Source organism: Streptomyces sp. NPDC056628, from assembly GCF_042792555.1.
Lineage (GTDB): Bacteria > Actinomycetota > Actinomycetes > Streptomycetales > Streptomycetaceae > Streptomyces.
Genome location: NZ_JBHTWG010000009.1, coordinates 55918 through 109060, shown reverse-complemented (window position 1 = coordinate 109060; position 53143 = coordinate 55918). Strand labels below are relative to the sequence as shown.

59 protein-coding genes (2 of these 59 running past the window's edge) are annotated in these 53143 nt (G+C 73.7%); 31 read left to right on the top strand and 28 right to left on the bottom strand.

Annotated features, from left to right (window positions below; translation table 11 throughout):
- Window positions 1–305, top strand: the 3' portion of a protein-coding gene (gene trxA, locus ACFRAC_RS14850) for a thioredoxin (protein ID WP_382924288.1). It extends 100 nt beyond the left edge of the window; 305 of the gene's 405 nt are visible here — the last part of the coding sequence; the start codon falls outside the window, past its left edge; the stop codon is at window positions 303–305.
- A gap of 64 nt (window positions 306–369) precedes the next feature.
- Here the strand turns inward: trxA and ACFRAC_RS14845 are convergent, their stop codons facing one another.
- The 3 genes from ACFRAC_RS14845 to ACFRAC_RS14835 all read right to left on the bottom strand — a co-directional run bounded on the left by ACFRAC_RS14845 (window position 370) and on the right by ACFRAC_RS14835 (window position 3897).
- Window positions 370–1806, bottom strand: coding sequence for an aldehyde dehydrogenase family protein (locus ACFRAC_RS14845; protein ID WP_382924287.1), 1437 nt, complete (start codon window positions 1804–1806; stop codon window positions 370–372).
- A 28-nt stretch (window positions 1807–1834) separates the two neighbouring features.
- Entirely contained in the window at window positions 1835–3007 is a 1173-nt protein-coding gene (locus ACFRAC_RS14840) for a 4-hydroxybenzoate 3-monooxygenase (protein WP_382924286.1), read from the bottom strand.
- 215 nt (window positions 3008–3222) lie between these two features.
- Window positions 3223–3897, bottom strand: a complete 675-nt coding sequence (locus tag ACFRAC_RS14835; RefSeq protein WP_382924285.1) for a TetR/AcrR family transcriptional regulator — start codon at window positions 3895–3897, stop codon at window positions 3223–3225.
- A 99-nt stretch (window positions 3898–3996) separates the two neighbouring features.
- Between ACFRAC_RS14835 and ACFRAC_RS14830 the strand changes: the two genes are divergently transcribed.
- From ACFRAC_RS14830 to ACFRAC_RS14820, 3 genes are all read left to right on the top strand, one after another.
- Complete coding sequence (locus ACFRAC_RS14830) at window positions 3997–4560, top strand: NADPH-dependent FMN reductase (RefSeq protein ID WP_382924284.1); 564 nt, start codon at window positions 3997–3999, stop codon at window positions 4558–4560.
- 250 nt (window positions 4561–4810) lie between these two features.
- On the top strand, window positions 4811–5269 hold the full coding sequence (locus ACFRAC_RS14825; RefSeq protein WP_382924283.1) for a MarR family winged helix-turn-helix transcriptional regulator: 459 nt from the start codon (window positions 4811–4813) through the stop codon (window positions 5267–5269).
- Window positions 5270–5329: 60 nt separating this feature from the next.
- The gene (locus tag ACFRAC_RS14820; RefSeq protein ID WP_382924282.1) at window positions 5330–6523 is read left to right on the top strand and encodes a CaiB/BaiF CoA transferase family protein; all 1194 of its coding nucleotides are present in this window, start codon (window positions 5330–5332) and stop codon (window positions 6521–6523) included.
- 99 nt (window positions 6524–6622) lie between these two features.
- On the opposite strand, the gene ACFRAC_RS14815 is transcribed toward ACFRAC_RS14820, so the two are convergent.
- The gene (locus ACFRAC_RS14815; RefSeq protein ID WP_382924281.1) at window positions 6623–7489 is read right to left on the bottom strand and encodes a fructosamine kinase family protein; all 867 of its coding nucleotides are present in this window, start codon (window positions 7487–7489) and stop codon (window positions 6623–6625) included.
- Window positions 7490–7642: 153 nt separating this feature from the next.
- On the opposite strand from ACFRAC_RS14815, the gene ACFRAC_RS14810 reads away from it, so the two are divergent.
- Together ACFRAC_RS14810 and ACFRAC_RS14805 are read left to right on the top strand one after the other, a co-directional pair.
- A complete protein-coding gene (locus tag ACFRAC_RS14810; RefSeq protein ID WP_382924280.1) occupies window positions 7643–8224 on the top strand; it encodes a hypothetical protein in 582 nt (193 codons plus the stop codon).
- 137 nt (window positions 8225–8361) lie between these two features.
- Window positions 8362–8754, top strand: coding sequence for a luciferase family protein (locus ACFRAC_RS14805; RefSeq protein WP_361351231.1), 393 nt, complete (start codon window positions 8362–8364; stop codon window positions 8752–8754).
- A 15-nt stretch (window positions 8755–8769) separates the two neighbouring features.
- Here ACFRAC_RS14805 and ACFRAC_RS14800 read toward each other — a convergent pair whose 3' ends face one another.
- The 5 genes from ACFRAC_RS14800 to ACFRAC_RS14780 all read right to left on the bottom strand — a co-directional run bounded on the left by ACFRAC_RS14800 (window position 8770) and on the right by ACFRAC_RS14780 (window position 12516).
- Window positions 8770–10098 carry an enolase C-terminal domain-like protein gene (locus ACFRAC_RS14800; RefSeq protein WP_382924279.1) on the bottom strand — a complete coding sequence of 443 codons (1329 nt, stop codon included), beginning with the start codon at window positions 10096–10098 and terminating at the stop codon, window positions 8770–8772.
- Window positions 10099–10166: 68 nt separating this feature from the next.
- Window positions 10167–10631, bottom strand: coding sequence for a TIGR03668 family PPOX class F420-dependent oxidoreductase (locus ACFRAC_RS14795; RefSeq protein ID WP_382924278.1), 465 nt, complete (start codon window positions 10629–10631; stop codon window positions 10167–10169).
- Between the two features lie 36 nt (window positions 10632–10667).
- Complete coding sequence (locus ACFRAC_RS14790) at window positions 10668–10931, bottom strand: hypothetical protein (protein WP_382924277.1); 264 nt, start codon at window positions 10929–10931, stop codon at window positions 10668–10670.
- A gap of 174 nt (window positions 10932–11105) precedes the next feature.
- A complete protein-coding gene (locus ACFRAC_RS14785) occupies window positions 11106–11996 on the bottom strand; it encodes an SDR family oxidoreductase (protein ID WP_382924276.1) in 891 nt (296 codons plus the stop codon).
- A 118-nt stretch (window positions 11997–12114) separates the two neighbouring features.
- Window positions 12115–12516, bottom strand: coding sequence for an SseB family protein (locus tag ACFRAC_RS14780; protein WP_382924275.1), 402 nt, complete (start codon window positions 12514–12516; stop codon window positions 12115–12117).
- A gap of 192 nt (window positions 12517–12708) precedes the next feature.
- Here ACFRAC_RS14780 and ACFRAC_RS14775 point away from each other — a divergent pair, with 192 nt between their 5' ends.
- On the top strand, window positions 12709–13362 hold the full coding sequence (locus tag ACFRAC_RS14775; RefSeq protein WP_382924274.1) for a phosphoribosyltransferase: 654 nt from the start codon (window positions 12709–12711) through the stop codon (window positions 13360–13362).
- Window positions 13363–13450: 88 nt separating this feature from the next.
- Here the strand turns inward: ACFRAC_RS14775 and ACFRAC_RS14770 are convergent, their stop codons facing one another.
- Complete coding sequence (locus ACFRAC_RS14770; protein WP_382924273.1) at window positions 13451–14230, bottom strand: SDR family NAD(P)-dependent oxidoreductase; 780 nt, start codon at window positions 14228–14230, stop codon at window positions 13451–13453.
- 103 nt (window positions 14231–14333) lie between these two features.
- On the opposite strand from ACFRAC_RS14770, the gene ACFRAC_RS14765 reads away from it, so the two are divergent.
- Window positions 14334–14897: a hemerythrin domain-containing protein gene (locus tag ACFRAC_RS14765; protein ID WP_382924272.1), complete on the top strand. Its 564-nt coding sequence runs from the start codon at window positions 14334–14336 to the stop codon at window positions 14895–14897.
- Window positions 14898–14910: 13 nt separating this feature from the next.
- On the opposite strand, the gene ACFRAC_RS14760 is transcribed toward ACFRAC_RS14765, so the two are convergent.
- The 3 genes from ACFRAC_RS14760 to ACFRAC_RS14750 all read right to left on the bottom strand — a co-directional run bounded on the left by ACFRAC_RS14760 (window position 14911) and on the right by ACFRAC_RS14750 (window position 18316).
- Window positions 14911–15438 (bottom strand): hypothetical protein, encoded by a 528-nt coding sequence (locus ACFRAC_RS14760; protein WP_382924271.1) that lies wholly within the window; start codon window positions 15436–15438, stop codon window positions 14911–14913.
- 184 nt (window positions 15439–15622) lie between these two features.
- Complete coding sequence (gene katG / locus ACFRAC_RS14755) at window positions 15623–17842, bottom strand: catalase/peroxidase HPI (RefSeq protein ID WP_382924270.1); 2220 nt, start codon at window positions 17840–17842, stop codon at window positions 15623–15625.
- 24 nt (window positions 17843–17866) lie between these two features.
- On the bottom strand, window positions 17867–18316 hold the full coding sequence (locus ACFRAC_RS14750; RefSeq protein ID WP_382924269.1) for a Fur family transcriptional regulator: 450 nt from the start codon (window positions 18314–18316) through the stop codon (window positions 17867–17869).
- Between the two features lie 210 nt (window positions 18317–18526).
- Here ACFRAC_RS14750 and ACFRAC_RS14745 point away from each other — a divergent pair, with 210 nt between their 5' ends.
- Entirely contained in the window at window positions 18527–19900 is a 1374-nt protein-coding gene (locus ACFRAC_RS14745; RefSeq protein ID WP_382924268.1) for an alpha-lytic protease prodomain-containing protein, read from the top strand.
- A 60-nt stretch (window positions 19901–19960) separates the two neighbouring features.
- Here ACFRAC_RS14745 and ACFRAC_RS14740 read toward each other — a convergent pair whose 3' ends face one another.
- Genes ACFRAC_RS14740 through ACFRAC_RS14720 form a run of 5 tightly spaced genes read right to left on the bottom strand, consistent with a single transcriptional unit; the run spans window position 19961 to window position 23833 of the window.
- Complete coding sequence (locus ACFRAC_RS14740; protein WP_382924267.1) at window positions 19961–21034, bottom strand: serine hydrolase domain-containing protein; 1074 nt, start codon at window positions 21032–21034, stop codon at window positions 19961–19963.
- Entirely contained in the window at window positions 21031–21951 is a 921-nt protein-coding gene (locus ACFRAC_RS14735) for a DUF6895 family protein (protein WP_382924266.1), read from the bottom strand. The genes ACFRAC_RS14740 and ACFRAC_RS14735 overlap by 4 nt, the downstream gene beginning before the upstream one ends.
- Window positions 21948–22913 (bottom strand): DUF6895 family protein, encoded by a 966-nt coding sequence (locus tag ACFRAC_RS14730; protein ID WP_382924265.1) that lies wholly within the window; start codon window positions 22911–22913, stop codon window positions 21948–21950. The genes ACFRAC_RS14735 and ACFRAC_RS14730 overlap by 4 nt, the downstream gene beginning before the upstream one ends.
- Window positions 22910–23617, bottom strand: a complete 708-nt coding sequence (locus ACFRAC_RS14725) for a hypothetical protein (protein ID WP_382924264.1) — start codon at window positions 23615–23617, stop codon at window positions 22910–22912. The genes ACFRAC_RS14730 and ACFRAC_RS14725 overlap by 4 nt, the downstream gene beginning before the upstream one ends.
- Before the next feature lie 30 nt (window positions 23618–23647).
- Complete coding sequence (locus tag ACFRAC_RS14720) at window positions 23648–23833, bottom strand: hypothetical protein (protein WP_086872279.1); 186 nt, start codon at window positions 23831–23833, stop codon at window positions 23648–23650.
- 310 nt (window positions 23834–24143) lie between these two features.
- Here ACFRAC_RS14720 and ACFRAC_RS14715 point away from each other — a divergent pair, with 310 nt between their 5' ends.
- The 4 genes from ACFRAC_RS14715 to ACFRAC_RS14700 all read left to right on the top strand — a co-directional run bounded on the left by ACFRAC_RS14715 (window position 24144) and on the right by ACFRAC_RS14700 (window position 27849).
- Window positions 24144–24617 carry a carboxymuconolactone decarboxylase family protein gene (locus ACFRAC_RS14715; protein WP_382924263.1) on the top strand — a complete coding sequence of 158 codons (474 nt, stop codon included), beginning with the start codon at window positions 24144–24146 and terminating at the stop codon, window positions 24615–24617.
- Between the two features lie 74 nt (window positions 24618–24691).
- A complete protein-coding gene (locus ACFRAC_RS14710; protein ID WP_382924262.1) occupies window positions 24692–25618 on the top strand; it encodes an RNA polymerase sigma-70 factor in 927 nt (308 codons plus the stop codon).
- 125 nt (window positions 25619–25743) lie between these two features.
- Window positions 25744–27168: an amidase gene (locus ACFRAC_RS14705; RefSeq protein ID WP_382924261.1), complete on the top strand. Its 1425-nt coding sequence runs from the start codon at window positions 25744–25746 to the stop codon at window positions 27166–27168.
- A gap of 234 nt (window positions 27169–27402) precedes the next feature.
- Window positions 27403–27849, top strand: coding sequence for a type II toxin-antitoxin system PemK/MazF family toxin (locus ACFRAC_RS14700; protein ID WP_382924260.1), 447 nt, complete (start codon window positions 27403–27405; stop codon window positions 27847–27849).
- On the opposite strand, the gene ACFRAC_RS14695 is transcribed toward ACFRAC_RS14700, so the two are convergent.
- A complete protein-coding gene (locus ACFRAC_RS14695) occupies window positions 27834–28658 on the bottom strand; it encodes a TIGR02452 family protein (RefSeq protein WP_382924259.1) in 825 nt (274 codons plus the stop codon). The two genes, ACFRAC_RS14700 and ACFRAC_RS14695, sit on opposite strands and share 16 nt — an antisense overlap.
- Before the next feature lie 313 nt (window positions 28659–28971).
- On the opposite strand from ACFRAC_RS14695, the gene egtA reads away from it, so the two are divergent.
- The 5 genes from egtA to ACFRAC_RS14670 all read left to right on the top strand — a co-directional run bounded on the left by egtA (window position 28972) and on the right by ACFRAC_RS14670 (window position 33654).
- Complete coding sequence (gene egtA / locus ACFRAC_RS14690) at window positions 28972–30306, top strand: ergothioneine biosynthesis glutamate--cysteine ligase EgtA (RefSeq protein ID WP_382924258.1); 1335 nt, start codon at window positions 28972–28974, stop codon at window positions 30304–30306.
- Complete coding sequence (gene egtB, locus ACFRAC_RS14685) at window positions 30303–31622, top strand: ergothioneine biosynthesis protein EgtB (RefSeq protein ID WP_382924257.1); 1320 nt, start codon at window positions 30303–30305, stop codon at window positions 31620–31622. Before egtA ends, egtB begins: the two co-directional genes overlap by 4 nt.
- A complete protein-coding gene (gene egtC / locus ACFRAC_RS14680) occupies window positions 31622–32413 on the top strand; it encodes an ergothioneine biosynthesis protein EgtC (protein WP_382924256.1) in 792 nt (263 codons plus the stop codon). Before egtB ends, egtC begins: the two co-directional genes overlap by 1 nt.
- On the top strand, window positions 32410–33372 hold the full coding sequence (gene egtD / locus ACFRAC_RS14675; protein ID WP_382924255.1) for an L-histidine N(alpha)-methyltransferase: 963 nt from the start codon (window positions 32410–32412) through the stop codon (window positions 33370–33372). The genes egtC and egtD overlap by 4 nt, the downstream gene beginning before the upstream one ends.
- 66 nt (window positions 33373–33438) lie before the next feature.
- Window positions 33439–33654, top strand: coding sequence for a dodecin (locus ACFRAC_RS14670; RefSeq protein ID WP_361351281.1), 216 nt, complete (start codon window positions 33439–33441; stop codon window positions 33652–33654).
- A 12-nt stretch (window positions 33655–33666) separates the two neighbouring features.
- Here ACFRAC_RS14670 and ACFRAC_RS14665 read toward each other — a convergent pair whose 3' ends face one another.
- A complete protein-coding gene (locus ACFRAC_RS14665; RefSeq protein WP_382924254.1) occupies window positions 33667–34158 on the bottom strand; it encodes a hypothetical protein in 492 nt (163 codons plus the stop codon).
- A 77-nt stretch (window positions 34159–34235) separates the two neighbouring features.
- Between ACFRAC_RS14665 and ACFRAC_RS14660 the strand changes: the two genes are divergently transcribed.
- Complete coding sequence (locus tag ACFRAC_RS14660) at window positions 34236–35234, top strand: LLM class flavin-dependent oxidoreductase (RefSeq protein ID WP_382924253.1); 999 nt, start codon at window positions 34236–34238, stop codon at window positions 35232–35234.
- Window positions 35235–35324: 90 nt separating this feature from the next.
- Window positions 35325–37658, top strand: a complete 2334-nt coding sequence (locus tag ACFRAC_RS14655) for an ATP-binding cassette domain-containing protein (RefSeq protein WP_382924252.1) — start codon at window positions 35325–35327, stop codon at window positions 37656–37658.
- Here the strand turns inward: ACFRAC_RS14655 and ACFRAC_RS14650 are convergent.
- Window positions 37648–38583 (bottom strand): lysophospholipid acyltransferase family protein, encoded by a 936-nt coding sequence (locus ACFRAC_RS14650; RefSeq protein WP_382924251.1) that lies wholly within the window; start codon window positions 38581–38583, stop codon window positions 37648–37650. The two genes, ACFRAC_RS14655 and ACFRAC_RS14650, sit on opposite strands and share 11 nt — an antisense overlap.
- Window positions 38580–39350 (bottom strand): GNAT family N-acetyltransferase, encoded by a 771-nt coding sequence (locus ACFRAC_RS14645; protein ID WP_382924250.1) that lies wholly within the window; start codon window positions 39348–39350, stop codon window positions 38580–38582. Before ACFRAC_RS14645 ends, ACFRAC_RS14650 begins: the two co-directional genes overlap by 4 nt.
- A 216-nt stretch (window positions 39351–39566) precedes the next feature.
- On the opposite strand from ACFRAC_RS14645, the gene ACFRAC_RS14640 reads away from it, so the two are divergent.
- Genes ACFRAC_RS14640 through ACFRAC_RS14605 form a run of 8 tightly spaced genes read left to right on the top strand, consistent with a single transcriptional unit; the run spans window position 39567 to window position 43152 of the window.
- The gene (locus tag ACFRAC_RS14640; RefSeq protein ID WP_382924249.1) at window positions 39567–39890 is read left to right on the top strand and encodes a gas vesicle protein; all 324 of its coding nucleotides are present in this window, start codon (window positions 39567–39569) and stop codon (window positions 39888–39890) included.
- Between the two features lie 35 nt (window positions 39891–39925).
- A complete protein-coding gene (gene gvpJ / locus ACFRAC_RS14635; protein ID WP_382924248.1) occupies window positions 39926–40396 on the top strand; it encodes a gas vesicle protein GvpJ in 471 nt (156 codons plus the stop codon).
- A gap of 2 nt (window positions 40397–40398) precedes the next feature.
- Window positions 40399–41151 (top strand): GvpL/GvpF family gas vesicle protein, encoded by a 753-nt coding sequence (locus tag ACFRAC_RS14630; RefSeq protein ID WP_382924247.1) that lies wholly within the window; start codon window positions 40399–40401, stop codon window positions 41149–41151.
- Between the two features lie 4 nt (window positions 41152–41155).
- Window positions 41156–41419 (top strand): gas vesicle protein GvpG, encoded by a 264-nt coding sequence (locus tag ACFRAC_RS14625; RefSeq protein WP_382924246.1) that lies wholly within the window; start codon window positions 41156–41158, stop codon window positions 41417–41419.
- Entirely contained in the window at window positions 41416–41760 is a 345-nt protein-coding gene (locus ACFRAC_RS14620; RefSeq protein ID WP_382924245.1) for a gas vesicle protein, read from the top strand. Before ACFRAC_RS14625 ends, ACFRAC_RS14620 begins: the two co-directional genes overlap by 4 nt.
- Window positions 41757–42617 (top strand): GvpL/GvpF family gas vesicle protein, encoded by an 861-nt coding sequence (locus ACFRAC_RS14615; RefSeq protein WP_382924244.1) that lies wholly within the window; start codon window positions 41757–41759, stop codon window positions 42615–42617. Before ACFRAC_RS14620 ends, ACFRAC_RS14615 begins: the two co-directional genes overlap by 4 nt.
- Window positions 42614–42862, top strand: coding sequence for a gas vesicle protein (locus ACFRAC_RS14610; protein WP_382924243.1), 249 nt, complete (start codon window positions 42614–42616; stop codon window positions 42860–42862). The genes ACFRAC_RS14615 and ACFRAC_RS14610 overlap by 4 nt, the downstream gene beginning before the upstream one ends.
- Window positions 42859–43152: a gas vesicle protein K gene (locus tag ACFRAC_RS14605; RefSeq protein ID WP_361351305.1), complete on the top strand. Its 294-nt coding sequence runs from the start codon at window positions 42859–42861 to the stop codon at window positions 43150–43152. The genes ACFRAC_RS14610 and ACFRAC_RS14605 overlap by 4 nt, the downstream gene beginning before the upstream one ends.
- Window positions 43153–43251: 99 nt before the next feature.
- On the opposite strand, the gene ACFRAC_RS14600 is transcribed toward ACFRAC_RS14605, so the two are convergent.
- The 3 genes from ACFRAC_RS14600 to ACFRAC_RS14590 are packed head-to-tail and all read right to left on the bottom strand — an operon-like array spanning window position 43252 to window position 46615.
- Entirely contained in the window at window positions 43252–43998 is a 747-nt protein-coding gene (locus ACFRAC_RS14600) for a succinate dehydrogenase/fumarate reductase iron-sulfur subunit (protein ID WP_382924242.1), read from the bottom strand.
- On the bottom strand, window positions 43995–45941 hold the full coding sequence (locus tag ACFRAC_RS14595) for a fumarate reductase/succinate dehydrogenase flavoprotein subunit (RefSeq protein ID WP_382924241.1): 1947 nt from the start codon (window positions 45939–45941) through the stop codon (window positions 43995–43997). The genes ACFRAC_RS14600 and ACFRAC_RS14595 overlap by 4 nt, the downstream gene beginning before the upstream one ends.
- A 2-nt stretch (window positions 45942–45943) precedes the next feature.
- Window positions 45944–46615: a succinate dehydrogenase gene (locus ACFRAC_RS14590; protein ID WP_382924370.1), complete on the bottom strand. Its 672-nt coding sequence runs from the start codon at window positions 46613–46615 to the stop codon at window positions 45944–45946.
- A 119-nt stretch (window positions 46616–46734) separates the two neighbouring features.
- Here ACFRAC_RS14590 and ACFRAC_RS14585 point away from each other — a divergent pair, with 119 nt between their 5' ends.
- The gene (locus ACFRAC_RS14585) at window positions 46735–47619 is read left to right on the top strand and encodes a LysR family transcriptional regulator (RefSeq protein ID WP_382924240.1); all 885 of its coding nucleotides are present in this window, start codon (window positions 46735–46737) and stop codon (window positions 47617–47619) included.
- Window positions 47620–47938: 319 nt separating this feature from the next.
- Here the strand turns inward: ACFRAC_RS14585 and ACFRAC_RS14580 are convergent, their stop codons facing one another.
- The 3 genes from ACFRAC_RS14580 to ACFRAC_RS14570 all read right to left on the bottom strand — a co-directional run bounded on the left by ACFRAC_RS14580 (window position 47939) and on the right by ACFRAC_RS14570 (window position 52166).
- Window positions 47939–50074: a putative bifunctional diguanylate cyclase/phosphodiesterase gene (locus ACFRAC_RS14580; RefSeq protein WP_382924239.1), complete on the bottom strand. Its 2136-nt coding sequence runs from the start codon at window positions 50072–50074 to the stop codon at window positions 47939–47941.
- Window positions 50071–50883: an SAM-dependent methyltransferase gene (locus tag ACFRAC_RS14575; protein ID WP_382924238.1), complete on the bottom strand. Its 813-nt coding sequence runs from the start codon at window positions 50881–50883 to the stop codon at window positions 50071–50073. Before ACFRAC_RS14575 ends, ACFRAC_RS14580 begins: the two co-directional genes overlap by 4 nt.
- Window positions 50884–51182: 299 nt before the next feature.
- Window positions 51183–52166, bottom strand: a complete 984-nt coding sequence (locus ACFRAC_RS14570) for an SCO0930 family lipoprotein (RefSeq protein WP_382924237.1) — start codon at window positions 52164–52166, stop codon at window positions 51183–51185.
- A gap of 361 nt (window positions 52167–52527) precedes the next feature.
- Here ACFRAC_RS14570 and ACFRAC_RS14565 point away from each other — a divergent pair, with 361 nt between their 5' ends.
- Both ACFRAC_RS14565 and ACFRAC_RS14560 read left to right on the top strand, forming a co-directional pair.
- Window positions 52528–53070 carry a hypothetical protein gene (locus tag ACFRAC_RS14565; protein ID WP_382924236.1) on the top strand — a complete coding sequence of 181 codons (543 nt, stop codon included), beginning with the start codon at window positions 52528–52530 and terminating at the stop codon, window positions 53068–53070.
- A 17-nt stretch (window positions 53071–53087) separates the two neighbouring features.
- On the top strand, window positions 53088–53143 hold the start of the coding sequence (locus ACFRAC_RS14560) for a hypothetical protein (RefSeq protein WP_382924235.1). Its footprint extends 709 nt past the window's final position; only the first 56 of its 765 coding nucleotides appear in the window; it begins with the start codon at window positions 53088–53090; its stop codon lies beyond the right edge, outside the window.

The following is a 53143-nucleotide window of genomic DNA, read 5'->3' as shown; positions in this document are numbered from 1 at the left end:
GCCGTCAGTTCGCCCCCGTGTACGAGAAGGCGGCCGAGGAGAACCCGGACCTGGTGTTCGCCAAGGTCGACACCGAGGCGCAGCCGGAACTCGCGCAGGCGTTCGGCATCCAGTCGATCCCCACGCTGATGATCGTGCGGGACCAGGTCGCCGTGTTCGCCCAGCCGGGCGCCCTGCCGGAGGCCGCGCTGGCCGATGTCATCGGGCAGGCCCGCAAGCTCGACATGGACGAGGTCCGCAAGGCCGTCGCCGCCCAGCAGGAGCAGGAGCAGGCACAGGAGCAGGCGGAGCAGAACGGGCAGTGAGGGCCCTGGCCCGCCGCACGGGTTCCGGGAGCGGAACCCGTGGGCCTGTGCCGGACGGGCCGCCTCAGAAGGGGTAGCCCGCCACGTCGCCGCGCACCGTCGTCCAGCGCACGTCGGTGAACGCCTCCAGGTTGGCGTCGCCGCCGAAGCGGGCGCCGGTCCCGGACGCGGCGACACCGCCGAACGGGGCGACGGCCTCGTCGTTCACGGTCTGGTCGTTGATGTGCACGATGCCGGTGGGGATCCGGTCGGCGAGGTCGAGGCCCCGGGCGGCGTCCCGGGTGACGATCCCCAGCGACAGGCCGTACGGGCTCGCGGCGGCGAGGGCGGCGGCCTCCTCGGCGTCGGAGAAGGAGCGCACGGGCGCGACCGGCCCGAAGACCTCCTCGGCGTAGGCGGGGGTGTCGTCGTCGACGCCCGCCAGGACGGTCGGGCGGTAGAACAGCCGCTCGTGGGTGCCGCCCGCCGCCAGTTTGGCGCCGCCGGAGGCGCTGGCCTCCACCAGGGAGCGGACCTTGTCCAGTTGGCCGCCGTCGATGAGCGGGCCGAGGTGGACCTGGTCGCGGTGCGGGTCGCCGACGGCCAGGGAGTCGGCCTTGGCGGCGAGGCGCTCCACGTACTCCTCGTACAGCGACCGGTGCACCAGGTGCCGGCCGGTCGTCATGCAGATCTGGCCCTGGTGGAAGAACGATCCCCAGGCGGCCGTGGAGATCACCGCGTCGAGGTCGGCGTCCTCCAGCACGATCAGGGCGGAGTTGCCGCCGAGTTCCAGGTGTGCGCGCTTGAGATGGCGTCCGGCGGCCTCGCCGACGGCCCGGCCCGCGGCCGTGGACCCGGTGAAGGAGACGACCGGGACGTGCGGGTCGGCGACCAGCGTCTGCCCGGCCTCGGCACCGCCCGGCAGGACGTGCAGCAGGTCCTCGGGCAGTCCGGCCTCGGCGAAGACGGCGGCCAGGGCCAGGCCGCCGCAGACGGCGGTGCGCGGGTCGGGCTTGAGGACCACGGCGTTGCCGAGGGCGAGGGCGGGGGCGACGGAGCGGATCGAGAGGATCAGCGGCGCGTTGAACGGCGCGATCACCCCGACGACTCCCACGGGGACCCGGCGCGTGTACGACAGGCGGGGCGCCTCGGTGGGCAGGACCTGTCCGGCCGGGCGGGAGGCGAGAGCGGCGGCCTCGTAGCACTCCTGGGCGGCGACGTGCAGTTCGAAGTCGGCCTTGCCCGGGATGGAACCGGACTCGCGGACGAGCCAGGTGCGCAGTTCGTCGGCGTGGGCCGCGAACAGGTCGCCCGCCCTGCGCAGGACCGCGGCCCGTGCGAAGTGCGGCAGCCGCGCCCACGCGGCCCGGGCGCCGTCGGCGGCCCGCGCGGCGGTGGCGACGTCGTCCGGGCCGGCCAGGGTGACGGTGCCCAGCGCCTCGCCGGTGGCCGGTTCGGTCACCGTGTGTCCGCCTCCCGACAGGGGGCGGGGCTGCCAGGACTGGGGGTCGAGCAACGGCATGACGACTCTCCGTTCGATCACCGGGGGTTCACAGGGGGAGCGGAAGTCCCGAGTAGTTCGCGGCCAGTTCGGCGGCGGCGTCACGGGATGCGGTGATCCGGCGCAGCCGTGTGAGCTGCATCCGGTGGTCGAAGGCATCTCCGTCGGGTCGTGTGTGCAGCATCCGGGTCATGTCGTCCGAGAACCGGGTGGCCTGCCACACGCGCCGGAGACACAACTCGCTGTAGTGGTCGAGCACGTGGGAATCGCCCGTGCGGTTCCACTCGACGAGTCCGCGGGCCAGGATCCGGACGTCCGAGACGGCGAGGTTGAGCCCCTTGGCGCCGGTGGGCGGGACGATGTGGGCGGCGTCCCCGGCCAGCAGGAGCCGGCCGTGCCGCATCGGCTCGTGCACGAACGCGCGCATCGGTGTGACCGACTTGGCGGTGATGGGGCCCCGGCACAGCGTCCAGTCGTCGTCCACGGCGAAGCGGGCGGCGAGTTCGTCCCAGACGCGGTCGTCGGGCCAGTCGCGCACGTCCGTGCCCTCGGGCACCTGGAGGTAGAGGCGCGACACCGAGGGCGAGCGCATGCTGTGCAGGGCGAAGCCGCGTTCACTGCGTGCGTAGATCAACTCCTCGCAGGACGGGGCCACTTCGGCCAGCACGCCCAGCCAGGCGTACGGGTAGGCGCGCGTGTACGACCGGCCGGCCGGCACCACGCCCCGGGAGATGCCGTGGAAGCCGTCGCAGCCGGCCACCCAGTCGCAGGTCAGGGTGCGCTCCCGGCCCTCGTGCCGGAACCGTACGACCGGTGCCGCGCTCTCCGGCTTCTCCACGGCCAGCACCTCCGCCTCGAACAACAGCGGGGGTCCCTCCGCGAGTTGGAGCGCGACGAGGTCCTTCACGATCTCGGTCTGCGCGTAGATCGTCACCGTGCGGCCGCCGGTGAGGGACGGGAAGTCGATGCGGTGGTGTTCGCCGTCGAAGCGCAGTTCGATGCCGTGGTGCACCAGCCCCTCGGCGTCCAGGCGTGCGGCGGCGCCGGCCTCGCGCAGCGCGTCGACGGTGCCCTGCTCCAGCATCCCGGCGCGCTGGCGCTGTTCGACGTACTCCCGCGACCGGCTCTCCAGCACCACGCAGTCGATCCCGGCCCGGTGCAGCAGCCGGGCGAGGAGCAGCCCGGCGGGACCGCCGCCGATGATGCCGACCGTGGTGCGCATGCACGCCTCCCTGGCGTCGACGCCGCGCTCCGCCGCGCGCGGTTGAGCCGGAGCCGCGGTGCGCCACGGTCACCGCGGGGGCGGCCGGGTCCGCGCGTGCACGGCCGGACGGCAGTTCGATGTGGACCGTGCACAGCCTAGGCCGCGGCAGCCGTCAGGGCATCAGGCCGTCGGCACCGATCTTGACGGTCCCGCGCGGAATCCGCACGGGTGCGTCAGGTCTGAGTGCCGGTCACCCGGGCCACCAGGTCGACCCAGCCCTTCTCCAGCCGCTCCAGGGGCATCCCGCGCTGCCGGGTGAGATGGCTGAGCAGGGCGGGGTCGAGGAAGGCGAGGAGCGTGTGCGCGAGCAGGTCGCAGTCGGCGCCGGGCCGGATCTGCCGCAGCAGCATCGTGACGTGGGTCTGCAGGGCCTGCTGGGCGGGGTGGGCGAAGCGCCGGGCGGGCTCGGCCTGGGCCGCCAGATGCAGGTCCAGTTGCTCCGCCGAGCGGTAGAGCACCGCGAGGCCGAAGGCGCGCAGCCGGTCGACCGGGGGTGCTCCGGGGCCCAGCGGGGGCGGGCCGCCCATGAAGTCGGCCTGGAGCGTGCGCGCGGAGTGGTCGAGGAGTGCCAGGAGCAGGCCGGTGCGGTCGCCGAACCGGCGGAAGACCGTGCCCTTGCCCACACCGGCCGCCGCGGCGACGGCCTCCATGGTGACGCCGGCCGCGCCGTGTTCGGCGATCAGCCGGGAGGCGGCCTCCAGCAGCCGGGCGCGGTTGCGGGCCGCGTCGGCCCGCAGGCATGGCTCGTCGGAAGCGGTGCTCACGTCGAACACCGGGGGTGCGCCGAGGGACTCCTCCGGCTGCGGAAAGGGCGGCAGAGCGGCGGACATGAAGTCAGCGTAAAGCATCGGGAATGAAACTGGACCGTAGTCCGCTTAGGATGCTAGAAGTTAAACGGACCCCGGTCCGGATCGTTTCGGCAGTGTTTCAGCATCCTTGGAGTTCGCATGTCTGTTCGCATCCTCGCGCTCGTCGGCAGCCTTCGCGCCGGTTCGCACAACCGTCAGCTGGCCGAGGCGGCCGTCAAGCTCGCTCCCGAGGGCGCCGAGGTCGTGCTGTTCGAGGGCCTGGCCGACATCCCCTTCTACAACGAGGACATCGACGTCGAGGGCAGCGTCCCCGCCACGGCCGCCAAGCTGCGCGAGGCCGCCCAGGCCGCCGACGGCTTCCTGCTCTTCTCCCCCGAGTACAACGGCACCATCCCGGCCGTCCTGAAGAACGCCATCGACTGGCTGTCCCGCCCGTACGGCGCCGGCGCCTTCGACGGCAAGCCGGTGGCCGTGGTCGGCACCGCGTTCGGCCAGTACGGCGGCGTGTGGGCGCAGGACGAGGCCCGCAAGGCCGTGGGCATCGCCGGCGGCAAGGTGCTGGAGGACGCCAAGCTGTCCATCCCGGGCTCCGTGACCCGCTTCGCCGAGACGCACCCGGCCGACGACGCCGAGGTCGCCGCGCAGCTGGCCGAGGTCATCGCCCAGATCCACGGCCACGCGGGCGAGAAGATCGCCGCCTGACCGGACACACCCCGTCGGCCGAGGGGCCGGAGCCGAGCGCTCCGGCCCCTTCCGGCGTCCCGGGCCGGGATCAGCCCGGATCCGCGAGCCGCGCCACGGCGGGAGCCGCCACCCAGGCGCTCGGGTGCGCTCCAGGTCAAGGACGCGCGGCGCCCCTGGTGCTTGCATGCGCGCTATAGCCGCATCGGCGGGAAATTGCACTGATGTCCTATCCTGGACCCACCCACTGTGTACGGAGGACTTCGGGGCCATGACAGCGACGGATCCCGCACGCACCGCCCTCACGCAGGGCTGGGGCGCCCTCTCCCTGCTGCACGGCAGGATCGAGGCCCACATCGAACGCGCCCTGCAGAGCCACCACGACCTCAGCGTCCGCGAGTACTCCCTGCTCGACGCCCTCAGCCGCCAGCACAGCGGCGAAGGCGGCCACCTGCAGATGAAACAGGTCGCCGACGCCGTCGTCCTCAGCCAGAGCGCCACCACCCGCCTCGTCACCCGCCTCGAGGACCGCGGCCTGCTCTCCCGCTACCTCTGCCCCACCGACCGGCGCGGCATCTACACCGACGTCACCGACCCCGGACTCCGCCTCCTCGACCAGGCCCGCCCCACCCACGACACAGCCCTGCGCGAAGCACTCGACGACGCCGCCCGCGACCCCGAACTCGCCCCCCTCGTCCGGGCCGTCGAGACACTCCGCCTGCCCGCCTGACCTGGGCGGCGGCCGACCCGTCATTGACGTGATCTTCGGCGGGGCCGTACACATGGCGTCATGAGCACCCCGCGTCTCCCCCTCGCCGGCATCACCGTCGTCAGCCTCGAACAGGCCGTCGCCGCGCCCTACGCCACCCGGCAGCTCGCCGACCTCGGGGCGCGGGTGATCAAGGTGGAGCGGCCCGGCGACGGGGACTTCGCCCGCCGCTACGACACCACGGTGCACGGGCAGTCCAGCTATTTCGTGTGGCTGAACCGCTCCAAGGAATCCCTCACGCTGGACCTGAAGTCGCCGCGCGGACGGGAGATCCTGCACGGGCTGCTGGACGGCGCCGACGTCTTCGTGCAGAACCTGGCCCCGGGCGCGGCCGGCCGGCTCGGCCTCGGGACGGCGGCGCTCGCCGAGCGGTGGCCCCGCCTGATCCCCTGCACGATCTCCGGCTACGGCACCTCCGGACCGTGGGCCGACCGCAAGTCGTACGACCTGCTCGTGCAGTGCCAGACCGGGCTGGTGTCGCTGACCGGGGACGCCACGAGCAGCGCCCGCGTCGGCATCTCCGTCGCCGACATCGCGGCCGGCATGTACGCCTACAGCGGCGTCCTCACCGCGCTGTTCACCCGCGCCACCACGGGGTCGGTCCACCCCGTCGAGGTGTCCCTCTTCGAGGCGCTGGCGGAGTGGATGGGGCAGCCCGCCTACTACACGGAGTACGGCGGCGCCCAGCCGGAGCGGCTGGGCACCCAGCACCCGACGCTCGCCCCGTACGGCACGTTCACGGCGGCCGACGGGCGGCAGGTGCTGCTCTCCATCCAGAACGAGCGCGAGTGGGCGGTGCTCTGCGCCCGGTTCCTGGGCCGGCCCGAGCTGACCGACGACCCGCGCTTCGCGACGAGTTCGGCCCGTGTCGCGCACCGCGCCGAGGTCAACGCCGTCGTGGCCGAGCGCTGCGCCCGCTCCACCGCCGAGAAGATCCTCAAGGAACTGGAGGATATCGGCGTCGCCTGCGCGGGCGTCAACGACATCGCCGCCTTCCTCGACCACCCGGTGCTGGCCGCCCGCGGCCGCTGGGGCGCGGTGGAGGTGCCGGGCGGAGCGAGCGTCCGCGCCCTGCTGCCGCCGGCCGACCTCGTGGGCGTGCCCGCGCGCATGGACCCCGTCCCCGCGGCCGGCGAGCACACCGACGCGATCCTCGCCGAACTCGGCCGCACCCCCGGGGAGATCGCGGACCTGCGCGCCGACGGCGTCGTCTGAGGCGCCGCCCGCCCCGGCTCCTCACCAGGGACACGGCCGAGCCGGGCACCCCGGACGCCGAACGCCTCGCGCGGCTCTCCGCCGGTCCGGCGCCGGTCTTCAGCGGCGCAGGGCCACCCGGGCGGCCGTGAGGGCTTGTTCGGCGTAGCCGCGGCCGAACAGGACGGCGTGGACGAGGAGCGGGAAGAGCTGGTGCAGGCCGACGCGTCCGGTCCAGCCGTCGGCGAGCGGGGTCTGCCGCCGGTAGCCGTCCAGCACGCGGTCCAGGTGGGGGCAGCCGAAGAGCTGGAGCATCGCGAGGTCGGTCTCGCGGTGCCCGCCGTGCGCGGCCGGGTCGATCAGCCTCACGTGCCCGTCGGCGCCCCACAGGACGTTGCCGTTCCACAGGTCGCCGTGCAGCCGCGCGGGAGGTTCGGCGGGGCCCGCCAGCTCGGGCAGCCGCTCGCAGACCTGCTCGAACACACCCGCCTCGGCGGGGCGCAGCGTCCCCGCGTCGACGGCCCGCCGCACATACGGCAGGACGCGGTGCGCGGCGTACCAGCCGGGCCAGTCGGGGCCGGTGGTGTTGCGCATCGCGGCGCGGCCGATGTACGCGTCCTCGGGACCGCCGGGCGGCGGCGCGCCGAACGCGGGGGCGCCCGAGGCGTGCAGGGCCGCGAGGCCCCGGCCGAAGCGCTCGGCGGCCACCGCGCCGGACCGGCCGGTGACGACCCGGTCGGTGACGAGCCAGCGCGCGTCGTGGCCGTGGACCCGCGGGACGCGCACCGTGCCGGCGTCGGCCAGCCAGCGCAGTCCCGCGGCCTCGGCCCGGGCCGCCCGCTCCCCGTCGCCGCGCTTGACCACGACCACACGCCCGCCGTCCAGGGTCACTTCGGTCAGCGTCGCGGTCAGGGGCCGTTCACCGGTCACGGGGAGCCCGGTGAAGTGCGCGGCGACCGCGCCCGGGCTGTCGAAGCTGCTGTGCACGGTGGTCAGCGTACGGCGGGTGCCCGGGGCCGCTCCGGGGGCGCGGGCGCGGCCTGTCCTCCCTGCGGACCACGAAGTTCCGTCTGCGTGCAACCTTTCCGTCAAGTCGGCTGTCTCTCCTAATATCAGGCACTTCACCTCTCTGGGGACGCAATGGGACGAACAAGAATGGCGTGGGCGGCGACCGCCGCGCTGGTGGCCGCCGCGTCGGCCGTGGCGGCCGTCCCGGCCGGGGCCACCACGCCCACCACCAAGGCCACGGCCTGCCCCACCGGTTGGGGCAGCCAGGCCGAGACCCGCTCGGCCGCCACGATGAAGCCGGTGACGAACGTCAGGACCGGCCGGCACACCTGCTTCGACCGCATGGTCGTCGACGTCCCCGGCGCGGGCACCGGGCGGCTCGGCTACTCCGTCCAGTACGTGAGCCGCGTCCACCAGGACGGTTCGGGACGTCCCGTCACCGTCGGCGGCGGGGCCGTGATCGAGGTACGGCTCGCCGCGCCCGCCTACGACGCCGACAGCGGCGAGCCCACCTACCCGGCCCGGTCCGGTCAGCGGCTGCCGGGGGTGAACCTCACGGGGTACCGGACGTTCCGGGACGCGCGGTTCGTCGGCAGCTTCGAGGGGGACACGCAGATCGGGCTCGGCGTCCGGGCCCGGCTGCCGTTCCGGGTGTGGGTGGCGGACGGCCGGATCGTCGTCGACGTCGCGCACAACTGGACCGGCGCACGGTAGCCGGTACCCCTCCGGAGCACCTGCCGCGGGGCACGCCGCCCACCGCTCCGGCCGCGGGCGGCGTGTGCCACCTCACGCGCCGGTTACGGTTCGTCCAACCTCTGGTTGCCGGGCCATGATCGCGCCACTATGGGGCCATGACACTGGCCCAACGCGCCATGGAACGCCTGGAAGTCTGGCCCGATCTCAGTGCGGGCCCGGCCGGCTGTGGCGCGGGGCGGGCACTGCGCTCAGCCCACAGCGAGATCGTGCACTTCCACTCGGACCGGGAGGTGGATCTGCATCTCACCCTTCCCGCGATCCAGCGTTTCGGGCGGGGCCTGTGGGACTCCACGGCGGTGCGGCTGGTGCCGGGTTCGCGCTGGGTGACGCTTCATCTGGGGTGCGAGGCGGACGTCGACCTGCTGATGAGTCTGGTCAGTGTCGCCCTGAAGGCCCATCAGGGCGGGCCGCCGGCCGACGGGCCGCCGCACCGGGCGGCGTGCAACTTCCGCCGGGTGACGGTGCTTCCGCGCGCCGAGGCCGGCTGACCCGGGCGAAGCCGTTCAGCGCACGAGGCAGGGCCGCTTGGGGTCGAAGGTCCAGCCCTCGATCAGATGCCGCATGCCGGCGGCGTCGTCCCGGCCCGACAGGGCCTTCTCCCGGTGCAGTTCGTGGGCGGCGAGGAGCCGGTCCCGGTCCAGCCGGACGCCCAGTCCGGGGGTGTCCGGCACGGCGACCTCGCCGCCGGTGATCCTGGGCGGCTCGACGGTGAGCCGTTCTCGGCCCTCCTGCCAGATCCAGTGGGTGTCCAGGGCGTTGTACTTCCCCGGCGCCGCGGCGCCGCAGTGGGCCATCATCGCCAGCGAGATGTCGAAGTGGTTGTTGGAGTGGCACCCCCAGGTCAGTCCCGTCGCGTGGCAGAGCTGGGCGACGCGTACCGACCCCCGCATGGTCCAGAAGTGCGGGTCGGCCAGCGGGATGGACACCGACTGCAGGGCGAGCGCGTGGGTCAGCTGACGCCAGTCGGTGGCGACCATGTTGGTGGCGGTGGGCAGTCCGGTGGCCCGGCGGAACTCCGCGAGGACCTCCCGGCCCGAGTAGCCGTCCTCCGCCCCGCACGGGTCCTCGGCGTAGGCCAGGGTGCCGACGAGCGGACGGCACAGCTCGACGGCCTCGCGCAGCGACCAGGCGCCGTTGGGGTCCAGGGTGATCCGCGCGCCGGGGAAACGGTCCTTGAGCGCGCGGACGGCCTCCACCTCCCGCGGGCCGGGCAGGACGCCGCCCTTGAGCTTGAAGTCCTGGAAGCCGTACAGGGCGTGGGCGGCCTCGGCCTGCCGGACGATCGCCTCGGGGGTCAGCGCCTCCTCGTACCGGACGCGGTACCAGTCGACCGGTGAGCCGGGATCGCGCACGTAGTCCAGGCCGGTGCGGTCCGCGTCGCCGACGTAGAAGAGGTAGCCGAGCATGCGGACCGTGTCGCGCTGCTTGCCGTCGCCGAGCAGTGCGGCGACCGGGACCTCCAGGTGCTGCCCGAGCAGGTCCAGCAGGGCGGACTCGACGGCCGTGACCGCGTGCACGGTGGTGCGCAGGTCGAAGGTCTGCGCCCCGCGCCCGCCGGCGTCACGGTCGGCGAAGGCCGCTTCGATCGCGCGCAGGACCTGCTTGTAGTCGCCCACGCGGGCGCCGACGACCAGCGGCCCGGCGTCGCGCAGGGTCCGGGTGATCGCCTCGCCGCCCGGTACCTCCCCCAGTCCGGTGCGGCCCTCGGAGTCCTCCAGGACGACGACGTTGCGGGTGAAGTACGGGGCGTGCGCGCCGGACAGGTTGAGGAGCATCGCGTCCCGTCCGGCGACCGGATACACGGACAGGCGGGTGACGACGGGCTGGGTCATGACGGGACGCCGATCTCGGGAGCTGTCTACATATGGAGACGGAGGTTACGTCCGTGGACAGCTCAGGGTCAATGGCCCGGTGGTCGGCTCCCTGGCGCATACCTCCAGCCCGTCCAGTGCAGGACGGACACCGCGACGACCGGCCCCTGCGGCGGTCGGTCCACGTACTGCGGATACTTGGCCCGCAGCAGCTCCACCGCGTCCGCGTGCCCCGCGCGGGTCTCCTCGTCGGGCGCGCCGGGTTCGAGGACGCGGGCACCTCCGTCGGCCCGCACCCACCACAGCCGTTCCCAGTCCTCGTCGTACAGGTCCGCGAGCAGGCAGACGGCCGGGTGGACGGCGATGTCGCGCAGCCGCGCCGGGCGGAGGGTGCTCTTGGGCTTGTGGTCGATGGCGGTCACCACGTCGTCGCCGCGCGACGCGAAGACGACCGGCACCAGATGCGGACGCCCCGACGGGGCGATCGTCGCCAGCCTCGCGACCCGCGCCGCGGCGAACCGCTCCCGCGCCTCGTCCTGCTCCATGTCCGGCATGCCGGCTCCTTCGGCCAGGGGGCGCGAGCCGCGGCGTCACGGGTCGGGCGACGCGTCCGCGATGTCGTCCGACGCGCTGTCCGTGCCCCGTGCGGTCCAGTCGTAGGGCCCGCCGCCGCGCCACTCGATCAGCTCGGGGTCGTCGACGGCCCGGTCCTCCGCGGGCAGGCCCGCGCGGTGGACCAGGTCCATGACGTCGAACAGGCTGTACGCGGTGCCCGTGGTCTCGCCACGGATCGTCACCGGACGTCCGCCGTCCGGCTGCGGCGGCTGCACCACCACGGGGGGACGCGTGCTCATGACACCACCATGCGCTCTCGACGGCCGCCGCGCAGCCCGGCGTACCGGACGGTCAGTCGGACGGCCCAGCGTCCTCGGGCGGGTCTGCTGCCAGTCATGCCGCCGCCCTACCCACGGACACGGGACCCACACCCGGCCGCGGGTGAGAATCCCGTGTGCGCGGCCGGCGAGACGTTACGGCAGCGGGGTGCCGCCCGTCGCGTTGACGATCTCCGCCGTGATGAAGCTCGCCTCCTGGGAGGCGAGATAGACATAGGCGGGGGCGATCTCGGCCGGCTGGGCCGGACGGCCCATGGGGCTCTGCTTGCCGAACTCGGCCGTGTCGGGCAGCGTCGCCGGGATCAGCGGCGTCCACACCGGGCCCGGCGCCACCGCGTTCACGCGGATGCCGCGCTCGACCAGCATCTGGGCCAGGCCGTGGGTGAAGGTCACGATCGCGCCCTTCGTCATGGCGTAGTCCAGCAGGTGGGGGCTGGGCTGGTAGGCCTGGACCGACGTCGTGTTGATGACGCTGCCGCCCTCGGGGATGTGCGGCACGGCGAACTTGGTCAGCCAGAACATCCCGTAGAGGTTGGTGCGCATCACGCGGTCGAACTGCTCGGTGCTGATCGCCTCGATGCCGTCCGGCTGGGACATCTGGTAGGCGGCGTTGTTCACCAGCACGTCGATCCGCCCGAACTCCTCGACGGCCCGGTCGATCAGCGCCCGGCAGTTCTCCTCGTCCCGGATGTCGCAGGACACGGCGACCGCCTTGCGGCCGGCCTCCTCCACCAGCCGCGCGGTCTCGCGGGCCTCGTCGGCCTCCTCCTCCAGGTAGGTGAACAGGACGTCGGCGCCCTCCCGGGCGAAGGCCAGCGCGACGGCCCGCCCGATGCCGGAGTCACCGCCGGTGATGACGCTCGCACGGCCCTCCAGCCGGCCGGAACCGCGGTAGCTGTCCTCGCCGTGGTCGGGCGGCGGGTCCATCGGGCCGGTCCAGCCCGGGTGCGGCTGGTCCTGCTCGGGGAAGTCGGGCTGCGGGTGCTGGGTGGCCGGGTCTTGCTGCCGGTGCTGCGGGTCGGTCACGACGGCCTCCTGGACCGGTCGAACGGGCACGATCCGCGACCGGGTTCCCGCTCGGCCGGAAGCCAAAAGCGATCAAGCCGCACGGCCCCCGGATGCCGGCGCGCCCCACGCCCCGCCCTCAGACGTCCTGGTCCCGGTCGAGCAGCGCCCGCACGCCCTGCGCGGTCAGCGCCAGCTGCTCGGGCGACCCGGCGTCGATGACCAGGGACAGCTCGTCCGACGGCCAGCCGTGGGCCAGCGCGCCGAGCCGGACCGTGTGGTGCCGGCGCGTCTGCGGCATGGCCTCCTCCATGCGGGCCGGCGACGTGAAGACGGGCACCAGGGAGGTGCCGTCCTGCTGTTCGAACACCGGCAGTGTCAGGGCCGCCGGGCCCGGACCCTCGCCGTCCGCCGCGGCCGGGACCAGCACCTCGCTGTCCGCCAGCGTGCTCAGCGCCGTCTGGTCGGCGCCCTTCTCCACGACCGTACGCAGGGCGTCCTGCGCGGCCGCTGCCGAATTGTCGAACTGGGGGTCGGTCATGGTGCGTCCCCTCGCCCTGGGAGTCGCCGCGGACCGGGTCACGGGCGGTGCGTCCGGTACGCGGCCGGACGCACCGGGTACCCCCGGCACGACACCGTATGTGGGTGGGCGCCGGGCGGTCGGCCCCGTCCGGCGTTTCGCCGCGGGCGGGCCGGGCACCCGGCGCCCGCGCCGACGCCGAGGAGGAGTGCCATGTCCTTCCGCGACCGCACCCACGCCGGACGGGAGCTGGCCCTGCGGCTGACCGGCGGGACGGGTTCCGGTGATCCGTTCGATCCGGTCGTGCTGACCCTGCCCCCCGGCGGTGTGCCGGTGGCCGCCGAGGTGGCCCGCGCGCTGCAGGCGACCCTGGACGTCCTGGTGGCCGGGGAGATCAGGACGCCGGTCCGGCCGGAGACCACGATCGGGGCACTCGTCGCCGACGACCCGCCGCTGTACGACCGCGACAGCCTGGCCATGATGCACCTGTCCGAGGACCGGCTCGGCGACATCGTCGTGAACGAGCGCAACGCGCTGCACCGGCGCGAGTACCGGTATCGCGGCCTGCGCCCGCTGCCGTCCGTCGCGCGCCGCACGGTCTTCCTCGTGGACGACGGACTGACGACCGGGCTGACGGCCACCGCGGCCCTGCGGTTCCTGCGCCGTCACGGTCCCGCGCGCCTGGTGCTGGCGGTGCCCGTCGGCAGCCCTCGCACGGTCCGCCCGCTGCGGGCCGAGTGCGACGACCTCGTCTGTCTCGTCCAGCCGCCGCGGCTGCACGCGGTCGGCGAGTGGTACGAGGACTTCGGCGCCGTCTCCGAGGAGGAGGTCACCGGGACACTGCACGCGTTCCGGACCCCTGCTTGAAGAACGGCCCGCGCCCCCGGCGGTGGCTCGTGGCCTCGTGCCCGACATGGAGTTCGACCTGCGCCGACCAGACGTTCGGAACCACGCCTCAGTGCACGGAGAAACCGCCGTCCACGAAGATCGACTGCCCGGTGACATAGGCGGAGGCGCGGCTCGCGAGGAACACGGCGGCACCCGCGAAGTCCTCCGCCAGGCCGTTGCGCCCGACGAGGGTGCGCGCGGCGAGCGCGGCGACCTTCTCCGGGTCGGACGACAGCCGGGCGTTCAGGGGCGTCATGACGAACCCCGGCACGAGCGTGTTGCAGGTGACGCCGTACGGCGACCACGCCTCCGCCTGGGAGCGGGCCAGCGACTCCAGGCCGCCCTTGGAGACGCCGTAGGCACCGCTCTGGACGAAGGCGCGGTGGGCCTGCTGCGAGGTGACGTGGATGATCCGCCCGAAGCCCCGCTCGGCCATGCCGGGTCCGAACCGCTGCCCCAGCAGGAACGGCGCCTCCAGGTTCAGGGCCATGGTGGCGTCCCAGACGTCCTCGCCGAGCTCGCCCAGCGGGGGACGCAGGTTGACGCCGGCCGAGTTGACCAGGATGTCGGGCTCGCCGAACACCGCGGCGGCCTCCTCGGCCGCGGTCCGCACGCCGTCGCGTGTGCTCAGGTCCGCGCTGACCCAGGCCGCGCGGCAGCCGTGCTCCTCCAGGGCGGCGACCGTGGCGGCGAGCTCCGCCTCCCGGCGGGCGACGACCACGACCCGGGCGCCGGCGCGGGCCAGGGCCTCGGTGACGGCGCGGCCGATGCCGGAGCTGCCGCCGGTCACGACGGCGACCCGGTCGTCCAGGGAGAACAGTTCGGAGAGGTAGGGCTGCGAGGTCATGACCGCACCCTACGGTCGGGCCGTGTGAGCGCGGCCGGGGCGGGGCACTCGACGTCCGCGGCGGCCCGACCGGGGCCGCCCGCGCGGACCGGAGGTGGAGAACATGGGGCACGGCGGAAACGTCATCGACGAGCTGATGACCGATCACCGCGAGGTCGAGGAGCTCTTCGGCAGGATCGAGGCTCTTCCGCCCGGTGACAAGAACCGCAAGCTGTACGCCGACCAGGTCACCATCGAGCTGGTCCGGCACTCGGTGGCCGAGGAGGAGTATCTGTACCCGGCGGTTCGCAAGCATGTGGACGGCGGAGACGCGATCGCCGACCGGGAGATCGAGGACCACGCCGAGGCCGAGCAGATCATGAAGGACCTCGAGGGCTGCGACGTCGAGGACACCGCGTTCAACCGGCTGATCAACCGGCTGACGACCGAGGTGCGGGCGCACATCGCGGACGAGGAGCAGAACCTCTTCCCGAGGCTGCGCGCGGCCTGCCCTCCGGAGGCGCTGGACGAGCTGGGCGACAAGGTGCGGTTGGCGAAGAAGACGGCGCCGACCCGGCCGCACCCGGCGGCCCCGGACAAGCCGCCGGCCAACAAGCTGCTGGCACCGGGCGTGGGCCTGGTCGACCGGATGCGCGACGCGCTGTCGGGCCGCGGCAAGAAGGTGTGAGCGGCGGGCCCGCCTAGGCGGCCAGGGGGGCCCGGCCCGGGTCCAGGCGCTCGCGCAGGGCAGGTCCGTGCAGCGCGGCCACGGGGGCCACGAGGTCGGGGTGGCGCAGCAGCGCGGCCGCCTCACGGTCGTACGGATCGGGCGACACCAGGCGGCGGAACTCGGCGGGCACCGAGGTCGCGTGGCCGACCTCGGCCGTCGCGGCCACGGCCCGCCGGGCCAGTTCGGGGTCGGTGAGCAGGCAGGCCGCCCAGCTGGCCACGACCTCGTCGACCCAGGAGCGCCAGGCGCTGTCCGTGTCGTCGGGGGCGGCCGCGTCGGCGCCGGTGATCCAGTCGAGGCCCGCCGAGCCGCCCGGGCCGGCCATCGACACGAGCGCGACGTCGGTCGGGGTGGGGTAGCGCAGCCAGGCGGCGACGGTCACGGCCTGCCGGGCCTGGACCTCGCCGAGGGCGTCGGCGAGGGCGCCGCCGCACGCGGGATAGGAGCGGATCAGCCACTGGGTGGTCGCCGCTATGAGCGGGGAGAGATCTGCGAGCACTGCGGGACCGTCCGGGGACTGACGAGGTGCTGGGGTCGCCGACACCGTAGCTCCGCGCCCTCGCCCGGGGACATGGCCGCCGCCACGTTCTCCGCGTGGCCTCCCCCACACCCCCGCGCACCCGTGAGCACCGATATATACGAGAACGTCCGGGCCGGCCGGCCCGGACGTCTCGCGGGAGTGATCAGACCAGGTCGTACCGGTCGAGGTTCATGACCTTGACCCAGGCGTCGACGAAGTCCTTCACGAACTTCTCCTTGGCGTCGTCGCTCGCGTAGACCTCGGCGAGCGCGCGCAGCTCGGAGTTGGAGCCGAAGACCAGGTCGGCGCGGCTGCCGGCCCACTTCAGCTCACCGGTGGCGGCGTCCCGGCCCTCGAACGTGGTCTGGTCCGAGGACGTCGACTTCCACGCGGTGCCCATGTCAAGCAGGTTGACGAAGAAGTCGTTGGTCAGGGCGCCGGGGGTGTCGGTGAAGACGCCCAACTGCGACTGCTGGTGGTTGGCGCCCAGCACGCGCAGGCCGCCGACCAGGACGGTCATCTCGGGGGCGGTCAGCGTGAGCAGGTTGGCGCGGTCCAGCAGCAGGTACTCGGCCGGCAGGCGGTTGCCCTTGCCGAGGTAGTTGCGGAATCCGTCGGCCGACGGCTCCAGCGCGGCGAACGACTCGACGTCGGTGTGCTCCTCCGTCGCGTCGACGCGGCCCGGCGTGAACGGCACCTGGACGTCGAACCCGGCGTCCTTGGCGGCCTTCTCCACGGCCGCGGAGCCGGCGAGGACGATCAGGTCGGCGAGGGAGACCTTCTTGGCGCCGGTGTTGAACTCGCTCTGGACGCCCTCCAGGACCCGCAGGACCTGCGCGAGCTGGTCGGGGTCGTTGACCTCCCAGCCGCGCTGCGGCTCGAGGCGGATACGGGCGCCGTTGGCACCGCCGCGCTTGTCACTGCCGCGGAACGTCGAGGCCGACGCCCAGGCGGTGCTGACCAGCTGCGAGACGGTCAGGCCGGACTCCAGGATCTTGGCCTTGAGGACCTGGACGTCGGAGGCGTCGACGGGCTCGCCCACGGCCTCCGGCAGCGGGTCCTGCCACAGCAGCGTCTCCTCGGGGACCTCGGGGCCGAGGTAGAGGGACTTCGGGCCCAGGTCGCGGTGGGTCAGCTTGTACCAGGCGCGGGCGAAGGCGTCCGCGAACTCCTGCGGGTTCTCGTGGAAGCGCTGGGAGATCGGGCCGTAGACCGGGTCGAAGCGCAGCGCCAGGTCGGTGGTGAGCATCGTGGGCAGACGCTTCTTCGACGGGTCGTGGGCGTCGGGGATGATCGCCTCGGCGTCCTTGGCCACCCACTGCTTGGCGCCGGCCGGGGACTCGGTGAGCTCCCACTCGTGGCCGAAGAGGATGCCGAAGAAGTCGTTGGTCCACTGGGTCGGCTTGGTGGTCCAGGTGACCTCCAGACCGGAGGTGATGGCGTCGCCGCCCTTGCCGGTGCCGTGGGTGGACTTCCAGCCGAGGCCCTGCTCCTCCATGGAGGCGGCCTCGGGGTCGTTGCCGACGGCGTCGGCCGGGCCCGCGCCGTGGGTCTTGCCGAAGGTGTGACCACCGGCGATGAGGGCGACGGTCTCCTCGTCGTTCATCGCCATGCGGCGGAACGTCTCACGGATGTCGCGGGCCGCGGCGACCGGGTCAGGGTTGCCGTTGGGGCCCTCGGGGTTGACGTAGATGAGGCCCATCTGGACGGCGCCGAGCGGGTTCTCCAGCTCGCGGTCGCCGCTGTAGCGCTGGTCGTCGAGCCAGGTGGTCTCGGGGCCCCAGTAGACGTCCTCGTCGGCCTCCCAGACGTCGGCGCGGCCGCCGCCGAAGCCGAAGGTCTCGAAGCCCATGGTCTCCAGGGCGACGTTACCGGTGAGGATCATGAGGTCGGCCCAGGAGATGGACTGGCCGTACTTCTTCTTGACCGGCCACAGCAGACGACGGGCCTTGTCCAGGTTGCCGTTGTCCGGCCAGCTGTTCAGGGGGGCGAAGCGCTGCTGGCCGCGGCCGGCGCCGCCGCGGCCGTCGCTGATGCGGTAGGTGCCGGCGCTGTGCCAGGCCATACGCATCATCAGCGGGCCGTAGTTGCCGAAGTCGGCCGGCCACCAGTCCTGCGAGTTGGTCAGGACCTCGGCGATGTCGCGCTTCACGGCGTCGAGGTCGAGGGCCTCGAACGCCTGGCGGTAGTCGAAGTCCGCGCCGAGCGGGTTGGCGACGACCGGGTCCTTGGCGAGGATCTTCAGGTTGAGCCGTTCAGGCCACCACTGGCGGTTTCCGCCGCCCTGGGTCGGGTGCGCTGCGCGATCGTGCGCGACGGGGCAGCCGCCGCCTGTGCCCTCCGCCTTCGCGTCGGTGACGATCGCATCGGAGTTCTCAGCCATGGGAAACCTTCCGGACTAGGTGAATCACAGTGCGCGGGGCGCACCGGTGGTGGTGGAGCAGCCGGGGCACAGGCCCCAGTAGATGACCTCGGCCTCGTCGATGGCGAAGCCGTGGTCGTCGGAGGCGGTCAGGCAGGGCGCCTCGCCGACCCCGCAGTCGACGTCGGCGACGACACCGCACGAACGGCAGACGACGTGGTGGTGGTTGTCACCGACGCGGCCCTCGAACCGGGCGGGGCTGCCGGCCGGCTCGATACGACGTATGAGTCCGGCCGCGGTGAGGGCGTGCAGCCCTTCGTACACGGCCTGGAGGGAGACATGACCGACGCGATCGCGCACCCCGGAGGCGATGGCCTCGACGCCGAGGTGGTCACCGGCGCGGACGGCTTCCAGCAGCGCGACACGCGCGGCGGTCACCCGCAGGCCGGCGCCGCGGAGCTCCTCGGCGGGGGTGGGAGTCTGGGCTGCGGTCATGACGACAACCTATCGCGCTAAACACGAACGACTCAAGAAAACGAACGATGAAAGTCTGGGGGTTCCCAAGAGGCCCGCCAACTGGTGCACATGACACTCCGTGAGACCCCCCATAGCGCTAAAAAGCATCTTTTCTGACATTTACTGATCACTTCTCGTCAAGGCATCCCTTCGTCGCAGACCAAGCGAACTCGACGGAGGTACACACGCATGCTCGGCAGACCCACAGACGGCCGCCGCGCCGCCCTGACCGCTCTCGGCGTCCTCGCCGTCACCGCGATGACCACGGCCGCGGCGGCCGCGCCGCCCCCCGCGCCGCTGCCCGCGTCCATCGCCGCCCAGACGGTCGGCGCCGACCGGCCCCCGGCCCAGGTGCTGCGGGCCCTGGAGCGGGATCTGAAGCTGACGTCCGCTCAGGCGGCCGAGCGCCTCGTCAACGAGGCCGAGGCGGGTGTGCGCGCGGGCCGGCTGCGTCTCTCCCTCGGGCAGCGGTTCGCCGGCGCCTGGCTGACGGGGGCGACCGCCGCCGAGCTGACCGTGGCGACGACGCACTCCTCGGACGTGTCGGCCATCGAGGCGCAGGGCGCGAAGGCGGCCGTCGTGAAGCGGCCGCTCGCCGACCTCGAGGCCGTCAAGGAGAAGCTGGACAAGGCCGCCGCCGGCGCCGCGACGCAGGAAGCCCCGGTCTGGTACGTGGACATGCCGTCGAACCGGGTCGTCGTGCGGGCGGCCCGGCGCGCGGCCGCCACGTCGTTCATCAGGGCGGCCGGAGCCCAGGACGCGGGCGTCGCCGTCGTCGTGTCGGCCGAGCGGCCCCGGCCGCTGGCGGACCTCGTGGGCGGCGAGGCCTACTACATCGAGAACTCCGCCCGCTGCTCCATCGGGTTCTCCGTCACCAAGGACCAGCAGCAGGGCTTCGTCTCCGCGGGCCACTGCGGCAAGCCGGGCAACAAGACGACCGGCGCCAACCAGGCCGCGCAGGGTGGGTTCCAGGCGTCCACGTTCCCCGGCAAGGACATGTCCTGGGTGGCCGCGAACAGCGACTGGACCGCCACTGCCGACGTCAAGGGCGAGGGCGGGCAGAAGACCCAGGTCACCGGTTCCGTCCAGGCGCTCGTCGGGGCGTCGATCTGCCGTTCCGGCTCCACCACGGGCTGGCACTGCGGGACCATCCAGCAGCACGACACGAGCGTCCGCTACTCCGAGGGCACGGTCGACGGGGTCACCAGGACCACGGTGTGCGCCGAGCCCGGGGACTCCGGCGGCCCCTACCTGTCGGGGTCGCAGGCCCAGGGCGTGACCTCGGGCGGCTCGGGCGACTGCACGAGCGGCGGCACCACCTACTACCAGCCGGTCAACCCGATCCTGAGCGACTTCGGCCTGGTGCTGAAAACGACGACCGCGCAGAAGGGCACGCAGGCCACGCCGGACGAGCAGGCGAAGGACCAGTGGGCGTCGGGCCGCGTCTACGAGGCCGGCAGCACGGTCACCGTCGCCGGGGTGCGCTACCAGTGCCTCCAGAGCCACCAGGCGCAGACCCGGTGGGCGCCGGACGGCACACCCGCCCTGTGGCAGCGGGTGTAGCCGGACCGCAGGACGCACCGCGGCCGGTGCGGGGCCGGGCCCCGCACCGGCCGGTGTGCGTCAGTCCTCCGCGAGGAGCGCGTACGCCGTGGGCACGAACGGGTCGCGGGCGCGGTAGCGGCGGGTGCACACCGCGACCAGCGCTGTCCCGGTGTCCGGACGGAAGCCGAGGAAGGCCTGCTGGCCGAGGGTGGCCCCGCTGTGGAAGTACATCGGGCCGCCGTCGGTGGGGTGCCGGAACCACGCCACGGTGTGCTCGTGGACGTGTCCCCGGCCGCGCCGCAGCACCGGGGTGCGCACCGCGCGCAGCGCGCCGGCCGCCGGGGAGCCGGCCGGGTCGAGGTGCGCCTCCAGGAAGGTGAGCAGGTCGTGCGGGGTGGCCCGGACGGCACCGGCCGCGTCGAATCCGCCCGCGTCGAAGGGGAGGGTGGGGGTGCGGCCGTCCTTGCCGTGCCCGGTCGCGTCGGTCTTGGGGTCCTCCGGGCGCAGCGAGGTGCCGTTCAGGCCGAGCGGGCGCAGCACCCGCTCGGCCAGCAGTTCCTCCCAGGGCGTGCCGGTCACGGCGGCCAGGGCGTGCCCGAGCACGGCGACGCCGAAGTTGGAGTAGTGCCACCGGGTGCCGGGCCGGTGCCGGGGGCGGTGGCGCAGGAAGGCGTCGACGACCCGTTCGGCGGGGTAGTGGCCGTAGGGGTTGGTGCGCCAGGCGGGCAGCGCGGCGCGGTGGAAGCCGGGCGGCAGGGCGGGCAGTCCCGCGGTGTGCGTGACGAGGTGGGCGAGGGTCACGGGGTCGGCGCCGGTGGGGCGGCCCGGTCGCAGGCAGGCGGCGGCGGGTTCGCCCCCGGTCAGCAGGCCGCGTTCGACGAGCCGCGCGAACAGCAGTCCGGTGAACGCCTTGGAGGCCGAGCCGATCTCGTAGCGCAGGTCCTGCCGGGGCACCGCCGGGGACACAGCGGTGCCCCCGCAGTGCAGGGTGCGGCGGCCGTCGCGGGACACCGCGAAGACGACGTCGGGGGCGTCCACGGCGTCGACGGCCCGCACCAGCCGCTCGGCCGGGCCGTCGTCCCCGCGAGGGGCGGCGGCCTGCCGAGCGGTGTCCTCGGCCGCGCCCGGCCAGGGCGTCGCGGGGGCGCTCATGCGGTGGCGTGGGTGAGGGCGGTCAGGGCCCGGGAGGTGGCCAGCACCGAGGCGAACGCGGCCACCAGCGTCGGGTGGTAGACGAGGTCGAACACCTCGTCCGGGTCGCCCTCGGGCATCGACCGCACGGCCGGCATGGCGCCGTCGGCCTGCTGCGCGGCGGCGAATCCCGCCCAGGCACGCCCGTCCAGGGTGGGGCGGGGCAGGCAGGCGTCGACGACGAGGAGTTCGCCGAGCAGGTCCCAGCGCTCCAGGTCCAGCCAGTCGTCGATCCAGACCGGCAGCCAGGTGGTGAGGTAGTCGACGAGACGCGGCGACAGCCCCTCGGGGCGTGCCCCCCACTCGGTCAGGTGGAACACCGTGTGCGTGACGTCGTAGGCGATGTGGCCGCCGACGGTCCACGGTTCGGGGGTGTGGCCCAGCCAGGTGGCGCCCGCGAGGTCCTCCTCGGGGGTGCGCGGGGCGAGGCCGAAGCGGCGCTGGAACGCGGCCAGCCCGAGCCGGCGGTTCGGGTCCACCTCGAGCGCCGACCAGCTCTCCAGCCGGTGGTAGAGGCGCACCGCGCGCTCCACCTCGGGCTCGGTGTACCCGAGTTCCTTGTACGGCAGGTACACCTCGAAGGGGATGGGCGACAGCGGTTCGACGCGCTGGCCGCGGGCCAGCATGCGGCCGCCGTCCAGGGTCTCGCGCCAGGTGTGGTCGAGGAGCCGGCGGGCCAGGTCGGCCTGCCGGGATCCGGCCACGCCCTCGCGGAACAGCACCCGGCAGATCAGGGCCAGTTCGCCGACGGGTTTGAAGCGGTCAAGGAAGCCGATCTCGGGATCGGCGTCGGGTTCGAGGCGGAATCCGTCGCGGTGGGCCCACAGCCACTCCAGGGCGCGGACGCCGACGGTGTGCATGAGGCGGGTGTCGGTCATCCGGGCACTCCTTGTCCCCTGTACCGGTGGTGTCCGCCCGTGCCGGCGGCGGCCTCGGCGGTCAGGTGTGCGAGGCACTGCGCGGCGGCGAAGGCGGCCATGAGCGTGGAGTGGTAGCAGTGCAGGAAGTCCGGCTCCCGGCCGCCGCCGTACTCCTGCTGCGGGAGGGCGCCCGAGGCGCACTGGGCGTCGGCGATCCGGGGCCAGGCGTCCCGCAGGACGCCGGGGTCGGGCGGGTCCGGCAGGCTCCCCGCCACGACGAGCAGTTCGCAGCTCAGGTCCCACATGCCGGCGTCGAGGCAGGTGTCGAGCCAGGCGGGCAGCCAGTGGGCGAGATAGGCGGACAGGTCCGCGGGGACGGCGCCGGGGGCGCGGCCCCAGTCGGTGAGGTGGAAGACGACGTGGGTGAGCGCGTACCCGGCGGAGCGCCCGAACGTCCAGGGTTCCGGGAGGCCGCCCAGCCAGGTCCGCCGCAGGACCCGCGAGGCGTCCTCGGGCCGGTGGATGCCGGCGCGCCGCTCGGCCTTGAGCACGCCGAGCCGGCGGGTCGGGTCCTGTTCGGTCAGCCGCCATCCGCGGGTGCGGGCGGTGGTGGCGGCGGCCGTCTCGTAGCCGGGGTGCCGCAGTCCCGCTGAGGCGAAGACGGAGTAGATCTCCAGGGGGTACGTCGCGAACGGCTCCAGGCGCTGGAGGTGCAGGAACAACTCCCCCTGCCCGGTCTGGCGCCAGGCGAACCGCAGCAGGCCGCCGGCGGCCTCGTGCAGCGGGTCGCCGGCCGGGACGCGCGCGCAGACGCTCGCGCAGGTCTGGGCCAGTTCCCCGAGGGGTTTCCAGGTGGCGTCGACCTGGCCGTCGGCGGCGAGCGCACCATCCCCGAGAGCGAACTCGTCGCGGTGGGCGGACAGCCAGGCGAGCGCCGCGGCGCCCACCTCCCGGATCCGCGCGACGTCCGTCGCCGTCATACGAGTGCTCCGGCGGCCCGCATGATCCGCGCGGCCTGCACCTGGAGGGCGACCCGGGGGTCCATGCCGCCCATCAGCTCCACGAAGTCCAGGCCCGCTTCGAGTCCCAGCGTGTCCGGTACCCCGTCGACGAGGGTGAGCCAGCGTCCGGCTCCGGCCGCCTGCTGCCAGTCCCGGCGGCGTACCGCCCGGACGAAGCCGCGGGCGAGGTCCACGGGACGGCCCCGGGCCACGCGGGCCACCGCGCTGTCCTCCCCGGGCACGGCCAGGGCGGCCAGGACGGCGAGTTGATGGGTCAGGACCTGCCAGGTGGCCGTCTCCAACCAGGCGGTCCCGGGTTCCCCGGCGTTCGTGCCGGGCGGCGCGGGCAGGGGGGAGCCGAGGCGCGCGAGGGTGCGGCGCATCGCCCAGTGGCTCCAGTGGACGGTGGGGGTGGTGTCGGGGCGGGGCGGGTACGCCTCGGCCGTGCGGCGGAAGGCGGCGAGCGCCTCGGGTACGGGCGGGGCCGGGAAGAGGACGTGAGGGAGGAGCAGATCCGCTCCCAGTACCCGCACGGCCGCGAGGATGAGACTGCCCTCGACGTCGTCCATGGCGGAGGTGCCGGACATGCGCACATGGTCTCCGCCCCGAAGGGCGGAGACCACGTCGGACGCAAGGTCCTGCACCGCGCCCTGCAAGAGGGCCGAAGTGCCTGACTGCTCCATTCAGCGTGCTCCTGTCGGGTTCGCCGGTCCTCAGCCCTTCTTGGGCCGCGGGGTCGGCGGGGACAGCAGCAACTGGGTGTCTGCGGAGAGCAGCGCCAGGGCGGCGCACTCCCGGCTGTCACGGAACACTCCGTCAGGCTCGGCGGGGTCGAGTGCCGCGTCGAGGTCCGTGCGGACGCCGGTCGTGTCCTTGGTCGCCTTGTCCATGGAAGGCATATCACCATCTCCTCTGGGGTCAGCCATAGCCTCCACAACCCAGATGACCACACCGCCTCAGAACGCGCATCTTTTCTCACCAGTGCACATACGTCTCTTCTTAAACATTTCTGATCAAGAAGGCCAAGGCGCCGAAGAGGTCGCCTGCTCGACCGAAGCCCCGTGCCACCCAGAGGAGTTGAGGACTCGGAGCGGTGAAGGGACGCCCTCCGCAGCCGTGGTGACGCACGCCATACGCCCCCCATGTCACAACCGCGGGGCCGGATCGGTCAGTGAGGTGTATCCCCCCTCTTACTTCTGGGAGTTCACAGTGGAACCGCGTCTCGACTTCTTCGGCAGCCCGCTGGCCGGCAAGGTGCTGAAGCACGTCAACTCCGCCGGCAAGGCGATCTCGGACTCGTCGCTGCCCGGCACCATCCAGGAACTGGTGAAGATCCGCGCCAGCCAGATCAACGGCTGCGGCTTCTGCACCGACATGCACACCAAGGACGCCGCGCACGCCGGCGAGACCGCCCAGCGCCTCCACCTGGTCGCGGCCTGGCCGGAGGCCACCGTCTTCACGGACGCCGAGCGCGCCGCCCTCGAACTGGCGGAGCAGGGCACCCGGATCGCCGACGCGTCCGGCGGCGTCACCGACGAGGCGTGGGCCGACGCCGCCGAGCACTTCGACGAGGAGCAACTCCTGGCGCTGATCTCGCTGATCGCCCTCATCAACGCCTACAACCGCGTCAATGTCATCAACCGGCAGCCCGCCGGGGACTACCGTCCGGGCCAGTTCGGCTGACCGGCGCCGGTTCCGTCCGCCGGGGCGCTCCGGCGGACGGACCATTAGCATGGTGGTCCGGGACGGGAGGCACGATGCGCGACCGGGACGACGGCGAACCCCTCGAACGGGGCATGGACGACGGGGACTCGCTCGAACACGCGATGAAGGACTTCGTCGCGGCGCGCCCCCAGCTCTTCGGCATCGCCTACCGCATGCTCGGCAGCGTGGCGGACGCCGAGGACGTCCTCCAGGAGACCTGGCTGCGGTGGCAGCGCACCGACCGCTCGGCCGTCCGGGAGCCCGCGGCGTTCCTGACGACCGTCACCACGCGCCTGGCCGTCAACTCCACGCGGTCCGCCCGCAGGCTGCGCGAGACGTACGTGGGGCCATGGCTCCCGGAGCCGGTCGACACCCGCGCCGATCCGCAACTGGGCGCGGAGCGGGCGGAGGCCGTCGACCTGGCGGTCCTGCTGCTCCTGGAGCGGCTCAACCCGGTGGAGCGCGCCGCTTACGTGCTGCGCGAGGCCTTCGACTACCCGTACGGGCGGATCGCGGAGATGCTTGAGACGAGCGAGCCGAACACCCGTCAGCTGGTGAGCCGCGCCCGGAAGCATCTGAAGGCGGCGCGCCGGGAGCCGGTGAGCGACGGCGCGCACCGGCGACTGCTGGAGACGTTCCTCGAAGCGGCGCGCAACGGCACGCTGACGGCGCTGGAGGACCTCCTCGCCGAGGACGTCGTCAGTTACGCGGACGGCGGCGGAATGCGTGGGGCGTCCAGGGTCCCGGTCGCCGGACGCGAGCGGGTGGCCAGGTACCTCGTGGCCTTCGCGCCGCGGTTCTGGCCGCGCTCCCAGGTGCGCTGGGTGGAGGCCAACGGCAGGCCCGCGGTGCTCGTGCGGCGCGCGGGCCATCCGGTGGCACTGCTGTGCGCGGACGTCTCGGACCGCGGCATCGAACGGCTGATGTGGGTCATGAACCCGGCCAAGCTGGCGCCGTATGTGGCCGCGGTCGCCGGCTGACGGCCCGTCCGCGCGGGTGGCGGTGCGGCTTCCAGGTCCTGGGAGCCACACCGGGCGAAAACGTTTCACCCCGGCCCGCCGGAGGTTACCGTTCGGTAGACATCGTCGTCCCGGAGGTGCCCCGTATGACGCCCGACCGTGCCGCAGGTCTCGTGGAGTCCGCCCGCGCGCTGGCCGGCGGGGAGGTGACCTCGCGGGCTCTCGTCGCCGAGGCGCTGGCGCGCATCGAGGCCACGCAGGGGTCTCTCAACGCGTTCCGCGTGGTCCGGACCGAGGCCGCCCTCGCCGAGGCGCGGGCGGCGGACGAGCGGCTGGCCTCCGGTGAGCGGCTGCCGCTGCTCGGTGTGCCGGTCGCGGTCAAGGACGACATGGACGTGGCGGGCGAGCCCACCGCGTTCGGCTGCCGCGGGGAGTTCCCGTCGGCCGCCGAGGACGGGGAGGCGGTACGGCGGCTGCGCGCGGCCGGGGCGGTGATCGTCGGCAAGACCAACACCTGCGAGCTGGGGCAGTGGCCGTTCACGGAGGGGCCCGCCTTCGGCGCCACCCGCAACCCCTGGCACACGGACCACACACCGGGCGGCTCCTCCGGCGGGTCGGCCGCCGCGGTCGCGGCCGGTCTGGTGCCGGCGGCCCTGGGCTCGGACGGCGCGGGATCGGTCCGCATCCCGGCCTCCTGGACCCATCTGATCGGCATCAAGCCCCAGCGGGGGCGCATCTCCACCTGGCCGCGCGGCGAGTCCTTCAAGGGCATCACCGTCAACGGCACCCTCGCCCGCACGGTCGCCGACGCCGCGCTGCTGCTGGACGCGGCCGCCGGCAACCATCCGCGCGACCCGCACCGCCCGCCCGCCGTCGACGCCTCGGCCGCCGTGGGCCGCGACCCGGGCCGGCTGCGCATCGCGCTCTCCCTCAAGCCGCCGTTCACCGCGGTGCCCGCCCGGCTCCAAAGCGAGGTGCGGGCCAAGATCGTCGAACTGGCCGCGCGGCTCGCGGCGTTGGGCCATGACGTGGAGGAGGCCGACCCGCCGTACGGCCGGATCGGACTGACGTTCGTGCCGCGCGCCACGGCCGGGATCGCCGAGTGGGCGGCCGACGTGCCGTCCCCCGCGCTCCTGGACCCGCGCACCCGCGGCGCCGTCCGGCTGGGCCGGCTGCTCGGCGGGCCCCCGCTGCGGGCGGCCCGGCGCGCGGAGGCGGTCCTGCACCGCCGGATCGGCCGGTTCTACGAGACCTACGACGTCGTCCTCACGCCGACGACCGCCGCTCCCCCGCCCCGGATCGGTGCGCTGGCCGGACTCGGCGGCTTCGCCACCGACCGGGCCATGATCGCCGCCTGCCCGTACGCGTGGCCGTGGAACGTGCTGGGCTGGCCCGGTGTCAACGTCCCGGCCGGCTTCGTGGGCTCCCTGCCCGTCGGCGGCCAGCTGCTCGGGCCGGCGCACAGCGAGCCGCTGCTCATCTCCCTCGCCGCACAACTCGAGTCGGAGCTGCGCTGGCACGAACTGTGGCCCCCGCAGCAGGGCGAGACGGCGCCGGTCGCGGCCGGCTGACCCCGGGGAGAGACGCCCCGGACCACCCGGGGGATGCCGTGCCGATCAGGCCGGATCAGCGAGCGGTCCGGGGCCGTGCGTCGCAAGGCGGAGGAGGGAGCCGACGCGACGGGGGTCCCCCGCTCGGGCGAAGCCGGGAGCGGGGAAATCGGCGACCGGCGACAACGGCGCGAGGCGCGGTGCCGGACGCGGGGAGCCCGGCATGACCGACGGGACACCCCCTAGGGTGCCTCCGTGAACACGTACACCGAAGAGAACGTCCCGGGCCGTCACGGCCGTTCCGCCACCACGGAGGCCGACCCGCGCGCGGTGGGCAAGGTGCGCACCGAGTACTCGCCCGCCCACGACGGCGACCCGGACCCCGGGGAGGTCGTCTGGACCTGGGTGCCCTTCGAGGAGAACGACGGCCGGGGCAAGGACCGCCCGGTGCTGGTGGTGGCGCGCGAGGCCACCGGGACCTTCCTCGCGGTGCAGCTGTCCAGCAAGCGCCACGACGGCGACCGTGAGTGGGTGGCGATCGGCAGCGGCCCCTGGGACCGCACCGGCCGGGACTCCTGGGTGGGGGTCGACCGCGTGCTGCGCCTGCACGAGGAGGGGATGCGCCGGGAGGCGTGCGCCCTGGACCGGGGCCGCTTCGACCTGGTCCGGCGCCGTCTGCACGAGCGCTACGGCTGGACCTGACCCGTGGGGAAGGCCCGGGCGAACGCCGCGCGTGTCGCGCCCCCCGGGGTGCGGTCGAGCACGCCGAACACCACGCGCTCGAACGCGGAGTCGAACCGTCCGCCCGGTCCGAGCAGGCCCCGGAACGCCTCCGCGACCCGCGCCGGGTCGTTCTGGAAGACGCCGCAGCCCCAGGCGCCGAGGACCAGTCGCCGGTAGCCGTGCGCGGCGGCGGTCTCCAGCACCCGCTCGGCGCGGGTGGCGAGCGCACGGGGCAGTTCGCCGGCGCGCTCGGGGGCCGTACGCCGTACGACGCCCGCGTTCGGCGCGGCGGCGGTCAGGAAGCCGGCCGTGTACGGCTCGGCGAGCAGCAGGCCCCGGTCGTCGCGGAAGACGGGCACGGCGGGTGAGTGGATGACGCGGTCCGTGTAGAACGGGTCGCGCCAGGCGCGATGGTGCTCGTAGAACCCGGGCGCCGCCCGCAGGCAGGCGTAGAGGGCCGAGGCGCGGCACAGGGCCTCCTCCTGGGCCTGCGCGCCGTTCAGGAAGCCGCCGCCGGGATTGCGGGCCGAGGCGAAGTTCAGCACGGCGGTGCCGGCGCCGAGGCGGCGAGCCGCCTCCAGGCTGCTCTCCCCCGTGACCTCGAACGACGTCGTCACCGGGGCCGGATCCGGCACGGGGACGGGCTCGGGGCCGTACATCCGCGTGCCTTCGCGGGCCGCGCGGACGGCGGCGGCGACGGACACCTCGCGGCCGTCCGGCGCGCGGTAGGAGCCCGCCTCGACGATCTGCTCGGTCTCCCTGGCGATGCCGCGCAGGCGCGCGCTCATGGCGCCACCCCCGTGCGCGCCATGCGCCCGCGACCGCGCGGGCCGCTCGTGCTCTCCCCCGCCGTGCTCACCTGAGCATCCTGGGCGATCCTGGTGCTGCGCCGCAACAGGAATTCCGGCGCTCCGGCGACCGTGAGGGACGGCCGGAAAAGCCCCAGCACACGCCGCGGAAAGGAGGATTACCGACCCCGAACCTGCCGGGCACGCACTCTTGTGCGATTCGTCGTGAACGTCTTGGGTGGGACGAGTGTGCCGCTCCGGACCGCGAGATCCGCGGGCCGGTGGCATCGTGGTTTCTCAGGAGGATCCAGATATGTCCGACTCGGTCAGTGACTGTACGGAGCACTCCCGCACCCTGGTCACCGAAGCCGAAGTGGAAGCCCTGGTCCGGGGCATCTGCTTCAAGACTGGCCCGCCCCGCACGCTCGGGGTGGAAGTGGAATGGATAGTGCAGGAGCTGCGCGACCCGCGGCTCCCCGTGACATCCGAACGACTCGAAGCGGCTTACGCCGCCGTGCGCTCCCTGTCCCTGAGGTCGGCTCTCACCGTGGAGCCCGGCGGGCAGCTGGAGCTGAGCTCGCCCCCCGCCGGCTCGCTCACCGAGTGCGTCGGCATCGTCTCCGCCGACCTCGCCGCCGTCCGGGCGGTGCTGGCCGGCCAGGGACTCGCCCTCGCCGGCTTCGGCGCCGACCCCTGGCACCCGCCGCGCCGGTTCCTGCGCGAACCGCGCTACGACGCCATGGAAGCCGTCCTGGATCGCAGGGGCCCGGCGGGACGCGCCATGATGTGCACCTCGGCCTCCGTCCAGGTCTGCCTGGACGCCGGGTACGAGGAGCCCGGCCCGCTGGGCCACGGCCGGCGCTGGTGGCTCGCGCACCAGCTGGGCCCGGTCCTCGTCGCCGCCTTCGCCAACTCCCCGCTGGCCGGGCGGGAACCGACCGGCTGGGTCTCCACCCGGCAGCGGTTCTGGATGGACATCGGCCCGGACCGCGCGGGCGCGCCCCCGCTGAACGGCGACCCCAGGACCGGCTGGGCGCGGCACGTGTTGGACGCGCCCGTGATGTGCGTCCGCGGCGAGAACGGCCCGTGGGAGGTGCCCGAGGGGCTGTCCTTCCGCGAGTGGACCCGGACGGGAGCGCCGAGGCCGCCCACCCGGGCGGACCTCGACTACCACCTGACGACGCTGTTCCCGCCGGTCAGACCCCGTGGCCATCTGGAGCTGCGGATGATCGACGCGCAGCCCGGCGACGACGGCTGGATCGTGCCGCTCGCCGTGACCGCCGCGCTCTTCGACGACCCGCAGGCCACCGAGACCGCCTACCGGGCCGTGAAGCCGCTCGCCGAGCGGGCCCTGTCCCGGCCCGCGCCGCACAACGCGCTGTGGGCCGGGGCGGCCCGCTCGGGCCTGGCCGACCCCGAGCTCCACGAGGTGGCGGTCATCTGCTTCACGGCGGCCCAGGAGGCCCTGCCGCGCCTCGGCGCGGGCACCGCGGTCACGGACGCGGTGGCGGCCTACCACGACCGCTATGTCGCCCGGGGCCGCTGCCCCGCCGACGACCTGCTCGACCGGCACCACGGCACGCACCGCCCGCACCCCCGGCTCCGCTCGCACGCGGGGACCCCGCACGGGAAGGACATCCATCCATGACCGACCCCGCCCTCGACGCCCAGACGCTCCGCGAGCGGGCCCTCACCACCCTGACCACGGCCCGTGCCCGCACGACCCTGCTGACCAGCTGCGTCGACGAGCCGGACCTGACCGCCCAGCACTCCCCGCTGATGTCCCCGCTGGTGTGGGACCTCGCCCACATCGGCAACCAGGAGGAGCAGTGGCTGCTCCGGGCGGTCGCCGGACGGGACGCGATGCGCCCCGAGATCGACGGCCTCTACGACGCCTTCGAGCACCCGCGGTCCGAGCGCCCCTCGCTGCCGCTGCTGGCGCCGGCCGAGGCCCGCGCGTACGCGTCCGAGGTGCGCGGCAGGGTCCTGGACCTGCTGGACGGCACCGCGTTCCACGGGACGCGGCTGACCGAGGCCGGCTTCGCGTTCGGGATGATCGCGCAGCATGAACAGCAGCACGACGAGACGATGCTGATCACACATCAGCTCCGCACCGGCCCGCAGGCCCTGACCGCCCCCGACCCGGACCCGGCTCCCCCGTTCACCGGGCCGTCCGAAGTCCTGGTCCCCGGCGGCCCGTTCACGATGGGCACCTCCACCGAGCCATGGGCGCTGGACAACGAACGTCCCGCGCACCGGCGCGAGGTGGCGCCCTTCCACATCGACACCACACCCGTGACGAATCGCGCCTACCAGGCGTTCATCGACGACGGCGGCTACGACGACGAGCGCTGGTGGACGCCGGAGGGCTGGGCGCACATCCGGCGGCACCGCATCCACGCCCCGCTGTTCTGGCACCGGGACGGCCGGCAGTGGCTGCGCCGGCGCTTCGGCGTCACCGAGCCCGTACCGCCCGACGAGCCGGTGCTGCACGTGTGCTGGTACGAGGCCGACGCCTACGCCCGCTGGGCCGGACGCCGGCTGCCCACCGAGGCGGAGTGGGAGAAGGCCGCCCGGCACGACCCGGTGTCCGGCCGCTCGACGCGCTACCCATGGGGCGACGCCGACCCGGCGCCCCGGCACGCCAACCTGGGCCAGCGCCATCTGCGGCCGGCCCCGGCGGGCAGCTACCCGGAGGGCGAGTCGCCGCTGGGCGTAAGGCAGTTGATCGGTGACGTGTGGGAGTGGACGGCGAGCGACTTCCTGCCGTACCCCGGTTTCCAGGCCTTCCCGTACAAGGAGTACTCGGAGGTGTTCTTCGGACCGGAGCACAAGGTGCTGCGCGGCGGGTCCTTCGCGGTGGACGCGGTGGCCTGCCGGGGCACGTTCCGCAACTGGGACTACCCGATCCGGCGGCAGATCTTCTCCGGGTTCCGCACCGCACGCTCCGCCGAGGACGCCTGATGTGCCGTCACCTCGCCTACGTGGGGCCCGGGGAGCCGCTCGGCCGGCTCCTCGTGGAGCCCCCGCACGGCCTGTACCGGCAGGCGTGGGCGCCGCGGCACCAGCGGTACGGGACCGTCAACGCCGACGGTTTCGGCGTCGGCTGGTACGCCGAGGAGGATCCGGTGCCGGCCCGGTACCGGCGCGCCGGGCCGCTGTGGGCCGACCCGTCGTTCGCGGACCTCGCCCGGGTGGTGCGCAGCGCCGCGCTGCTCGCCGCCGTGCGGGACGCGACGGTGCCGGGCGCCGACCAGGAGGCCGCGGCGGCCCCGTTCGCCGCCGGGACCTGGCTGCTCAGCCACAACGGCGCCGTGAGGGGCTGGCCCGCTTCGCTCGCGCCGCTCACGTCGACGCTGCCCACCGTGGACCTGCTGTCCATGGAGGCCCGCAACGACTCCGCGTTCGTGTGGGCGCTGGTGCTCGCACGGCTGCGCGACGGGGACGAACCGGGGCAGGCGCTGGCCGACACGGTCCTGGAGGTCGCCGAGGCGGCCCCCGGCTCCCGGCTGAACCTGCTCCTCACCGACGGCGCCACCATCACCGCGACCACCTGGGGCGACACCCTCTGGTATCTGCGCCGCGCCGGCGGCGGCACCGTCGTGGCCTCCGAGCCCTACGACGACGACCCGCACTGGCAGGAGGTCCCCGACCGCACCCTGCTCGCCGCGAGCCGCACCGACGTCCTGCTCACCCCGCTCAAGGAACCGAGCGGCGCCCCTGCCTACGCACCACGCAAGGAGCCCAGCACGTGAGTCCGTTCCACATCACCCGCACCCTCCCCGAGGACGCCACCTCGGCCGCACTGCGCGCCGACGTCCTCGCGGGCCTGACCAGCACCCCCAAGACACTCCCGCCGAAGTGGTTCTACGACGCCCACGGCAGCGAACTCTTCGAGAAGATCACCGAGTTGCCCGAGTACTACCCGACGCGCGCGGAACGGGAGATCCTCACCGGCCGGGCCGGCGAGATCGCCGCCGCCACCGGCGCCCGCACCCTCGTCGAGCTGGGCTCCGGCTCCTCCGAGAAGACCCGCTACCTGATCGACGCCCTCACCGGGCTGCACACGTACGTCCCCGTCGACGTCAGCGAGAGCGCCCTCACCCAGGCCGGGCAAGCACTCGTCCAGGAGCGGCCGGGGCTGGACGTGCACGCCCTGATCGCCGACTTCACCGCCGGCCTGGACCTCCCGGACACGCCGGGGCCCCGGCTGGTGGCCTTCCTCGGCGGCACCGTCGGCAATCTGCTGCCGCCGGAGCGCGCGGTGTTCCTCGCCTCGGTGCGGGCGCTGCTCTCCCCCGGCGACGCGCTGCTGCTCGGCACGGACCTGGTCAAGGACGAGCGGGTCCTGGTCGACGCCTACGACGACGCGGCCGGGGTGACGGCCGCCTTCAACAAGAACGTCCTCACCGTGATCGACCGGGAGCTGGGCGCCGACTTCGACCCCGGCGCCTTCGACCATGTGGCGGTGTGGGACGCACGGGAGGAGTGGATCGAGATGCGGCTGCGCGCCCGCACCGCGCAGACCGTGAAGGTGCCCGCGCTGGACCTCGCCGTGGAGTTCGCGGCGGGCGAGGAGATGCGCACCGAGGTGTCGGCGAAGTTCCGCCGGGACGGGGTGCGCGCGGAGCTCACGGCGGCCGGCCTGGAGCTGACGCACTGGTGGACGGACGCCGAGGGCCGGTTCGCGCTCTCGCTGAGCACGGCGCGGTGACGGACGGCTCGCGCGATGCCCCGCGGTGGGGCACGGTGGAGTGACGCGTGTGAGAGGAGCACCCACATGTCGAACCACACCTACCGGGTCACGGACATCGTCGGCACCTCGCCCGACGGCGTGGACCACGCCATCCGCAACGGCATCGCGCGGGCCTCGCAGACCCTGCGGAACCTGGACTGGTTCGAGGTGACCGAGGTACGCGGCCAGCTCGACGGCGGTGACATCGCGCACTGGCAGGTGACCATGAAGGTCGGGTTCCGGCTGGAGGGGTCCGAGTAGGGCCCCCTCGCGTCAGGTCCGTCCCTCGCGCTCCTGCGCCTCCTTCAGCGCGGCGGACGGGGCCGTCCAGCGCGCGCGCACGACCGGGAAGCCGGCCCGTTCGGCGTCCTCGCACACCAGCTCGTCGTCGTCCACCAGGACCCGGATCTCCCGGGTGCGGGCGAGGCGGCGCAGCGTCTCCAGCTTCGTGCGCCGGGCGGGCCTGCGGTCGTCGTCGCGCCGCATGTGCAGGTCCCCGTCGGGCAGGCCGTGGGCGGCGAGCCAGTCGAGCGTGTCGCGCCGGCAGCGCGCGGGCCTGCCGGTCATGTAGACGATCTCGCACACCTTCGCGCTCTCCCGGGCCAGCGCGACCCCCTCCTCGAGAGGCGGGTCCTGGGGCGCGGCCGCGAAGAAGCCGTCCCAGTCGCGTGGGCTGCTCTCCAGGAAGTGCTGGCGGTGCCCGGTGTCGGCGAGGGTGTTGTCCAGGTCGAACACGGCGAGCGGACGTCGGCTGCGGTCGGTCACGCCCGACAGCGTACGGTCCCCCGTGCCGCCGGCCCACCGGAGAGGAATCTCCCGCGCCGCCCGGTGTTGAACCCTGTATGAGCTCCGTGCTCGCCTCCACCCGCTTCTCCGTCCTCGACCGCTCGCGTACGCGCGAGGGGCACACGGCTCCGGAGGCGCTGCGGGACACCGTGCGGCTGGCGCGGGTGGCCGAGGAGCTCGGCTACCACCGCTTCTGGGTGTCGGAGCACCACGGGGTGCCCGGTGTCGCGGGTTCGGCGCCGACCGTGCTGGCCGCCGCCGTGGCCGGTGCGACGCGCACGATCCGGGTCGGCACGGGCGGGGTGATGCTGCCCAACCACCGGCCGCTGGTGGTGGCCGAGCAGTTCGGGGTGCTGGAGTCGCTGTTCCCGGGCCGGATCGACATGGGGCTGGGCCGTTCGGTCGGCTTCACCGGCGGGGTGCGCCGTGCGCTCGGCCGGGACAAGGAGGACGCGGAGGACTTCGGGGCGCAGCTGGACGAGCTGCTGGGCTGGTTCCGCGACACCTCGCCGACGGGGGTGCACGCCCGGCCCCCGGAGGGCCTGACGGTGCCGCCGTTTGTGCTGGCCATGGGCGAGGGGGCGGACATCGCGGCCCGCGCCGGGCTGCCCATGGTGATCGGGGACCTGCGGGACCGGGAGCGGATGCGGCGTGGCATCGACCGGTACCGGGAGCGGTTCCGGCCCTCGGAGTGGGCCGGCGAGCCGTACGTCGTGATCTCCGGCACCGTCGCGGTGGCCGCCACGCCCGAGGAGGCCCGCCGGCTGCTCGTGCCCGAGGCGTGGTCGATGGCGTACTCCCGTACGCACGGCACCTTCCCGCCGCTGCCGCCCGCCGCACGGGTGGCGGCGCTGTCCTTGTCCGGCCGGGAGCGCGAGTTCTACGAGCGGGGGCTGAACGGGCATGTCGCGGGCACCGAGGAGCAGGTCGCGGACGAGCTGGAGACGCTGCTGAAGGAGACGGGCGCCCAGGAGGTGCTGGTGACGACCAGCACCTACGACCGGGACGCCCTCGTGGACTCCTATCGGCGGCTGGCCCGGATCGTCCACGCCTGACCGGGGCCCGCCGCGGCGGCGGGGCGGCCCGTGACCCGGTTGCCTAGGCTGGGGAGCTCTGTCCTCGCCGTCCTCCCGGAGCACCGCCCCATGCACTCCCCGCACGACCCCTACGTCCGCGTCCGCGGTGCCCGCGAGCACAACCTCCAGGGTGTGGACGTCGACATTCCGCGCGACGTACTGGCCGTGTTCACCGGGGTGTCCGGCTCCGGGAAGTCGTCGCTGGCCTTCGGCACGATCTACGCCGAGGCGCAGCGCCGCTACTTCGAGTCGGTCGCCCCGTACGCCCGCCGGCTGATTCACCAGGTCGGCGCGCCGAAGGTCGGGGAGATCACCGGGCTGCCGCCCGCCGTCTCGCTCCAGCAGCGCCGCTCCGCGCCGACGTCGCGGTCCTCCGTCGGCACGGTCACCAACCTCTCCAACTCGCTGCGGATGCTGTACTCCCGGGCGGGCGACTACCCGCCGGGGGCGGAAGGGCTCGACTCGGACTCCTTCTCGCCCAACACCGCCGCCGGGGCGTGCCCGGAGTGCCACGGGCTGGGCCGGGTGCACCGGACGACCGAGGAGTCGCTGGTCCCCGACCCGTCGCTGTCCGTCCGGGACGGCGCGATCGCCGCGTGGCCGGGGGCCTGGCAGGGCAAGAACCTCCGCGACATCCTCGACGCGCTGGGGTACGACGTCGACCGGCCGTGGCGGGAACTGCCGGCCGAGCAGCGGCAGTGGATCCTGTTCACCGACGAGCAGCCCGTCGTCACCGTCCACCCCGTGCGCGACGCGGACCGTATCCAACGCCCCTACCAGGGCACGTACATGAGCGCCCGGCGGTACGTCATGAAGACGTTTGCCGACTCGCGCAGCGCGACGCTGCGGGCCAGGGCGGAGCGGTTCCTGACCGCCACGCCCTGCCCTTCGTGCGGGGGCGGCAGGCTGCGGCCGGAGGCGCTGGCGGTGACCTTCGCGGGGCGGACGATCGCCGAACTGGCCGCGCTGCCGCTCGTGGAGCTGGCACAGACGCTGGACGGCGGCGCGTCGGAGACCGCGCGGGTGCTGACCGGGGACCTCAGGGCCCGGATCGCATCCGTGGTCGAACTGGGCCTCGGCTACCTGAGCCTCGACCGGGCCACGCCGACACTGTCGGCGGGCGAACTGCAACGCCTGCGACTGGCCACGCAGTTGCGGTCCGGACTGTTCGGCGTGGTGTACGTCCTGGACGAGCCGTCGGCGGGGCTGCACCCGGCGGACACGGAGGCGCTGCTGCGGGTGCTGGCCCGGCTGAAGGAGGCCGGGAACTCGGTGTTCGTGGTGGAGCACCACCTCGATGTGATGCGGGCCGCGGACTGGCTGGTCGACGTGGGGCCGCGGGCCGGTGAGCACGGCGGGCGGGTGCTGCACAGCGGGCCGGCGGCGGAGCTGGCGTCGGTCGCCGACTCGGCGACGGCCCGCTTCCTCTTCGACGACGCCCCGGCCGCCCGGCGCCCGGTGCGGGCGGCGCGCGGCCGGCTGACGGTCGGGCCGGTGACCCGGCACAACCTGCGCGGGGTGACCGCCGCGTTCCCGCTCGGTGTGTTCACGGCCGTCACCGGCGTGTCGGGGTCGGGCAAGTCCACGCTGATCGGGGAGATCACCGAGGAGCTGCCGGGGGTGGGCCGGCTCGTCTCGGTCGACCAGCGGCCGATCGGCCGTACGCCGCGCTCCAACCTCGCCACCTACACGGGTCTGTTCGACGTGGTGCGCAAGGTGTTCGCGGCGACCGACGAGGCCCGTGCGCGGGGCTACGGTGCCGGGCGGTTCTCCTTCAACGTAGCGGGCGGACGCTGCGAGACCTGCCAGGGCGAGGGGTTCGTCAGCGTCGAGCTGCTGTTCCTGCCGAGCACCTACGCCCCGTGTCCGGAGTGCGGAGGGGCCCGCTACAACGCGGAGACCCTGCGGGTGCGGTACCGGGGGCGCAGTGTCGCCGAGGTGCTGGACCTGACGGTCGAGGCCGCCGCGGAGTTCTTCGCGGACACCCCGGCCGTGGCCCGCAGTCTCGCCACGCTCCTCGACGTCGGTCTCGGCTACCTGCGGCTCGGCCAGCCCGCGACCGAACTGTCCGGCGGCGAGGCCCAGCGCATCAAGCTGGCGAGCGAACTGCAGCGCGGCCGGCGCGGGCACACGCTGTACCTCCTGGACGAGCCGACGACCGGACTGCACCCGGCCGACGTCGAGGTGCTGATGCGTCAGCTGCACGGCCTGGTCGACGCCGGGAACACCGTGGTCGTGGTCGAGCACGACATGTCGGTCGTCGCGGCCGCCGACTGGGTGATCGACCTGGGCCCCGGCGGCGGCGACGCGGGCGGCCGGATCGTGGCGGCCGGCACCCCGGCCGAGGTGGCGGCGACGCCGGGCAGCGCCACGGCCCCGTATCTGGCGCACGTCATGCGGTGACTCCCGCGTGGGCCATGCCGTCTCCCGCCGGGACGTCGTCGCCGGCGGGGACCGCCTCCCCGGCGAGGACGGCGTCCCCCGGTGTCCCCACCGCCCGCTCGGCCGCCCCGGCCAGCGCGCGGCGGTCGGTCGTGGGGCCCGGCACGAGGGGCGCCCGTACCTCCACCTCGGCGCTCAGGCCCCGTGCCCGGACCACCCGCCAGACCGAGCCGAGCAGCGTGTCGTCGCCGACGAAGGCCGGGAGCGTGGCCGGCGGGCCGCCGGTGACCCGGTAGCGCAGACGTACGGGCAGGACGGGGACGGCCGCGTCCAGGGCGGCCTGGAAGGCGGCCCGGCGGAAGCGGCCCCCGGCCCGCCCGCACCAGGTGCTGCCCTCGGGGAACACGGCGACCGCCGCGCCGGACCGCAGTGCCCCGGCGATCCGGGCGACCGTGCCGGGCAGCGCGCGGATCCGGTCCCGGTCGATGAACAGGGCGCCGCCGAGGGCCGCCAGCCGGCCTGCGACCGGCCAGGAGCGGATCTCCGACTTGGCGAGCATCCGTGCCGGGCGGACGGCGGCCAGCAGGGGGATGTCCAGCCAGGACACGTGCCGGGCGACGATCAGCACGCCGGTGCCGGGTACGGCCCCGCCGTCGATCCGGACCCGCACGCCCGCGGCCCGGACCACCCAGCGGCACCAGTGACGGACCGGGCCGGGCGGCACACGGACGCCGAGCGGCGCGGTGGCCAGCCGCACGGTCAGTCCGGCGGCCAGCAGGAGCAGCAGGGCCGTCACCCGCAGCACGGCCCACGGCAGGGCCCGCGTCCGCGCGGCGGGCTCGACGCAGGTGCGCGGGGTGCAGGGGGCGCTCGGCCGCCAGAGGGTCCCGGCGTCGGCGGCGTGCGCGGAGGCGGGGGCGGCCCCTGCGCCCGTCGGGGCCGTCACGCCGGGACGAGGGAGAGGAAGTGCCGCAGATAGCGCGGGTCGATCCGGCGCATCGACAGCAGCACGTACAGGTCGGCCACCCCGAACTCGGGGTCGTGCGCGGGCTCGCCGCACACCTGGGCGCCCAGGCGCAGGTATCCGCGCAGCAGGGCGGGGAGTTCGACGCGCCCGGCGGGTGCCGGGCCGGCCGGCCGCCAGGGCCGCAGCGGCCGTACGCGCTGCTCCTCGGGGGCGAGGTGCCGGGTGCGGACCCGGTCCCAGGTGGCGGCGGCGAGGGTGCCGCCGTCGGCGAGCGGGATCGAGCAGCAGCCCGCCAGCCACTCGTGGCCGCGGTCCACCATGTAGCGGGCGATGCCCGCCCAGATCAGCCCGATCACGGCACCGTCGCGGTGGCCGGGGTGGACACAGGAGCGGCCGACCTCGACCAGGTCCGGGCGGATCGCGTCGATCGCGGTGAGGTCGAACTCGGTCTCGGAGTAGAGCCGTCCGGCGACGGCGGCCCGCTCGGGCGGCAGCAGTCGGTAGGTGCCGACGACCTGCCCGGACGACTCCTCCTGCACGAGCAGATGGTCGCAGTACGCGTCGAAGGCGTCGATGTCGAGCCCCGGCAGTGGGGTGGACAGCGAGGCCCCCAGCTCACCGGCGAAGACCTCGTGCCGCAGCCGCTGGGCGGCGCGGACGTCCTCCTCGTCGCGGGCGAGTCGGACGGTGTAGCGGGTGGGTGCCGTGGGCTGCGGGGGACGGGCGAGCGTGGAAGCGCCGGTCATGGCTCTCTCCTGGTCACGGGGCCGGTGCGGCGGGGCGGGGACGCCCGTGCGGTGTCGCGCGGTGCGCCGACCCTGTTCTCCCGACCGCGGCTGACCTGCGCGTGTCCGGAGCGGGGAGCGGGGGTGTGGGGTGGCTGAACGGCTCGCGCCGGGCGGGCGCGCCCGGACGGCCTAGCTGCGCACGCGCGCACCGGACGCTTTGGCGAGAGTGGGTCCATGACCGAATCGGGAACCGGCGAGCGCCGCAAGGGCTCCGCTCCGTCCACCGGCCGCCGCCGTACCGTGCGCGGGGCCGGAGGGGCCGCCCGCACTGCCGCCGACGCACTCACCGAGCTGATCGGGCACCCCCTCGAAGGAGTGTCCGCGGTGTGCCGGGGCGAGGACGGCGGCTGGGTCGTCGACGTCGACGTGCTCGAACTGGCGCGCATCCCCGACACGACCAGTCTGCTCGCGACGTACCAGGTGGAGCTGGACGCCGCGGGCGAACTGACGCAGTACCGCCGGACCGCACGTTACCGGCGCGGCGCCCAGGACCACTGAGCGCGCCTCACCGCTCGACGGGAAGGACCTCCCGCATGGCCGTCCACAGCGACGAGATCGTCTACGCACCTCGCGCCGGCAACGTCTACGACGTGCTGGAGCTGATCCTCGACCGCGGCATGGTGATCGACGTCTTCGTGCGCGTCTCCCTGGTCGGCATCGAGATCCTCAAGATCGACGCACGCATCGTGGTCGCCAGCGTCGACACGTATCTGCGTTTCGCGGAGGCGTGCAACCGCCTGGACCTGGAGCACGATCAGCGGTCCAAGACCGTGCCGGAGCTGTTCGGCGGCCCGGTCGCCCGGACCATCGGCAAGGCCGGCGCCAAGCGCACCGCCCGCTCCCTGACCGACAAGGTGCGCGACGTCCTCAGCCCGGAGTCCGAGGAGGAGGAGGAGGGGGAGGAGGCCGGGGCGGCCGCCGAACCCGCCCGCCGGCCCGTCCGCAAGCGCCGTACCGACGAAGACCGCCCGCGGCCCCGGCGCCGCGCGGCCGAGGAGGAGTGACCGTGACGGCCACCGCCGCCCCCACCACCACCGGCACGCTGTATGTCTACGGCATCGCCCTCGAGGGCGCCCGTCCGCCGAGCACCACCGGGGTGGGCGGTGCGCGGGTGCGGCTGCTGACCGGGGCGGGGCTGTGCGCGGCGGTCTCGGACGCCCCGGCGTCCCTCCGCGCACGGCGACGCGACCTGACGGCACATCAGGCGGTGCTGGCGGAACTCGCCGGTCAGGGCCCGGTGCTGCCCATGCGGTTCGCCGTGCTCAGTCCGGACCCGCAGGAGCTGCTCCACCGGCTGCGCGCGCACCGGGACCAGCTGACGGCCCAGCTGGAGGCGGTGCGGGGCTGCGTCGAGATGAACGTGAAGGGTGCCGTCGTGCCCGGGTACTTCGCCGACCTCGTGCGCCGCGACGGCACCCTGCGGGCGCTCGCCCGCCGGACCCGGCAGCGCCCCGGCTACGAGGCGAACGTGCGCCTCGGCGAGGCCCTGGCGAAGGGGGTCCTACGGGAGGCCCGCGGCGCGGCCCGGGAGGTGCTGGACCGGCTCACCCCGCTCGCCGTGCGCACCGCGCCGGGCCCGGTCGACGACGAGCAGGTGCTCAGCACGTCGTTCCTGCTCCGCGCCGCCGACAAGGAGCGCTTCCGGGAGGCCGTGGCCGAGCGGGCCCGGGACGTCGGGGACCGGCTGACGCTCAGCCTCACCGGTCCGCTGCCCTGCTACAGCTTCGTGGACCCGCCGTCCGCGCCGGCCGGGCGGTGACCCGATGGGACTCCTGACCGAGCTTTTTCTGCTGCCGCTGGCCCCCGTGCGCGGCACGCTGTGGGTCACCGACCAGCTCCGCCAGGAGGCCGAGCGGCAGATGACCGACCCTCGCGCGGTACAGGCCCGGCTGGTCGCGCTGAACCAGGCCCTGGACGAGGGTGTCATCGACGAGGCGGCCTTCGAGAAAGAGGAGGAGCGGTTGCTCGCCCTCCTCGGCAGTCCCGTCCCCGCCACCGGGCTCCCGCACCGCGGAGGCGCCCTGTGACCGACCTCGGCACCTGGCCGGCGGGCCCGGACCCCCAGCCGGCCGGGCCCGCCTGCGGAAGCCTCGCGGATCTGCTGGAGCGCGTGCTGGACAAGGGCATCGTCATCGCCGGCGACATCAAGATCGACCTGCTCGACATCGAGCTGCTGACCATCCGGCTGCGCCTGTTCGTCGCCTCGGTCGAGACCGCGAAGAAGGCCGGCATCGACTGGTGGGAGACGGACCCGGCGCTGTCCTCACGCGCCGCGCGGGACGCGCTCACCGAGGAGAACGCCCGGCTGCGCGCCCGTCTGGAGGCCCTGGAGGACGCCGGCACCGACACCACGGAGGTGACCCGATGAGCACGCTCCCGGCCGGCCGGGCGACGACGGCGGAACCGGAGCCGCGGCCCACCACCATCATCTATGTCTTCGCGGTGACGGACTCCCCCGTGCCACGCGAGGTGCTCGCGCGGACGCCGGGCCATGACGGCGGCGGCCCCCTGCGCACCCTGGCCGCGGGAGCGTTCCACCTGGTCGTCCAGGACGTGCCCGCCGCGGACTACGGCGAGGCGGCGCTCGCGGAACGGCTGAACCGGCCGGACGTGCTGGAGCGCTGCGCCCGCGCCCACCACAGGGGCGTGGAGACGGCGGCGAGCGCGGGCCCCGCCGTCCCGCTCCCGATGGCGACGCTGTACCTCGACGACGGGAACGCGGTCCGGGCCGTGACCGCCCGGGAGGCGTCCCTGCGGGCCCTGCTGGAGCGGCTGCGCGACCGCACGGAGTGGGCGGTGAAGGTCCACGGCCCGGCGGCCGGGCCCGGAGCCGCCGCCGACGGGGAGGGAACGGGCGACGGGCGGTCGTACCTGCGCCGGGCCAGCGCCCGCCGACGCACCGAACGGGAGACGCGCGAGCAGGCCCTGGCCCGGGCCCATGCCGTCGACCGGGAGCTGCGGCGGTACGCCGTGGCCGCGACCCGGCACCGGCCGCAGAGCGAGCGGATGACCGGCACGAGCGTCCCGCAACTGCTCAACGTCGCCTATCTGGTCGACGACGCCCGGCGCGAGGAGTTCGTACGGGCCGTCGGCTCGCTGGCCCGCGAGGCCGGGGCCACCGGTCTGGAGGTCACCGTGTCCGGCCCCTGGATCCCGTACTCCTTCGCCCGGCTGGTGGACACGGACGCGGTGGAGCGCGGCGCCCGGCAGGAGGTGGTCGCATGACCGTGCCGGAGGCGGAGGGAGCCGGACGGACCCCGGTGCCGTGGGACGGCCCGGAGCCGTACGCGCCCGTGGGGGTGCCCCTGGTCGACCTGCTGGACCGGGTGCTGGCGACCGGTGTCGTGGTCAGCGGCGACCTGGTGCTGGCCATCGCCGACGTGCCGTTGGTGCGGATCTCCCTGCACGCCCTGCTGGCGTCGGTGGGCGACCGGGTGCCCGCGCCGTGGCCGGACAGCGGGCCGCTGTGACCGCGCCCCGCGCCCATGCCGTGGACCTCGACCCCGAGCGGGTCACGAACGATCTGGCGGCGCTGGTCCTGACCGTGGTGGAGCTCCTGCGGCAGCTCATGGAACGGCAGGCGGTGCGCCGCTTCGACGAGGGCACGCTCACCGCCGAGCAGGAGGACCGGCTCGGCACCGCGCTGATGCTGCTCGACGAGCGCATGGACGAGCTGTGCGCGCAGCACGGGCTGCGGCGCTGCGACCTGAACCTCGACCTCGGCCCGCTGGGCCCTCTCCTCGCCGACCCCGGCCGGTGACCCGGAGACACCAGACGGGACCGGGAAGAGCACCGCTCCCGGTCCCGCCCGTCCGCACCTGTCGGCGAACGTCTCGTACGGGGACAGGCCCCGAGGGTGTTACCGCCTGGCCTTGCGGGCGGCCCGCAGCCACTCCTTGTTCATGCTGGTGATGGACATGAGCGGGATGCCCTTGGGGCAGGCGGTGGCGCACTCGCCGGCGAGGGTGCAGCCGCCGAAGCCCTCCTCGTCCATCTGGGCCACCATGTCGAGCACCCGGGTCTCGCGTTCGGGGGCACCCTGCGGCAGCACGTTCAGGTGGTTGACCTTGGCGGAGGTGAACAGCATCGCCGCGCCGTTGGGGCAGGCCGCGACGCACGCCCCGCAGCCGATGCACTCGGCGTGCTCGAAGGCGAGGTCGGCGTCGGGCTTGGGCACCGGGGTGGAGTGCGCCTCGGGGGCCGCGCCGGTGGGCGCGGTGATGTAGCCGCCGGCCTGGATGATCCGGTCGAACGCCGACCGGTCGACGACGAGGTCCTTGATGACCGGGAAGGCCGACGCGCGCCACGGCTCGATGTCGATCGTGTCGCCGTCCTTGAAGGACCGCATGTGCAGCTGGCAGGTCGTGGTCCGCTCGGGCCCGTGGGCGTTGCCGTCGATGACGAGCGAGCAGGCGCCGCAGATGCCCTCGCGGCAGTCGTGGTCGAAGGCGACGGGGTCCTCGCCCTTGAGGATGAGCTCCTCGTTGAGGGTGTCGAGCATCTCCAGGAAGGACATGTCGGAGGAGATGCCGTCCACCTCGTACGTGGACATGGCGCCTTCGGCTTCGGCGTTCTTCTGCCGCCAGACGCGCAGGGTGAGCTTCATGCGTAGCTCCGCTGGGTGGGGTGGACGTACTCGAAGACCAGGTCTTCCTGGTGCAGGGTCGGAGCCTCGCCGGTGCCGGTGAACTCCCACGCGGCCGCGTAGGCGTACTCGTCGTCCTTGCGGGCGGCTTCGCCGTCCGGGGTCTGCGACTCCTCGCGGAAGTGGCCGCCGCAGGACTCGGTGCGGTGCAGCGCGTCGAGGCACATGAGTTCGGCGAGCTCCAGGTAGTCGACGACGCGGTTGGCCTTCTCCAGCGACTGGTTGAACTCCTCGCCAGTGCCGGGGACCTTGATGCGGCGCCAGAACTCCTCGCGGATCTGGGGGATGCGCTCCAGGGCCTTGCGCAGTCCGGTGTCGGTGCGGGCCATGCCGCAGAACTCCCACATCAGTTCGCCGAGTTCGCGGTGGAAGGAGTCCGGGGTGCGGTCGCCGTCCACCGCGAGCAGGAGGTTGAGCCGGTCCTCGGTCTCGGCCAGCACCTCCTGGACGACGGGGTGGTCGTCGGTGACCCGCTCGTGGTGGGGGTTGCGGGCGAGGTAGTCGTTGATGGTGGCGGGCAGGACGAAGTAGCCGTCGGCGAGGCCCTGCATCAGGGCGGAGGCGCCGAGGCGGTTGGCCCCGTGGTCGGAGAAGTTGGCCTCCCCGATCGCGAACAGGCCGGGGATCGTGGTCTGGAGGTCGTAGTCGACCCACAGGCCGCCCATCGTGTAGTGCACGGCGGGGTAGATCCGCATCGGCACCCGGTACGGATCCTCGTCGGTGATCCGCTGGTACATGTCGAAGAGGTTCCCGTACTTGGCCTCGACGGCCTTGCGGCCCAGGCGCGCGACGGCGTCGGCGAAGTCGAGGTAGACGCCCTGGCCGCCGGGGCCCACTCCCCTGCCCTCGTCGCAGACGTTCTTCGCGGCGCGGGAGGCGATGTCGCGCGGGACCAGGTTGCCGAAGGACGGGTAGATGCGCTCCAGGTAGTAGTCGCGCTCGTCCTCGGGGATCTGGTCGGGCGGGCGGGTGTCGCCCTTGGCCTTGGGCACCCAGATGCGTCCGTCGTTGCGCAGCGACTCGCTCATCAGCGTCAGTTTGGACTGGTGGTCGCCGGTGCGCGGGATGCAGGTGGGGTGGATCTGGGTGAAGCAGGGGTTGGCGAAGTACGCGCCGCGCCGGTGCGCCCGCCAGATGGCGGTCGCGTTGGAGTTCATGGCGTTCGTCGACAGGTAGAAGACGTTGCCGTAGCCGCCGGAGGCGAGGACGACGGCGTCCGCGAAGTAGGTGCCGATCCTCCCGGTGATCAGGTCCCGCGCCACGATGCCGCGCGCCCGCCCGTCGACGACGATCAGGTCGAGCATCTCGGTACGGGGGTGCATCTCCACGGTGCCCGCGGCGATCTGCCGGCTCAGCGCCTGGTAGGCGCCCAGCAGGAGCTGCTGGCCCGTCTGGCCGCGGGCGTAGAAGGTGCGGGAGACCTGGACGCCGCCGAAGGAGCGGGTGTCGAGCAGGCCGCCGTACTCGCGGGCGAACGGCACGCCCTGTGCGACGCACTGGTCGATGATCTCGACGGAGATCTGCGCGAGGCGGTGCACGTTGGACTCGCGGGCGCGGAAGTCACCGCCCTTGACGGTGTCGTAGAAGAGGCGGTGGATCGAGTCGCCGTCGTTGCGGTAGTTCTTCGCGGCGTTGATGCCGCCCTGCGCGGCGATGGAGTGGGCGCGGCGCGGGGAGTCCTGGTAGCAGAACTGGACGACGTGGTAGCCCTGTTCGGCGAGCGTGGCGCCGGCGGAGCCGCCCGCGAGGCCGGTGCCGACCACGATGACGGTGTGCTTGCGCCGGTTGGCGGGGTTGACCAGCTTGGCCTCGAAGCGGCGCGTGTCCCAGCGCTCGGCGACGGGGCCGGAGGGGGCCTTGGTGTCGGCGACGGGTTCGCCGGTCGTGTAGTCGGTGTAGGTCATCTTCAGCTCACCACTCCGGTCATGACGCCCACGGGCACGGCGATGAAGCCGGCCGTGAGCAGCAGCGCGAGGACGTTGGCCGTGGCCTTCAGGGCGCGGTCGCGGGTGCGGCTGCCGGCGCCGAGGGTCTGGGCGGCGCTCCAGAAGCCGTGCCGGACGTGCAGACCGACGGCGAGCATCGCCACGATGTAGATGGTGTTGCCGTACCAGGTGGAGAAGGTGTCCACCACGTTCTGGTACGGGCGCCCCTCCTGGAAACCGCCGGAGTGCACGGTGCCGGTCGTCAGGTCCAGGAGGTGCCAGACGATGAACAGCGCGAGGATGACGCCGCCCCAGCGCATGGTGCGCGTGGCGTAGGAGGCGCGCGGCCTCTTGTGGACGTACTGGGTGGGGCGGGCCCTGATGTCGCGGCGGCTGAGCTGGTACGCCGAGACCGCGTGGGCGACGACGGCGACGACCAGGACCACCCGGACGATCCAGAGCGTCCACTCGTCGTGCATGAACGGCTCGCCGACGGTGCGCAGCCAGTGCGCGTAGTGGTTGAAGTCACCGGCACCGAAGAAGATCTTCAGGTTGCCGATCATGTGGACGACCAGGTAGAGCAGCATGATCAGTCCGCTGACCGCCATCACGGTCTTCTTGCCGACGGTCGAGTCCCACACCGTGCGTGCCAAGGACGGCCGTCGGTCCGTCCGCGTTGCCAGAGCCATGAGAACGACGCTAAGACCGAACCGCCCGATCGGTCCAAGACATGGTACGCCTGGTTTCCATAGTCCTCACCTATGATGGCTGTATGCAGTTCCAGCAGCTCCAGTACTTCGTGGCGGTCGCCGAGACCCGGCACTTCACCCGCGCCGCCGATCTGGTGCACGTGGCACAGCCCTCGCTGTCGCAGCAGATCAAGGCCCTGGAGCGGGAGCTGGGCGCGGACCTGTTCCTGCGGGCCCGGGGCAACATCACGCTGACGGACGCCGGGGAGGCCCTGCTGCCGCTGGCCCGGCGCATCCTGGCCGACGCCGACACGGCCCGGCACGAGGTGCAGGAGCTGGTGCAGCTGCGCCGGGGCCGGGTCCGGCTCGGAGCCACCCCGAGCCTGTGCACGGGCCTGCTCCCGGACGTCCTGCGCGCCTTCCACGACCGCTACCCCGGCATCCGCCTGCTGATCGAGGAGGGTGGTTCGCACGACCTGGTGCGCGAGCTGGCACGCGGCGCCCTCGACCTCGCCCTCGTCGTCCTGCCCCTGCCGACACCCTCCCCCGCGCTGACGACGGTGGAGCTGCTGCGCGAGGACCTGGTCGTCGTGTCCTCGCCGGAGGCCCCGCGGCCGGGCGGCGGCCGGCGCGCGGTGCGCGTCGCCGACCTGGAGGGCGAACGCCTCGTGATGTTCCGGCACGGCTACGACCTGCGTGAGCTGACGGTGGCGGCGTGCCGCGCCGAGGGCTTCGAACCGGAGTTCGCGGTCGAGGGCGGCGAGATGGACGCGGTGCTGGAGTTCGCACGGGCGGGGCTGGGCGTGGCCGTCGTACCGCGCATGGTGGCGGCGCGGTCGGGCCGGGGGCTGCGGGTCACCCCGCTGGCCCGGCCCGGTCTGCACCGGACGATCGCCCTGGCCCACCGCAGCGACGTGGCGCCGCCGCGGGCCGCGCGGGAGCTGCAGCGGATGCTGCTGGAGCGGTGAGCGTCAGCCGCGGACGGCCGGCAGGTCCGGCACGCCGGAGCGCGCGGAACTCGGCACGGACGGCGCCGGCGACGTCGCCGACCCGCGCGGAGCCGTCGTCGGCCGGGCCGACGGTGGTCCGCAACGGCCGCTCGCCGTTCGCGGTGCCGACGATACGGACGACGGCGCGGGCGACGTCGGCGTCGTCCGGTGCCGGTGCGGCGAGCGCCTTGCCCACGTCGTCCATGAACCCGCCGTACAGGGCGTCGCACTCCTCGGCGGTGGCCGTGTCCTCCGGGGGCCACCGGGCGGCGGAACGGCCCGGCGCACCCGGCAGGGCTCACCCCGTCGCGTCGACCAGCGCCAGTTCGTGCAGCCGGTCCGGCGGGCCCGGGCGGGCGTAGTACCAGCCCTGGGCGGTGTCGCAGCCCAGTATCCGCAGCTGCTCGGCCTGGGCGCCGGTCTCCACGCCCTCCACGGTCACCGCCAGGTCCAGGCTGTGCGCCAGGGAGACGATCCCTTCGACGATCTTGAGGTCGACGGGGTCGGCGGGGAACCGCTGCATGCTCTGGGTGAACGAGCGGTCCAGCTTGAGCACGCTCACCGGCAGCCGGCGCAGGTTGGCGAGGTTGGAGTAACCGGTGCCGAAGTCGTCCAGGGCGATGTCGACGCCCATCTCGGCCAGCCGGCGCAGCGGTTTGAGCAGGGCGTCGTCGGCGCCGATGAGAGCCGACTCGGTCACCTCCAGGCAGAGCGCGTCGGGTTGCACGCCCGCGCGCTCCAGGATGTCCACGGTGTCCTGGACCAGACGGGGGTGGGTGAGCTGGCAGGGCGAGAGGTTGACATTGATACGGAGCGGGCCGCCGTCGTGGTGCCGCTCCCGCCAGGCACGCGCCTGGCGCACCGACTGCTCCAGCACCCACCGGCCGAGCGGGACGATGAGACCCGTGTGCTCGGCGAGCGGGATGAACCGATCCGGGCCGAGGATGCCGTGCTGCGGGTGCAGCCAGCGCACCAGGGCCTCCGCGCCGCGCACGCTACCGTCGCCGAGGTGGACCAGCGGCTGGTACTCGATGAAGAACTCGCCTCGTTCCAGGGCGGTCGGCAGCGCCGTGGTCAGCCCGTGCCGCGTGATGGCGCGGGCGTCGGCCTCCGGGTCGGCCAGCTCGAAGCGGTTGCCGCCCGCCGACTTGGCCCGGTACATGGTGATGTCGGCGCTGCGCAGCACCTCCGCCGCGCTGCGCTCCCCGGCCGGCCCCTCCACGACGCCGATGCTGCCGCGCACGGTCAGCTCCCGGCCGTCGACGCTGATCGGCGCGAGCAGCGCGTTCATGATCCGGGAGGCGAGTTCGTCGACCTCGCGCTCGGTGTCGGGGCCGGTGGTCAGGGCCACGAACTCGTCGCCGCCGAGCCGCGCGACCATCTCGCCGGGCGCGGTGGCGCAGGACTGGAGCCGGTCGGCGACCTCGACGAGCAGCCGGTCGCCGGCCGCGTGGCCGAGGCTGTCGTTGACGGTCTTGAAGCCGTCCAGGTCGAGGTAGCACAGGCCGAAGCGCTGTCCCTCGCCGGCGGCCAGGGCCTTCTCCAGGCGCTCGAAGAAGAAGGTGCGGTTGGGCAGGCCGGTCAGGGCGTCGTGGGTGGCCTCGTAGCGCAGCCGCAGATTGAGCAGGCGGCGCTCGGTGGTGTCCTCCATCAGGGCCAGCTGGTACTGGGGGGCGCCGTCGGCGTCCCGCAGCAGCGACACCGTGAGGTTGGTCCACAGGGCGGTCCCGTCGGGACGGTAGAACGCCTTCTCGAGGTGGTAGTGCTCGCGTTCGCCGCGGACCAGCTCCTCGTAGAGCTTCCAGGTCTGCGGGGCGTCCTCGGGGTGGGTCCAGTCCAGGACGTTGCGGGTCTGCATGGTCTGCCCGGAGAGGCCGAACATCCGCAGCAGCGCGCCGTTCACCTGGAGGATGTTGCCGTCCAGGTCGGCGATGCCGATGCCTATGGCCGCGCCCTCGAAGACCGCGCGGAACCGCGCCTCGGTGGCGTGCAGGGCCTGGGCGACCACGCCCTGGGCCCTGAGCGCGGCCGCGGAGATCGCCTCCTGCTCGGCGAGGGTGCGGGCGCGCAGCGCCTGGGCGTACCCGGCGGCCATGGCGTGCTGGAGCCGTGCCGAGCGGGCCCGCAGGTCCTCCTGGTCGCCGTCGCCGCCGCAGTAGAGCACGAGGTAGGCGTCGACGCAGTCCAGCGAGCGGCTGAGCGCCTCCGGGTCGGTGCAGTGGACGCCGACCAGAGCCGCGCCGACCGCCTTGCCCTCGTCGGCGTCGAAGGAGCGCTTCCTGAGCGCGTCGCTCAACCGCCGGGCGAGCGGCAGCAGTTGCACCTCGAACTCCGGGCGGGTCGACGACGTCGCGGTCACCGGGAAGACGGCCCGGCTCCAGATGGTCGCGAACCGGCGCAGTCTGTCCTCCGGCTCGTCGGGCGCCCCGCTCACGCGGTACGCCCCACGCCGGCGAACGCGGAGGAGGCCCATCGGTCGTCGTCCTCCGGTGGGGTGTCCGGGCGCCAGAGCTGCATCGGCACCAGTCCGGGTTCCACCATGTCGTACCCCTCGAAGAACCGCGCGATCCCGTCGCGCGACCGCATGATCAGCGGGTTGCGGATGTCCTCGTACACGTCGACCGTGCCCTTGGCCCTCTCCTCGGACAGCGGGATGCCTTCGTACGAGGCGTGCGTGAGCACCAGCATGCTGCCGGGCGCGAGCGCGTCGCGCAGTTCGGCCACCGCTGCGTACGGGTCGTCCTCGTCCTCCACGAAGTGCAGTATGGCAACGAGGAGCAGGGCGACCGGCCGGTTCAGGTCGATGAGGCGCCCGACCTCGGAACTGGCCAGGATCTCCCGGGGCTTGCGCAGGTCCGCGGCGACGACGCCCGTGCTGTCGTCACCGGCGAGGACGGCCTCGCTGTGGGCGACGGCGACCGGGTCGTGGTCGACGTACACCACCCGGGCTCCGGGGTCGGCCGCGCGGGCCACCTCGTGGACGTTGCCGAAGGTCGGGATGCCGGAGCCGATGTCGAGGAACTGGGTGACACCCTCGCCGACGGCGAACCGCACCGCGCGCCGCATGAACGCCCGGTTGGCCTGCATGATCTTGGGCAGGCCCGGCATGAACTCCATGGCCTTGCGGGCCGCTTCCCGGTCGACCTCGAAGTTGTGCGAACCGCCCAGGTAGTAGTCGTAGATGCGCGAGACGCTGGGGACCGAGATGTCGATGTTCCGTGGGGCCCAAGCGGGACGCTCCATCTGACTCTCCAACGCATCGGCGATCCAGTGTTCGAGCTGAGGCTACTGATCGCCCGCCAATGGAGCGAGCAGAAACGGAAATTGACCATCCGTTCCCGGTCACTGCCAGTGGCACGTGCCGCGTCGGCGCCCCCCTCATCTCCCCTGAAAACCACCGAAGCACTCCGCCGCGCCGCGAAGCGTGGGAATCCGGGCGAGCGCGGCCGGTCGTGACAGCACAAGGGTCCGCCCCCTGAGCGGTGGGTTTCAGGGGGCGGACGAGGCCGGGCGCGCGGATCAACCCTGGGGAGGTCTGATCCTCACTTCTCCGACGCGCCGACCGGCTTGCCGTCGGGGCGGATGGCGAACCAGGTGCCGCCGACGCCCTGACCGTTGGTGTCGCCGGGCTTCTTGTCCCCGGCGAAGGTGTAGATCGGCACGCAGTCGATGGTCTGCTGCTTCAGCCCGTCGGGCCGGTCGAAGACCACGTAGCCCTGGCCGCGGGGGCCGGATCCCTTCAGGTCGATGCCCTTGGTGTCCTTGGCGTCCACCGGCTTGATGACCGGCCACTTCGTCAGGCACTCGCCGGTGCAGGCCGTCTTCATCGGCCAGGGCGAGTCCTTCATGAAGCGGTAGACGGTGTGCCCGTTGCCGTCGACGACGATCTCGCCGAGCTTGGGGTCGTTGCGGGTGGACAGGCCGGGCCGGTCGCCGGCCTGCGTGCCGGAACCGCCCTGCGCCTTCTTGCCGTCGGGGGCGAGCGCGTACCAGGTGCCGCCGACGCCCTGGCCGTTGACGTCACCGGCGTTGATGTCCTTGGCGAAGCGGTACGCCGGCCAACCGCCGACGGTGAGCTGCTTGGTGCCGTCGGACCGGGTGACCGAGCCGAGCAGGGCCTTGTCGATGCCGGCGCCGGCCTCGGCGTCGTCGGCGGGGACCGGCGGCCATTTCTTGGCGCAGTCGCCGTCGCAGTTGGACTTGGCCGGCTCGGCGGTGTCCTTGTCGAAGCGGTAGAGCGTCAGACCGCCGCTGTCGGTCAGCACCTTGCCGAGTTCCGCGTTGGTGGAGACGGACAGTTCACCGGCGGTGGAGGTCTGCGCGCCGATGCCCTCCTCGCCCGGCGCCCCGGCGTCGGCACCGCCCAGACCCGTGCCCGCGGAACCGTAGCCGCCGCCCGTGGCGGCCGTGGCTCCCACGTTCTGGCTGCTCGCCGACGGCGTCGTCTCCTGCCCGCATGCCGTCGTCAGCGCCAGCAGCGCCGCGGCGCTCACCGCGAGCGAGGCGCTCCGCCACGAGGTCTTCATCGTCAACTCCCCAGAATCACACGGGTGTCGCAGCGCCCTGCTGCGCCGCCGCACGACGAGGAGTACGCAGCGGAACCCCGTGCGTGTTCAACGGGCGGCCGAAATTCTTTCGGGAAGCTGTGAGACCCCTCCCGCCCCACCCGTACTCCTGGCCACGCGCGTGCCGCCGCCCCGGCTCGTACGCGCGTGCGCCCCGCGGGCCCGCCACCTGCCTCCGGGCCAAACCTGCCGCGCGCCACCCGTCCCCCGTTCGGGGCAATCCACCTGTTCCTCGGCGTGTGACGGTCGGCGTGGACACAAGATCTTCGTCGTGCACGGACCCGAACCCACACAATCCACCCTTACCTCACGGCTGTTGGCCGTGGCGGTACTGACCTGGCTGCTGGTGACGGCACCGGCCGGGACGGCGGTGGCCGACGCCTGCGCCTACGCGGACACGGGACCCGGCGGGGTCCAGGCCGTCGCGGTCGCCGGGAGTCTCACCTGGCCCACCCCGCCGCAGTGCCCCCCGCCGACCCCGACGCCCACGCCGACCCCGACCCCGACGCCGACCCCTGTACCGACCCCGGAACCGCCGCCTCCGCCCCCGCCGAAGCCGACACCGACGCCCACCCCCAAGCCCGAGCCGCCGCCCGCCCCGGCACCGAAGCCCCCGGCCCCCCGGCCCACGGCGCTCCCGCCGGCCCCCGCGCCCAAGCCCGCCCCGGTCCCGGCGCCCCTGCCGAAGACCGAGCCGAAACCGCCGCCGCCCGCACCCGAGCCCCGCCCGACCCGCGTCCACTACCCGCCGCACCGCGTCACCCCGCAGCGGCAGGCGGCGCACAGCGCCCCGTCGCCCCTGGCCTTCGTCCTGCTGATCGCGGCCCCCGCCATCGCCGCGGTCGCCGCCCTGCGCCCCCGCTGACCCCCTGGAGGACCCCCTTGCCGGAATGGCTTGTTCTCACCCTCGCGATGCTGGCCGCCTGCGGTGTGGTGGT

What these genes read in the sequence shown, in the direction of transcription:
- ACFRAC_RS14825 (WP_382924283.1), top strand. Translation starts at nt 4,811, where the DNA reads ATGACAGCGACGGATCCCGCACGCACCGCCCTCACGCAGGGCTGGGGC.
- ACFRAC_RS14845 (WP_382924287.1), bottom strand. Translation starts at nt 1,806, where the DNA reads ATGCCGTTGCTCGACCCCCAGTCCTGGCAGCCCCGCCCCCTGTCGGGA.
- ACFRAC_RS14790 (WP_382924277.1), bottom strand. Translation starts at nt 10,931, where the DNA reads ATGAGCACGCGTCCCCCCGTGGTGGTGCAGCCGCCGCAGCCGGACGGC.
- ACFRAC_RS14830 (WP_382924284.1), top strand. Translation starts at nt 3,997, where the DNA reads ATGTCTGTTCGCATCCTCGCGCTCGTCGGCAGCCTTCGCGCCGGTTCG.
- ACFRAC_RS14710 (WP_382924262.1), top strand. Translation starts at nt 24,692, where the DNA reads ATGCGCGACCGGGACGACGGCGAACCCCTCGAACGGGGCATGGACGAC.
- ACFRAC_RS14770 (WP_382924273.1), bottom strand. Translation starts at nt 14,230, where the DNA reads ATGACCTCGCAGCCCTACCTCTCCGAACTGTTCTCCCTGGACGACCGG.
- gvpJ (WP_382924248.1), top strand. Translation starts at nt 39,926, where the DNA reads ATGGCCGTCCACAGCGACGAGATCGTCTACGCACCTCGCGCCGGCAAC.
- ACFRAC_RS14750 (WP_382924269.1), bottom strand. Translation starts at nt 18,316, where the DNA reads ATGACCGCAGCCCAGACTCCCACCCCCGCCGAGGAGCTCCGCGGCGCC.
- ACFRAC_RS14625 (WP_382924246.1), top strand. Translation starts at nt 41,156, where the DNA reads ATGGGACTCCTGACCGAGCTTTTTCTGCTGCCGCTGGCCCCCGTGCGC.
- ACFRAC_RS14595 (WP_382924241.1), bottom strand. Translation starts at nt 45,941, where the DNA reads ATGACCTACACCGACTACACGACCGGCGAACCCGTCGCCGACACCAAG.
- ACFRAC_RS14610 (WP_382924243.1), top strand. Translation starts at nt 42,614, where the DNA reads ATGACCGTGCCGGAGGCGGAGGGAGCCGGACGGACCCCGGTGCCGTGG.
- egtA (WP_382924258.1), top strand. Translation starts at nt 28,972, where the DNA reads ATGTCCGACTCGGTCAGTGACTGTACGGAGCACTCCCGCACCCTGGTC.
- ACFRAC_RS14775 (WP_382924274.1), top strand. Translation starts at nt 12,709, where the DNA reads ATGTCCTTCCGCGACCGCACCCACGCCGGACGGGAGCTGGCCCTGCGG.
- ACFRAC_RS14725 (WP_382924264.1), bottom strand. Translation starts at nt 23,617, where the DNA reads ATGGAGCAGTCAGGCACTTCGGCCCTCTTGCAGGGCGCGGTGCAGGAC.
- ACFRAC_RS14730 (WP_382924265.1), bottom strand. Translation starts at nt 22,913, where the DNA reads ATGACGGCGACGGACGTCGCGCGGATCCGGGAGGTGGGCGCCGCGGCG.
- ACFRAC_RS14840 (WP_382924286.1), bottom strand. Translation starts at nt 3,007, where the DNA reads ATGCGCACCACGGTCGGCATCATCGGCGGCGGTCCCGCCGGGCTGCTC.
- ACFRAC_RS14600 (WP_382924242.1), bottom strand. Translation starts at nt 43,998, where the DNA reads ATGAAGCTCACCCTGCGCGTCTGGCGGCAGAAGAACGCCGAAGCCGAA.
- katG (WP_382924270.1), bottom strand. Translation starts at nt 17,842, where the DNA reads ATGGCTGAGAACTCCGATGCGATCGTCACCGACGCGAAGGCGGAGGGC.
- ACFRAC_RS14795 (WP_382924278.1), bottom strand. Translation starts at nt 10,631, where the DNA reads ATGCCGGACATGGAGCAGGACGAGGCGCGGGAGCGGTTCGCCGCGGCG.
- egtB (WP_382924257.1), top strand. Translation starts at nt 30,303, where the DNA reads ATGACCGACCCCGCCCTCGACGCCCAGACGCTCCGCGAGCGGGCCCTC.
- ACFRAC_RS14585 (WP_382924240.1), top strand. Translation starts at nt 46,735, where the DNA reads ATGCAGTTCCAGCAGCTCCAGTACTTCGTGGCGGTCGCCGAGACCCGG.
- egtC (WP_382924256.1), top strand. Translation starts at nt 31,622, where the DNA reads ATGTGCCGTCACCTCGCCTACGTGGGGCCCGGGGAGCCGCTCGGCCGG.
- ACFRAC_RS14820 (WP_382924282.1), top strand. Translation starts at nt 5,330, where the DNA reads ATGAGCACCCCGCGTCTCCCCCTCGCCGGCATCACCGTCGTCAGCCTC.
- ACFRAC_RS14615 (WP_382924244.1), top strand. Translation starts at nt 41,757, where the DNA reads ATGAGCACGCTCCCGGCCGGCCGGGCGACGACGGCGGAACCGGAGCCG.
- ACFRAC_RS14805 (WP_361351231.1), top strand. Translation starts at nt 8,362, where the DNA reads ATGACACTGGCCCAACGCGCCATGGAACGCCTGGAAGTCTGGCCCGAT.
- ACFRAC_RS14705 (WP_382924261.1), top strand. Translation starts at nt 25,744, where the DNA reads ATGACGCCCGACCGTGCCGCAGGTCTCGTGGAGTCCGCCCGCGCGCTG.
- ACFRAC_RS14810 (WP_382924280.1), top strand. Translation starts at nt 7,643, where the DNA reads ATGGGACGAACAAGAATGGCGTGGGCGGCGACCGCCGCGCTGGTGGCC.
- ACFRAC_RS14720 (WP_086872279.1), bottom strand. Translation starts at nt 23,833, where the DNA reads ATGCCTTCCATGGACAAGGCGACCAAGGACACGACCGGCGTCCGCACG.
- ACFRAC_RS14800 (WP_382924279.1), bottom strand. Translation starts at nt 10,098, where the DNA reads ATGACCCAGCCCGTCGTCACCCGCCTGTCCGTGTATCCGGTCGCCGGA.
- ACFRAC_RS14735 (WP_382924266.1), bottom strand. Translation starts at nt 21,951, where the DNA reads ATGACCGACACCCGCCTCATGCACACCGTCGGCGTCCGCGCCCTGGAG.
- ACFRAC_RS14570 (WP_382924237.1), bottom strand. Translation starts at nt 52,166, where the DNA reads ATGAAGACCTCGTGGCGGAGCGCCTCGCTCGCGGTGAGCGCCGCGGCG.
- ACFRAC_RS14655 (WP_382924252.1), top strand. Translation starts at nt 35,325, where the DNA reads ATGCACTCCCCGCACGACCCCTACGTCCGCGTCCGCGGTGCCCGCGAG.
- ACFRAC_RS14645 (WP_382924250.1), bottom strand. Translation starts at nt 39,350, where the DNA reads ATGACCGGCGCTTCCACGCTCGCCCGTCCCCCGCAGCCCACGGCACCC.
- ACFRAC_RS14575 (WP_382924238.1), bottom strand. Translation starts at nt 50,883, where the DNA reads ATGGAGCGTCCCGCTTGGGCCCCACGGAACATCGACATCTCGGTCCCC.
- ACFRAC_RS14670 (WP_361351281.1), top strand. Translation starts at nt 33,439, where the DNA reads ATGTCGAACCACACCTACCGGGTCACGGACATCGTCGGCACCTCGCCC.
- ACFRAC_RS14780 (WP_382924275.1), bottom strand. Translation starts at nt 12,516, where the DNA reads ATGACCGACCCCCAGTTCGACAATTCGGCAGCGGCCGCGCAGGACGCC.
- ACFRAC_RS14765 (WP_382924272.1), top strand. Translation starts at nt 14,334, where the DNA reads ATGGGGCACGGCGGAAACGTCATCGACGAGCTGATGACCGATCACCGC.
- ACFRAC_RS14835 (WP_382924285.1), bottom strand. Translation starts at nt 3,897, where the DNA reads ATGCTTTACGCTGACTTCATGTCCGCCGCTCTGCCGCCCTTTCCGCAG.
- ACFRAC_RS14695 (WP_382924259.1), bottom strand. Translation starts at nt 28,658, where the DNA reads ATGAGCGCGCGCCTGCGCGGCATCGCCAGGGAGACCGAGCAGATCGTC.
- ACFRAC_RS14745 (WP_382924268.1), top strand. Translation starts at nt 18,527, where the DNA reads ATGCTCGGCAGACCCACAGACGGCCGCCGCGCCGCCCTGACCGCTCTC.
- ACFRAC_RS14740 (WP_382924267.1), bottom strand. Translation starts at nt 21,034, where the DNA reads ATGAGCGCCCCCGCGACGCCCTGGCCGGGCGCGGCCGAGGACACCGCT.
- ACFRAC_RS14640 (WP_382924249.1), top strand. Translation starts at nt 39,567, where the DNA reads ATGACCGAATCGGGAACCGGCGAGCGCCGCAAGGGCTCCGCTCCGTCC.
- ACFRAC_RS14660 (WP_382924253.1), top strand. Translation starts at nt 34,236, where the DNA reads ATGAGCTCCGTGCTCGCCTCCACCCGCTTCTCCGTCCTCGACCGCTCG.